55 protein-coding genes (2 of these 55 cut by a window edge) are annotated in these 56,193 nt (G+C 73.2%); 26 read left to right on the top strand and 29 right to left on the bottom strand.

Features of this window, described 5'->3' with window-relative positions; genetic code table 11:
• A protein-coding gene (locus tag ACIP84_RS10385) for an MFS transporter (RefSeq protein ID WP_401796933.1) crosses the window boundary here: on the top strand, nt 1–1,225 show its 3' portion. It extends 2 nt beyond the left edge of the window; 1,225 of the gene's 1,227 nt are visible here — the last part of the coding sequence; its start codon straddles the left edge of the window (only 1 of its three bases is visible, at nt 1); the stop codon is at nt 1,223–1,225.
• 92 nt (nt 1,226–1,317) lie between these two features.
• On the opposite strand, the gene ACIP84_RS10390 is transcribed toward ACIP84_RS10385, so the two are convergent.
• Both ACIP84_RS10390 and ACIP84_RS10395 read right to left on the bottom strand, forming a co-directional pair.
• Nucleotides 1,318–2,154 (bottom strand): hypothetical protein, encoded by an 837-nt coding sequence (locus ACIP84_RS10390; RefSeq protein WP_401796936.1) that lies wholly within the window; start codon nt 2,152–2,154, stop codon nt 1,318–1,320.
• Entirely contained in the window at nt 2,154–3,428 is a 1,275-nt protein-coding gene (locus tag ACIP84_RS10395; RefSeq protein WP_401796939.1) for a VWA domain-containing protein, read from the bottom strand. Before ACIP84_RS10395 ends, ACIP84_RS10390 begins: the two co-directional genes overlap by 1 nt.
• Before the next feature lie 264 nt (nt 3,429–3,692).
• Here ACIP84_RS10395 and ACIP84_RS10400 point away from each other — a divergent pair, with 264 nt between their 5' ends.
• The 9 genes from ACIP84_RS10400 (at nt 3,693) to ACIP84_RS10440 (ending at nt 11,408) form a co-directional block, all read left to right on the top strand.
• On the top strand, nt 3,693–4,733 hold the full coding sequence (locus ACIP84_RS10400; protein ID WP_401796942.1) for a helix-turn-helix domain-containing protein: 1,041 nt from the start codon (nt 3,693–3,695) through the stop codon (nt 4,731–4,733).
• Between the two features lie 137 nt (nt 4,734–4,870).
• A complete protein-coding gene (locus tag ACIP84_RS10405; protein ID WP_355958567.1) occupies nt 4,871–5,230 on the top strand; it encodes a hypothetical protein in 360 nt (119 codons plus the stop codon).
• 35 nt (nt 5,231–5,265) lie between these two features.
• Nucleotides 5,266–5,805: an RICIN domain-containing protein gene (locus tag ACIP84_RS10410; RefSeq protein ID WP_401796945.1), complete on the top strand. Its 540-nt coding sequence runs from the start codon at nt 5,266–5,268 to the stop codon at nt 5,803–5,805.
• A gap of 103 nt (nt 5,806–5,908) precedes the next feature.
• Nucleotides 5,909–6,355, top strand: coding sequence for a hypothetical protein (locus tag ACIP84_RS10415; RefSeq protein WP_355958563.1), 447 nt, complete (start codon nt 5,909–5,911; stop codon nt 6,353–6,355).
• Nucleotides 6,356–6,463: 108 nt separating this feature from the next.
• The gene (locus ACIP84_RS10420; RefSeq protein ID WP_355958561.1) at nt 6,464–6,910 is read left to right on the top strand and encodes a hypothetical protein; all 447 of its coding nucleotides are present in this window, start codon (nt 6,464–6,466) and stop codon (nt 6,908–6,910) included.
• Between the two features lie 78 nt (nt 6,911–6,988).
• Entirely contained in the window at nt 6,989–7,891 is a 903-nt protein-coding gene (locus ACIP84_RS10425; protein ID WP_401796950.1) for a hypothetical protein, read from the top strand.
• On the top strand, nt 7,892–9,442 hold the full coding sequence (locus ACIP84_RS10430) for a peptidoglycan-binding protein (protein ID WP_401796952.1): 1,551 nt from the start codon (nt 7,892–7,894) through the stop codon (nt 9,440–9,442).
• A complete protein-coding gene (locus ACIP84_RS10435) occupies nt 9,439–10,152 on the top strand; it encodes an ABC transporter ATP-binding protein (RefSeq protein ID WP_355958555.1) in 714 nt (237 codons plus the stop codon). Before ACIP84_RS10430 ends, ACIP84_RS10435 begins: the two co-directional genes overlap by 4 nt.
• The gene (locus ACIP84_RS10440; RefSeq protein WP_401796954.1) at nt 10,146–11,408 is read left to right on the top strand and encodes an ABC transporter permease; all 1,263 of its coding nucleotides are present in this window, start codon (nt 10,146–10,148) and stop codon (nt 11,406–11,408) included. Before ACIP84_RS10435 ends, ACIP84_RS10440 begins: the two co-directional genes overlap by 7 nt.
• Nucleotides 11,409–11,469: 61 nt before the next feature.
• Here the strand turns inward: ACIP84_RS10440 and ACIP84_RS10445 are convergent, their stop codons facing one another.
• The 3 genes from ACIP84_RS10445 to ACIP84_RS10455 all read right to left on the bottom strand — a co-directional run bounded on the left by ACIP84_RS10445 (nt 11,470) and on the right by ACIP84_RS10455 (nt 14,014).
• The gene (locus ACIP84_RS10445; protein WP_355958551.1) at nt 11,470–12,186 is read right to left on the bottom strand and encodes a flavodoxin family protein; all 717 of its coding nucleotides are present in this window, start codon (nt 12,184–12,186) and stop codon (nt 11,470–11,472) included.
• 351 nt (nt 12,187–12,537) lie between these two features.
• On the bottom strand, nt 12,538–13,341 hold the full coding sequence (locus ACIP84_RS10450) for an N-formylglutamate amidohydrolase (RefSeq protein WP_401796956.1): 804 nt from the start codon (nt 13,339–13,341) through the stop codon (nt 12,538–12,540).
• 247 nt (nt 13,342–13,588) lie between these two features.
• The gene (locus ACIP84_RS10455) at nt 13,589–14,014 is read right to left on the bottom strand and encodes an ATP-binding protein (protein WP_401796959.1); all 426 of its coding nucleotides are present in this window, start codon (nt 14,012–14,014) and stop codon (nt 13,589–13,591) included.
• Nucleotides 14,015–14,203: 189 nt separating this feature from the next.
• On the opposite strand from ACIP84_RS10455, the gene ACIP84_RS10460 reads away from it, so the two are divergent.
• Nucleotides 14,204–15,076 carry an RNA polymerase sigma factor SigF gene (locus ACIP84_RS10460; RefSeq protein WP_401796961.1) on the top strand — a complete coding sequence of 291 codons (873 nt, stop codon included), beginning with the start codon at nt 14,204–14,206 and terminating at the stop codon, nt 15,074–15,076.
• 251 nt (nt 15,077–15,327) lie between these two features.
• Here the strand turns inward: ACIP84_RS10460 and thpD are convergent, their stop codons facing one another.
• From thpD to ACIP84_RS10490, 6 genes are all read right to left on the bottom strand, one after another.
• The gene (thpD, locus tag ACIP84_RS10465; RefSeq protein WP_355958545.1) at nt 15,328–16,224 is read right to left on the bottom strand and encodes an ectoine hydroxylase; all 897 of its coding nucleotides are present in this window, start codon (nt 16,222–16,224) and stop codon (nt 15,328–15,330) included.
• 66 nt (nt 16,225–16,290) lie between these two features.
• On the bottom strand, nt 16,291–16,707 hold the full coding sequence (locus ACIP84_RS10470) for an ectoine synthase (protein WP_030314862.1): 417 nt from the start codon (nt 16,705–16,707) through the stop codon (nt 16,291–16,293).
• 103 nt (nt 16,708–16,810) lie between these two features.
• On the bottom strand, nt 16,811–18,082 hold the full coding sequence (gene ectB / locus ACIP84_RS10475) for a diaminobutyrate--2-oxoglutarate transaminase (protein ID WP_401796965.1): 1,272 nt from the start codon (nt 18,080–18,082) through the stop codon (nt 16,811–16,813).
• A gap of 51 nt (nt 18,083–18,133) precedes the next feature.
• A complete protein-coding gene (ectA, locus tag ACIP84_RS10480) occupies nt 18,134–18,664 on the bottom strand; it encodes a diaminobutyrate acetyltransferase (RefSeq protein WP_401796967.1) in 531 nt (176 codons plus the stop codon).
• Between the two features lie 364 nt (nt 18,665–19,028).
• Complete coding sequence (locus ACIP84_RS10485) at nt 19,029–19,832, bottom strand: endonuclease I family protein (RefSeq protein ID WP_401796970.1); 804 nt, start codon at nt 19,830–19,832, stop codon at nt 19,029–19,031.
• Nucleotides 19,833–20,051: 219 nt separating this feature from the next.
• Nucleotides 20,052–20,516, bottom strand: coding sequence for an Lrp/AsnC family transcriptional regulator (locus ACIP84_RS10490; protein WP_401796973.1), 465 nt, complete (start codon nt 20,514–20,516; stop codon nt 20,052–20,054).
• Nucleotides 20,517–20,634: 118 nt separating this feature from the next.
• On the opposite strand from ACIP84_RS10490, the gene ACIP84_RS10495 reads away from it, so the two are divergent.
• The 3 genes from ACIP84_RS10495 (at nt 20,635) to ACIP84_RS10505 (ending at nt 25,295) form a co-directional block, all read left to right on the top strand.
• Nucleotides 20,635–21,750, top strand: coding sequence for an asparaginase (locus tag ACIP84_RS10495; protein ID WP_401796976.1), 1,116 nt, complete (start codon nt 20,635–20,637; stop codon nt 21,748–21,750).
• Between the two features lie 263 nt (nt 21,751–22,013).
• Entirely contained in the window at nt 22,014–23,447 is a 1,434-nt protein-coding gene (locus ACIP84_RS10500; RefSeq protein WP_355958535.1) for an aspartate ammonia-lyase, read from the top strand.
• 204 nt (nt 23,448–23,651) lie between these two features.
• Nucleotides 23,652–25,295 (top strand): GMC oxidoreductase, encoded by a 1,644-nt coding sequence (locus ACIP84_RS10505; RefSeq protein WP_401796979.1) that lies wholly within the window; start codon nt 23,652–23,654, stop codon nt 25,293–25,295.
• Nucleotides 25,296–25,395: 100 nt separating this feature from the next.
• Here ACIP84_RS10505 and ACIP84_RS10510 read toward each other — a convergent pair whose 3' ends face one another.
• From ACIP84_RS10510 to ACIP84_RS10520, 3 genes are all read right to left on the bottom strand, one after another.
• A complete protein-coding gene (locus ACIP84_RS10510) occupies nt 25,396–25,884 on the bottom strand; it encodes a carboxymuconolactone decarboxylase family protein (protein WP_073902518.1) in 489 nt (162 codons plus the stop codon).
• Entirely contained in the window at nt 25,881–26,960 is a 1,080-nt protein-coding gene (locus ACIP84_RS10515; protein WP_401796982.1) for a dihydrodipicolinate reductase, read from the bottom strand. The genes ACIP84_RS10510 and ACIP84_RS10515 overlap by 4 nt, the downstream gene beginning before the upstream one ends.
• Before the next feature lie 91 nt (nt 26,961–27,051).
• Nucleotides 27,052–27,492, bottom strand: coding sequence for a GNAT family N-acetyltransferase (locus tag ACIP84_RS10520; protein WP_401796985.1), 441 nt, complete (start codon nt 27,490–27,492; stop codon nt 27,052–27,054).
• Between the two features lie 178 nt (nt 27,493–27,670).
• Here ACIP84_RS10520 and ACIP84_RS10525 point away from each other — a divergent pair, with 178 nt between their 5' ends.
• Complete coding sequence (locus tag ACIP84_RS10525) at nt 27,671–28,495, top strand: hypothetical protein (RefSeq protein WP_401796988.1); 825 nt, start codon at nt 27,671–27,673, stop codon at nt 28,493–28,495.
• Nucleotides 28,496–28,617: 122 nt separating this feature from the next.
• Here the strand turns inward: ACIP84_RS10525 and ACIP84_RS10530 are convergent, their stop codons facing one another.
• On the bottom strand, nt 28,618–30,000 hold the full coding sequence (locus ACIP84_RS10530) for an NAD(P)/FAD-dependent oxidoreductase (protein ID WP_401796991.1): 1,383 nt from the start codon (nt 29,998–30,000) through the stop codon (nt 28,618–28,620).
• Nucleotides 30,001–30,059: 59 nt separating this feature from the next.
• On the opposite strand from ACIP84_RS10530, the gene ACIP84_RS10535 reads away from it, so the two are divergent.
• Both ACIP84_RS10535 and ACIP84_RS10540 read left to right on the top strand, forming a co-directional pair.
• Nucleotides 30,060–31,640 carry an aspartate:alanine exchanger family transporter gene (locus ACIP84_RS10535; protein WP_401796994.1) on the top strand — a complete coding sequence of 527 codons (1,581 nt, stop codon included), beginning with the start codon at nt 30,060–30,062 and terminating at the stop codon, nt 31,638–31,640.
• 99 nt (nt 31,641–31,739) lie between these two features.
• Entirely contained in the window at nt 31,740–32,309 is a 570-nt protein-coding gene (locus ACIP84_RS10540; RefSeq protein ID WP_355958523.1) for an NADPH-dependent FMN reductase, read from the top strand.
• A 6-nt stretch (nt 32,310–32,315) separates the two neighbouring features.
• Here ACIP84_RS10540 and ACIP84_RS10545 read toward each other — a convergent pair whose 3' ends face one another.
• The gene (locus ACIP84_RS10545) at nt 32,316–33,494 is read right to left on the bottom strand and encodes a hypothetical protein (RefSeq protein ID WP_401796995.1); all 1,179 of its coding nucleotides are present in this window, start codon (nt 33,492–33,494) and stop codon (nt 32,316–32,318) included.
• A 209-nt stretch (nt 33,495–33,703) separates the two neighbouring features.
• On the opposite strand from ACIP84_RS10545, the gene ACIP84_RS10550 reads away from it, so the two are divergent.
• Entirely contained in the window at nt 33,704–34,135 is a 432-nt protein-coding gene (locus tag ACIP84_RS10550) for a protein phosphatase (protein ID WP_401796998.1), read from the top strand.
• Here ACIP84_RS10550 and ACIP84_RS10555 read toward each other — a convergent pair.
• Together ACIP84_RS10555 and ACIP84_RS10560 are read right to left on the bottom strand one after the other, a co-directional pair.
• Nucleotides 34,125–34,706, bottom strand: a complete 582-nt coding sequence (locus ACIP84_RS10555; RefSeq protein WP_401797001.1) for a dienelactone hydrolase family protein — start codon at nt 34,704–34,706, stop codon at nt 34,125–34,127. The two genes, ACIP84_RS10550 and ACIP84_RS10555, sit on opposite strands and share 11 nt — an antisense overlap.
• Before the next feature lie 214 nt (nt 34,707–34,920).
• Nucleotides 34,921–35,253, bottom strand: coding sequence for a hypothetical protein (locus tag ACIP84_RS10560; protein ID WP_355958515.1), 333 nt, complete (start codon nt 35,251–35,253; stop codon nt 34,921–34,923).
• Nucleotides 35,254–35,445: 192 nt separating this feature from the next.
• On the opposite strand from ACIP84_RS10560, the gene ACIP84_RS10565 reads away from it, so the two are divergent.
• From ACIP84_RS10565 to ACIP84_RS10600, 8 genes are all read left to right on the top strand, one after another.
• Nucleotides 35,446–36,654: an RNA ligase gene (locus ACIP84_RS10565; RefSeq protein WP_401797004.1), complete on the top strand. Its 1,209-nt coding sequence runs from the start codon at nt 35,446–35,448 to the stop codon at nt 36,652–36,654.
• 2 nt (nt 36,655–36,656) lie between these two features.
• Nucleotides 36,657–37,574 (top strand): AAA family ATPase, encoded by a 918-nt coding sequence (locus ACIP84_RS10570; RefSeq protein WP_401797007.1) that lies wholly within the window; start codon nt 36,657–36,659, stop codon nt 37,572–37,574.
• Nucleotides 37,575–37,639: 65 nt separating this feature from the next.
• Nucleotides 37,640–38,368 carry a ribonuclease H gene (locus tag ACIP84_RS10575; RefSeq protein WP_401797010.1) on the top strand — a complete coding sequence of 243 codons (729 nt, stop codon included), beginning with the start codon at nt 37,640–37,642 and terminating at the stop codon, nt 38,366–38,368.
• Between the two features lie 297 nt (nt 38,369–38,665).
• Nucleotides 38,666–39,349 (top strand): GNAT family protein, encoded by a 684-nt coding sequence (locus ACIP84_RS10580; protein WP_355958507.1) that lies wholly within the window; start codon nt 38,666–38,668, stop codon nt 39,347–39,349.
• A 292-nt stretch (nt 39,350–39,641) separates the two neighbouring features.
• Nucleotides 39,642–40,442, top strand: a complete 801-nt coding sequence (gene dapB, locus ACIP84_RS10585) for a 4-hydroxy-tetrahydrodipicolinate reductase (protein ID WP_355958506.1) — start codon at nt 39,642–39,644, stop codon at nt 40,440–40,442.
• Between the two features lie 173 nt (nt 40,443–40,615).
• On the top strand, nt 40,616–41,782 hold the full coding sequence (locus tag ACIP84_RS10590) for an enoyl-CoA hydratase/isomerase family protein (RefSeq protein ID WP_401797014.1): 1,167 nt from the start codon (nt 40,616–40,618) through the stop codon (nt 41,780–41,782).
• Nucleotides 41,779–42,708: a glutaminase gene (locus ACIP84_RS10595; protein ID WP_401797017.1), complete on the top strand. Its 930-nt coding sequence runs from the start codon at nt 41,779–41,781 to the stop codon at nt 42,706–42,708. Before ACIP84_RS10590 ends, ACIP84_RS10595 begins: the two co-directional genes overlap by 4 nt.
• 137 nt (nt 42,709–42,845) lie before the next feature.
• Entirely contained in the window at nt 42,846–43,313 is a 468-nt protein-coding gene (locus ACIP84_RS10600; RefSeq protein WP_355958501.1) for an NUDIX domain-containing protein, read from the top strand.
• Here the strand turns inward: ACIP84_RS10600 and ACIP84_RS10605 are convergent.
• The 11 genes from ACIP84_RS10605 to ACIP84_RS10655 form a co-directional block, all read right to left on the bottom strand.
• The gene (locus ACIP84_RS10605; RefSeq protein WP_355958500.1) at nt 43,310–44,074 is read right to left on the bottom strand and encodes a class I SAM-dependent methyltransferase; all 765 of its coding nucleotides are present in this window, start codon (nt 44,072–44,074) and stop codon (nt 43,310–43,312) included. The genes ACIP84_RS10600 and ACIP84_RS10605 overlap by 4 nt on opposite strands.
• 120 nt (nt 44,075–44,194) lie before the next feature.
• Nucleotides 44,195–46,873 carry a LuxR C-terminal-related transcriptional regulator gene (locus ACIP84_RS10610; RefSeq protein ID WP_401797021.1) on the bottom strand — a complete coding sequence of 893 codons (2,679 nt, stop codon included), beginning with the start codon at nt 46,871–46,873 and terminating at the stop codon, nt 44,195–44,197.
• Between the two features lie 99 nt (nt 46,874–46,972).
• Nucleotides 46,973–47,848, bottom strand: coding sequence for an alpha/beta hydrolase family protein (locus tag ACIP84_RS10615; RefSeq protein ID WP_401797124.1), 876 nt, complete (start codon nt 47,846–47,848; stop codon nt 46,973–46,975).
• Between the two features lie 173 nt (nt 47,849–48,021).
• Nucleotides 48,022–49,410, bottom strand: coding sequence for an aldehyde dehydrogenase family protein (locus ACIP84_RS10620; RefSeq protein ID WP_401797024.1), 1,389 nt, complete (start codon nt 49,408–49,410; stop codon nt 48,022–48,024).
• 33 nt (nt 49,411–49,443) lie between these two features.
• Nucleotides 49,444–51,219, bottom strand: a complete 1,776-nt coding sequence (locus ACIP84_RS10625) for an asparagine synthetase B family protein (protein WP_401797026.1) — start codon at nt 51,217–51,219, stop codon at nt 49,444–49,446.
• A 112-nt stretch (nt 51,220–51,331) separates the two neighbouring features.
• Entirely contained in the window at nt 51,332–51,916 is a 585-nt protein-coding gene (locus ACIP84_RS10630) for a hypothetical protein (RefSeq protein ID WP_401797029.1), read from the bottom strand.
• Between the two features lie 43 nt (nt 51,917–51,959).
• Nucleotides 51,960–53,036: a hypothetical protein gene (locus tag ACIP84_RS10635; RefSeq protein WP_401797032.1), complete on the bottom strand. Its 1,077-nt coding sequence runs from the start codon at nt 53,034–53,036 to the stop codon at nt 51,960–51,962.
• A complete protein-coding gene (locus tag ACIP84_RS10640; protein ID WP_355966717.1) occupies nt 53,033–54,025 on the bottom strand; it encodes a hypothetical protein in 993 nt (330 codons plus the stop codon). The genes ACIP84_RS10635 and ACIP84_RS10640 overlap by 4 nt, the downstream gene beginning before the upstream one ends.
• Nucleotides 54,026–54,132: 107 nt before the next feature.
• A complete protein-coding gene (locus tag ACIP84_RS10645) occupies nt 54,133–55,194 on the bottom strand; it encodes a hypothetical protein (protein ID WP_401797035.1) in 1,062 nt (353 codons plus the stop codon).
• Nucleotides 55,191–55,940 (bottom strand): cupin domain-containing protein, encoded by a 750-nt coding sequence (locus ACIP84_RS10650; RefSeq protein ID WP_355966723.1) that lies wholly within the window; start codon nt 55,938–55,940, stop codon nt 55,191–55,193. Before ACIP84_RS10650 ends, ACIP84_RS10645 begins: the two co-directional genes overlap by 4 nt.
• Before the next feature lie 168 nt (nt 55,941–56,108).
• Nucleotides 56,109–56,193 carry the final stretch of a lysophospholipid acyltransferase family protein gene (locus tag ACIP84_RS10655; protein ID WP_355966725.1) on the bottom strand. It continues 590 nt past the right edge of the window, so 85 of the gene's 675 nt are visible here — the last part of the coding sequence; the start codon falls outside the window, past its right edge; it ends in the stop codon at nt 56,109–56,111.

The following is a 56,193-nucleotide window of genomic DNA, read 5'->3' on the forward strand; positions in this document are numbered from 1 at the left end:
GGCCAACGACACGACAGCGGCGGCCGGTTCCGCCGCGCCCGCCACCCCCGAGATCCCCTCCGGCCCGCTGCCGCTCCCCGCACTGCTCGCCCTCGCCACCGCCGTCTTCGTCACCAGCCTCACCGAGACGCTCCCCGCCGGTGTGCTGCCCGGCATGAGCGCCGACCTCGGCGTCGGCGAGGCCGCCATGGGCCAGGCGGTCACCGTCTACGCCCTCGGCACCGCCCTCACCGCCGTCCCGCTTGCCGCCCGCACCGCCGCATGGCGCCGCAAGCGGCTGCTGCTCACCTCGGTCGCCGGTTTCGCCGCCGCCAACACCGTGACGGCCGTCTCCTCCTCGTACGCCCTCACCATGGGCGCCCGGTTCCTCGCCGGGGTCGCCGCGGGCGTCGCCTGGGCCCTGCTCGCCGGCTACGCCCGGCGGATCGTCCCGCCGCACCTCCAGGGCCGGGCCGTCGCCGTCGCCATGACCGGCATCCCCCTGGCGCTCTCCCTCGGCGTGCCGGCCGGCACCTTCCTCGGTGAGGCCGTGGGCTGGCGGGTCGCCTTCACCGCCATGACCGTGATCGCCGTCGCCCTGCTCGGCTGGATAGCCCTCGCCGTCCCCGACCTGCCGGGCGAGGCGCACGGCGGGTGCGCCCCGGTCGCCCGGACCCTGAGGGTGCCCGGCGTCCTCCCGGTCCTGGCCGTCACGTTCACCCTCGTCCTGGCCCACACCGTCCTCTACACCTACGTCGCCGCCTACCTCGGGCATCGCGGCCTGGCCGGCTCCACCGCCGTCGTCCTGCTGGTCTTCGGCGCCGCCTCGCTCGCCGGGATCTGGTTCACCGGACGGCACATCGACCGCAGGCTCCGGATCCTGACCCTCGCCGGCACGATCCTCGTCGCCCTCGCGGCCGCCGTGCTCGCCGTCCCGGCGGGCGGCACCGCGCTCGTCCTGACGGCCGCCGCGCTCTGGGGGTTCGGCTGGGGCGGTGCGCCCACTCTCCTCCAGACGGCCGCCGCCGACGCGGGCGGAGAGCACGCCGACACCGCCCAGACGCTGCTGGTCAGCCTCTGGAACGCCGCCATGGCGGCGGGCGGCATCGCCGGCGGCGTCCTGCTCGACGTGCTCGGTGCGGGCGTCCTGTCCTGGAGTGTGCTCGTCCTTCTCGTCCCGGTGGTCGCGATCGTGGCGGGGGCCCGCGCCCACGGCTTCCCGGCCCGTCCGGCCTCCCGCCGGTGAACCGGAGCGCCCGCGGACCGTGTCCGCCGGGAACACCCGAAGGCCCCCACCGCATCACCGCAGTGGGGGCCTTCGTACGGTCCGTGGACCGGTCAGGCGGCCGGCGGGACCCTGGACGGCCGTCCGCCGCCGCGCGTCAGCACGTAGCCGCCGATGCCCGCGAGGGCCGCGAGGATGCCGCCCGCCGCGGTCCAGATCCAGCGGTCGGACCACCAGCCGGAGGACCAGCCGTCCTCCGGGGCGGCGGCCTCGACGGCGGAGGGCCGGCCGGCCTCCTCGTCGGCCTCCGCCAGGTCGGCCGTCGTCGCGCCGGGTACGAGCGGCGCGGCGAGCGAGCCGTCGGTCGCGTAGGCGCCGCCCTTGTCGACGGTGCTCACCCCGAGCCGGGCCGTGAACGGCTGGCCGAGGTCCTCGTCCGGCAGCGAGGTGGCGGTGAGCCGCACGTAGTAGCTGCCGGGCAGCGGGTCGTTCGACCAGGTGTCCGCCGAGGCGCGGACCGGTCGCAGCACACAGGTGAGCCGCACGGCTGCGGTCTCCTTGGCCGCGGCGCGGGACTGGGTCCCGTACATGCACGGCTGGCGGCGCCGGAGCCCGTCGTACACGTCGACCCGCCAGGTGGCGGGTCCGTGCCGCAGGGCCGCGTCGGGCAGGGTGACGGTGGCGTTCACCGTCGGCCGCTGCCCGGTGTCCGCCGGGAACACCCAGTACAGGTAGTCACCCGTGGCGGCCTGCGCGGTGGCCTCCTGGCCGGGAAGGAACCGGGCGGCCGTACGGAACGTGGTTCCGGCCTCCGTGGGCCCCGCGGTGGAGGCGTCCTTGCCCGGGTCGGTCGAGGGCGAGGGGGAGTCGGCCAGGGCGGCGGGGGCCGCGAGTCCGAGGAGAGCGGCGCCGGCGAGGGCGGCCGCGGCGAGCGTGCGTACGGTACGCATCAGTGGGTCCTCCAGACAGCGACGCGCCAACGGGACAGCCAGCCCCAGAGCAGACCGGCCACGAAGCCGACGAGCACCAGCGCGCCGAGCAGCCACCAGCCGCGACCGAGACCGAACGAGGCCACGTCCGAGGCGGTCGACGGGCCGTCGACGACGTCCACCGTCAGCTCGATGGGCATGCCCGGCGTCGTCTTGACCGACGGGGGAGCGGAGAACGAGTTGCTGACCTGGAGACAGACCGTCTCCGCGGCCGGCTTGCCGTCCTCGGGCTCGTCGTCGAGCTCCGGCTTCGGGTAGCGCAGGCCCGTCGAGACGACGTCGGTGCGTCCGTCGCCGGCCTCGGAGCCGCGGACGATCTCCCGGCCGTGGCGGGTGACGGCGCGCAGCAGCACGCCGTAGTCGTTGTTGACGGCGCGGTCGGCCGACACGCTGACGGAGGCGCGGAGTTCCTGACCGGGCAGCAGGTCCATCCGGTACCAGCGGTGCTGACCGAAGGCCTCGCGGTCGGTGTAGAGGCCGGGCTTGAGCTGCGGCGCGTCGGCGCAGCGCAGCGTGCCCTCGGTGGCCACGGGGGTGACGACCGGGTCGGCGGCGCGGTCGACCAACTGCCGGACCCGGCGGGAGAGGTCCTCGGTGCGGTGGACGGAGGTGTACGTGCCTCCGGTGGCCTCCGCGATGCAGGTGAGCTGCTGCCGGGTCTTGGCGTCCGGCACCAGGCCCAGGGTGTCGATGACGAGATGGATGCCCTTCGCCGCGATCTCGCGCGCCACCTGGCACGGGTCGAGCGGGGCGCAGGTGTCCTCGCCGTCCGTGATGAGCACGATCCGCCGGGTGGCGTCACCGCCCTCCAGGTCCTCGGCCGCTCCGAGCAGCGCCGGACCGATCGGCGTCCAGCCGGTCGGGGCCAGGGTGGCCACGGCGGTCTTGGCCTCGGTCCGGTCGAGCGGGCCCACCGGGTAGAGCTGCCGGGTGTCCTTGCAGCCCCGCTTGCGGTCCTGCCCGGGGTAGTCGGCGCCCAGGGTGCGGATGCCGAGCCGGACCTCCGAGGGCACCGCGTCGAGGACCTCGTTGAAGGCCTGCTTGGCCGCGGCCATCCGGGACTTGCCGTCGATGTCCTTGGCCCGCATGGAGCCGCTCACGTCGAGGACCAGCTCGACCTTGGGGGATTCCTTCGCCACCGGCGCGTCCGCGGTCGCGCCCGTCGGCAGGAGCGCGACGCTCAGGGCGGCGAGCAGCGCGCAGGCCCCGGTCGCCAGCCGTTTTCTCGTGATCATCGCCGGATCGTATTGATGATCCTCCGACAATCCAAAACGGGGGCGGTCGCCGTTGCCTGAGACGCGGTCAGAGCCGGGGCCTGAGGTGCGACCGGGTGAAGTCGTTCCCGGGGCGTCCCGAGCCCGGGTCCGGAGAGGAGGGTCCTGGCCCGCCGGTCAGGCGCTCGCGCACCGGCGGGGTGGAACGCGGCGGTGCGACAGCCGGGTGAGAGGCTGGTGGGCGGGCGCGCCGAAGTGTGGGGGGAACACGTGGATTCGCTGGCTTTGACCGATGCCGCCGGGGCGGGGGAGGACAGGTTCGACTGGTTCTGCGAGACGGTCTCCCGTGCCTTCATGCCTGTCATGCTCAGCACACGTCGTGCGGCCGACTTCCGGGCGAGCATGACGGACCTGGATCTCGGCACGGTGCGGCTGTCCGCCGTGTCCTGCTCGCCCGTGCTCTCGCGCCGCACCCCGACGCACGTCCGCCGTGCCGATCCGGAGCACCTGCAGCTGGCGCTCGTCACTCAAGGCGAAGTGTGGATGTCCCAGCACGGCAACGAGTCGGTGGTCGCGGGGGGACTCGTGCTCACGGACACCTCACGGCCGAGCGAGGGGGCGTGCACCGCGCGGCAGATCGAGTCGGTGGTCCTGCAGATCCCCCGCCAGGCGCTGGCACTGAGACCCGACCGGGTGAACCGCCTCCTCGCACGGAACCTGGCCGCGGACGCCGGGTCAGGGGCGATCCTCGCCGACTTCCTGAAGGCGCTGCACTCACGAGGCCCGCAATGTCGCCCTGAGGAGCTGCGCGCCATGGGGTCCGTCGCCCTCGACCTGGCCACCGCGTTCCTTGCGCGGCAGCTAGGGGACCCCGAGGAAGCACCCGCCGAGGCGCGCGCACAGGAGACGCTGCAGCGGATCCACCGCTTCATCGAGAGCAACCTCGGCGACCCGGGCCTGACTCCCGAGCTGATCGCCGATCGGCACAACATGTCCGTGCGGGGTCTCTACCGCCTGTTCGGCGACCAGCCCCGGACCGTCGCGGCACACATCCGCCAGAGCCGCCTGGAGCACGCCCACGCCGACCTCGCACGCGGGGAACTGAGCGGTCAGCCCGTGCAGACGATCGCGGCTCGCTGGGGCTTCTCCAGCGCGACCGGGTTCAGCCGGGCGTTCCGCGAGGCCTACGGAATGACGCCTGTCGAACACCGCGCCCTCTCCCTGGCCGCCCCGTGGCACGCAGAGGACAGAAACCCGGCAGGCCATGCACACCACCACGCGCTGCCCGGGCCTACATTCTCCGCTGGGGACAGCGCCACAGCGTGAACGGAGCCACGGGACGACAATCCCGGCCCGACGCCCGGCACGCCATCGACAGTGGCATCGGCCTGTGACATTCGCGTCTCCATGCCTCTCGCGCTCCCGCGAGGAGGCGTCCTGGATCCATCTCATGGGGGACAAGAATGAGCGTGCGCAAGAAGGCCGCCACCACCGTCGCGGCCGCTGCCCTGGCCTTCGCCGGGGTGTTGGGCTCCGCGGGCCAGTCGGTCGCCGCATCGAACGGCCAGCAGATCCACTTCCACGACACCAGCACCGTCGTCTACTCCATCCGCATCCAGGGCTACAACCAGAACGGCGAATCGGTGTCGGGGTGCTTCGTCACGCCGAGCAGGGACACCTGGATCAACGGCTGGTGGTGGAAGGGAGAGGTCAGCGTCACCTTCTACCGGAACAACTCCTGCTCCTTCGCCACGTATTACGGCGACGAGGTCGTGTGGGTCCCCACCGCGCAGAACGGTGACTGGACGACCGTCTACTCCTGACCTCCCCCCGACCCCTGAGACGAGAAGAGAACAGCATGCGTATGCCCAGTGGACTTGGCGGATCCGTCCGCCGCGCTGTCGGGTTGGTCGCGACGAGTGTGCTGGTGTTCCTGTGCCTGCCCGCGTCGCCCGCGTCCGCGGCGATCGGCAGCGACTGGCAGAGGCTCACCAATCTGAACGCCACCAAGTGTCTTGAGGTCGCGGACTGGAGCACGGCGAACGGCGCCGCGACCCGGCAGTGGGACTGCCATCTGGGGTACAACCAGCAATGGTGGTTCGCCGGCGACGGCACGTTGTTCAACGCCAAGAGCGGCAAGTGCCTGGAGATCGCGGACTGGAGCAGGGCGAACGGTGCTCCGGCCCGGCAGTGGGACTGCCACGGCGGGGCCAACCAGCAGTGGGAGTGGGCCGGCACCACCACCCACGACGGACTCGACGTGATCGCTCTCATCAACGTGAACAGCGGTAAGTGCCTGGAGATCGCGGACTGGAGTCGAGCCAACGGCGCTCCGGCCCGCCAGTGGGACTGCCACTACGGGGACAACCAGCTGTGGTACGCCGGCGACATTCCCTAACACGCCGACATCCCCCGGCTGAACCGATCGCGCCGCACCGCACCAGTCCCTCACCGTTCACCGGCCGCCCTGTCGGCATGGATCGAAAGAAGAGGAACAACCGATGATTCGACGTACTTCGGCGATGCTCGTCGCCGCGGCGTCCCTGTTCACCGCAGGAGTCGCCCTGGCCGCGCCCGCGCAGGCGGCCTCCTGTACCCCCGACAACGCCTGTCTCTACTCGGACGCAGACTTCTCGGGCCTCAAGCGGGACGACTACAGCTCCCGCTCCTCGTGGGCGTCCATCAACTACAACGGCTTCCCCGACGCCTATCTCTACTGGAGCGAGAACCATCCGCTCAACGTCAGCTCGCTCGACAACTGGGACGTGGACACCAGGATCTCGGTGTACTACCACTCCCAGTGGCTGGGTCCCTGCTTCAAGATCGCGAACTACGGCTCGGTGACCAACTTCGCCTACGTGACCCTGAGCAGCGGCAAGAACGCCAACGACGTGATGGCCTCGCACCTCTTCGGCAACAACTGCTCGGGGATCGTCTACGACTCCTGATCCCCGGCCCACGACCGTGGTGGGCGGAGGCCGATTCCGCCCCACCGCAGCACGTCAACCGACCTTCAAACGCTGTCATTTCGGTATGGATCGAAAAGAGGAACACTCATGATGCGACGTACTTCGGCGATGCTCATCGCCGTGGCCTCCCTGTTCGGCGCGGGAGTCACCATGGCCGCGCCCGCGCAGGCGGCCTCCTGCACCCCCGACAACGCATGTCTCTACTCGGACTCCGACTTCACCGGATACAAGCGGGACGACTTCAACTCCCGCCACAACTGGGAGATCATCACCTACCCCGGATCCCCGAGCATTCCGCTCTACGCGGGCGACAACCGCATCTTCAACGTCAGCTCCATCGACAACTGGGACGTGGACACCAGGATCTCGGTGTACCGCAGCCCCTACCACATGGGCCCCTGCTTCAAGATCGCGAATTACGGCTCTGTGACCAACCTGGCCTACATCACCCTGAGCGGCGGCCAGAACGCCAACGACGTGATGGACTCGCACCTCTTCGGCAACAACTGCTCGGGCGTCGTCTACGACTCGTGATCCCCGGCCCATGACCGTGGTGGGGCGGAGGCCGATTCCGCCCCACCACAGCACATCCACTCTATCCAGGGGATTCCCTTGCGTTACACACGTCTTGTCATCGCCGCCGGGGTGGGCACGCTGCTGCTCACCGGGTGCGCGGAAGACGCACCGGCAGGCGCCGACGCCGGCGCATCCGTGGCCCGGGAGGTCGTCACGGAGGCCGACATCGTCCTCCCGGTGTCCGCTTATTTCTTCACCCCCGAGCAGCAGGCGCTGGTGGACACCGCGCACTCGACCCTGGCTGCCGACTGCATGAAGCGGTTCGGGTTCGACTGGCCGGTGACGAAGGCCGACCCCGTCGAGGTCGTGAGCCGTCGCTACGGCGTGGTCAGCGAGAAGGTCGCCGCCGAGCACGGCTATCACCTGATCCCGTCGGCAGGCGACGACCACGTCCGAGGCACGACGTCCGGCAGGGCCAGGCTTCCGGCCGAGGCGTACATGGTCTTCGGTGCCAAGGGCCCCAAGAGCGGCCGGGCCGGCTCCGGCAGCTACCGGGGCAAGGACATCCCCGAGGGCGGCTGCCGGAAGGAGGCCGAGCGCAAGCTGGGGCTCGAGAAGGTGCAGAACCCCGAGAAGGGCAAGATCGGACTGCTCAGCATCGACTTCACCAGCTTCGAGCAGGCCCAGAAGATGCCGGAGTTCATCAAGGCGCAGGATGCCTGGGTGTCCTGCATGAAGAAGGCCGGCTACCAGCACACGGCCTTCCTGCAGCCCGGCGAGAAGTACACGCTCCAGGGCGACTCCGCGTCGCCGCAGGAGAAGGCCGTGGCCAAGGCCGATGTGACGTGCAAGCAGGACGCGAAGCTCGCCACCGTGCTGCTCCGCCTCGAAACGCAGATCCAGAACGACTACATCGAGCGGAACGCCGCCGGTTTCGCCGAGATCAAGAAGGATCAGGGCGCGGTCATCAAGTCGGCCAACAAGGCATTGGCGAACTGAATGCCGAACGACGAACAGCACACCACGGACGTGGCCGTGACGGCCCGTGGCGACGGGGGTGACGGTGTACGGGGCAGGCGGCGCTGGCTCGCCCTGATCGCGGCGGGCGCGGTCGCGCTCACAGGGGCGGGCTTCGGTGCCTCCCTGCTGATCAAGTCGCCCGCCCAGGCCGCGGCGGACTCCCGGCCCCCCGCACCGTCCGTGATCACCGCGCCCGTCGAGCACCGGACACTGGCCTCGTCGGTGATCCTTCGCGGCACCGTGGTCGCCGGCCAGAGCCTGGAGATCACGCCAGGCGGGACGACCGAGGGAGGCACTCCCACGGTCTCCAAGCTGCCGCTGAAGGCAGGGGACCAGGTACGCGCGGGGCGGCTGCTGGTCGAGATCTCCGGCCGTCCGGTGATCGCACTCCAGGGCACCGTCCCGCTCTACCGAGACCTCAAGCCCGGCGCCCAGGGCAGTGACGTGGGCCGGCTCCAGGACGCGCTCCACCGGCTCGGCCACTCCACATCCCCGGACAACCGGGGGCGCTTCGGCGAGGGTACGAAGTCGGCGGTCACCGCGCTCTACGACGCGCTCGGGTACGAGCCCCTCCCGGTCGGCGGCGTCGAGGGCTCGGCCGCCGTCACCTCGGCCGAGGCACAGGTGACCTCGGCCGAGCGAGCCCTGGACGACGCCGAGGACGCACTGAAGACCGCCGAGGCCGACTCCCGCTCCGGGGCCGGCTCCCGCTCCGGCCCCGGTAGCTCCGGAACGGACTCGGGCAAGACGGCCGGCTCACCCGCGGGAACGGCCGGGGAGGCGACGCGCGGCGGCCGCGATCCGGAGGGCCTGCGCAAGGCCGTCGCACGTACCCGCGAGGACCTGGCCACCGCTCGCGAGGGCCTCGTCGCCGCCCGGGCGGCCTCGGGCCCCATGGTCCCCTCCGGCGAAGTCGCGTTCCTGGAGAGCTTCCCGGCACGGGTACAGGACCTCCCCGTACGACTCGGAGCGAAGGTGCAGGGAGCCGTGATGACCGTCGCCGCAGGCCCGCTGGTGGTGCACGGTTATGTGCCCGACCACCAGAAGGGCCTGATCAGGGCAGGTCAGAAGGCGGAGATCCTCTCCGAGGTCAACGGCGCCGACGCCACGGCCTCCGTACGGTCCATCGCCACCACCCGAACGATGCCGCGTCCCGACGGCGACACGGCCGAGGGACAGTCCGCCGGTGGGCAGGCCGACGCGGACGGCTATCTGATGACTCTGGCGCCGGGCCGACCGCTGGAGGCCGAATGGACCGGGCAGAACGTCCGCCTGACCGTCCAGGCCGCGACGACACGTGGCAAGGTCCTGGTCGTACCCGTCACGGCGGTGTCGGCCGGCGCCGACGGCTCCACCGCAGTCACCGTGCTCCAGGACGACGGCAGGCAGCGCCGCGTCCGGGTGAAGCCGGGCACCTCCGGCGACGGGAACGTCGAGGTCATCCCCCTGGAGAGCGGGACCCTCGGCGAGGGGGACCGGGTGGTGACCGGCGTCCCGGCGGATGCCGCCGCACAGGAGCCGACCGGATGACCGCGTCCCCGACCCCCTCCGAACCACCCGTCATCGCATTCCGGCAGGTCGGCCTCACCTACCCGGGGCCCCCGCCCATGGAGGCGTTGCGACCCGGCGATCTGGAGGTCCACCGAGGCGAGTTCATCACCGTCGTCGGCCCCTCCGGATCGGGCAAGTCCACGTTCCTGAACATCGCCGGACTCCTCGACACCCCCACGACGGGCCGCTTTCTCCTCGACGGCATCGACACCGGCCGGCTCAGGGACACCGAGCGCACCACGTTGCGCGGCCGCCGTATCGGGTTCGTCTTCCAAGCCTTCCACCTGCTGCCGCACCGCAGCGCCCGCGAGAACGTCGAACTCGCCATGGTCTACAGCGGCGTCCCGCGCGACGAGCGCTCCCAGAGAGCCCGCGAGGCGCTGGCTCGGGTCGGCCTCGGCCCTCGGACCGAGGCGTTTCCCACCCGGATGTCCGGCGGCGAACGCCAGCGGGTGGCCATCGCGCGCGCCCTGGTCGCCCGGCCCTCGCTGCTCCTGTGCGACGAGCCGACGGGAAACCTCGACACCGGCAACGCCGAGGCGGTGCTCCAGCTCCTTGAGGCCCTCAACGCAGAGGGCATCACGATCGTCCTCATCACGCACGACCTGGCCGTGGCCGCCCGCGGCCGGCGGACCGTCACCATCCGGGACGGCATCCTGAGCGAGAGCGAGCAGGCACCCGCATGCTGACCCGGAACCGAGAGGCGCCGCAGGCCGCGCCCCCAGCGCCCATCGGGCGCTCCGCATTCGTGCCGCGGGACGTGCTGGCCGAAGCGCTGGCCGGAATGCTGCAGCGCCCCGCCCGCTCCGCGCTCACCATGCTGGGCACCGTCCTGGGTGTCGGTGCCTTCGTCGCCGTACTCGGCCTCACGGCCACCGCATCCTCCCAGATCGACTCCCGCTTCAACGTGCTGTCCGCGACCGAGGTGACGGTCGAGGACATCGCCCGCGAGCAGGACGAGTTCGCCGGCGCGGCGTTCCCCGACGACGCCTCGGACCGCGTGCGGCGGCTCAACGGGGTGCGGCACGCCGGCGTCCTGTGGACGGTGCAGCCCCGGCAGAACGCCGGCGAACTCACCGTCACCGCCGCCCCGGTGGGCGACGCCGCGGGGGAACCTCTCAACGTCGTGGCCGCCGCCCCCGGTGCCCTGCTGGCGGCCGAGCCCCGGCTCTCGCAGGGCAGGCTGTACGACGACTTCCACACCGACACCCGCCAGCGTGTCACCGTGATCAGCTCGGGCATCGCCGCACGGCTGGGGATCACCACCCTGGAGACCAAACCGGCGATCTTCATCGGGGGGCAGCCGTTCACCGTCGCGGGCATCGTCGAGGACGTCCGGCGCCAGCCGGATCTGCTGCTCTCCGTCCTTGTGCCGGAGACCACCGCGGTGGAGCTCTGGGGGCGGCCCGCCCAGGGCGCCAGGATGCTCGTCGCCACCGACCTCGGCGCGGCCCGTCAGGTGGCCGGGGAAGCCCCGACGGCACTGCGTCCCGACCACCCGGAGTACTTCAAGGCGGTTCCACCGCCCGACCCGAAGAGCCTTCGGTCCTCGGTGACCTCCGACCTGGAACAGCTCTTCCTGCTGCTCGCCGCTGTGTGCCTGGTCATCGGAGCGGTCGGGATCGCCAACACGACCCTGGTGGCAGTCCTGGAACGCACCGGGGAGATCGGCCTGCGCCGCGCGCTCGGAGCGCAGAGGCGGCACGTCACCGCCCAGTTCCTCGCCGAGTCGGGCACGCTGGGCGCGTTCGGTGGACTCGTCGGTACGGCCATCGGCACGCTCACCGTCCTGGCCGTGGCGCTGATCAGGGACTGGACGCCGGTCATGCACCCGGTGGTCCTGGCCACCGCCCCCCTCATCGGTCTGGCGACCGGAGTCGTGGCCGGAATCTACCCCGCCCGCCGCGCCTCCTCCGTGCAACCGGCCGAAGCCCTCCGCGGCTGACGCAGGGCGCCTGACGGGCAAGGCTGACTTCCACCGGGCCTCCGACCGCTTCGGCCCGCGCTCAGCGGTGCTCGGGGTTCTCGAAGTCGAACCGGCAGCCGGCGTCCCACTCGGAGCGCTGGTTTCCGTGGGCGGGGATGCCGCCGGTGTCCTTGAGCATCCTCGCCAGGTGGAGCTGGTTCCAGGTCATGAAGGTCGTGTTGCGGTTCGTGAAGTCGTTGTCCGGCCCGCCGGAGCCGGGGTCGAGGTACGACGGGCCCGGGCCGGCCTCGCCGACCCAGCCCGCGTCCGCCTGCGGCGGAATGACGTATCCGAGGTGCTGGAGGCTGTAGAGGACGTTCATCGCGCAGTGCTTGGCGCCGTCCTCGTTGCCGGTGATCAGGCAGCCGCCCACACGACCGTAGTAGGCGTACTGGCCGCGCTCGTTGAGGATCGACGAGCAGGCGTACAGACGCTCGATCACCTGCTTCATGACCGAGGAGTTGTCTCCCAGCCACACGGGTCCCGCCAGGGTCAGGATGTCGGCGGCCATCACCTGCGAGTAGATCACCGGCCACTCGTCGGTCTCCCACCCGTGCTCCGTCATGTCCGGCCAGACACCGGTGGCGATGTCGATGTCCACCGCCCGCAGCACCTCGACCTCGACACCCTGGCGCTCCATGATGCCGGTGCTGATGTCGATCAGCCCCTGCGTGTGGCTGCGCTCCGGCGACCGCTTGAGGGTGCAGTTGATCACCAGGGCGCGGAGATCACGGTAGGACGTGCCGGTTTCGGTCATGGATGCGTTCCCCTGCGGACGAGTGGGCGTCGGGCGGCGAAACACCCCCGGCTGCCGACATCGATGGGGCCCCGGGTTGGTCCGGCCGAAAGTCCCGTCCACTGTCCCGCCTCGTCGAGCGGAATGACCGAACGCCGCGCCAACGGCGGCGAAGTCGCCCCCGATCACCCGCATGGCCCGCACCGGTGACACGCGTCCCCGAAGCGGATCCGCCCGCACGGCACCGCCACGCCCCGGGCACCCCGTGACGGACCGGCCGCGCTCGATCGGCAGCCTGCGCACGCCCTCGCCGTCGGGCCGCCCGGCCGCGACCGAGCACATGAGCCGGTGCCCGGAGGCGCGCGGCCTGCCCTACGACGCCGGGTGCGGCGGCACGGCGTCGACGAGCGCCGCCAGGGCCGCCCCGAGCGCCTGCAGCCCCGGGCCCGCCGCGCCGCCCGGCTCGCTCATGTAGACGTCGCGGCGAATCTCGATCATGAGCGCGCTGACCCGCGGATCCTTGCCGTAGTACGCCAGCGGTACGTACGTCCCGGCGAAGGGCGTGTCCGTCGCCAGGCCCCCGAATCCGCCGAACGCCTCCCGCGCGGCGGCCAGCAGGGCCGGCGGCGTGTGGAAGGCGTCGGTGCCGAGGCAGACCGGCGGGCGGGGCCCCTCGCCGTGCAGCTCGTACGGCAGCGGCCCGGTCGGGTACGAGTGGACGTCGACGATCACGGCCCGCCCCGTCGCTTCGAGGCGCGCCGCCACGGCGTCGGCCATGCCCGCGGCGTACGGCGCGAAGTACCGGTCGATCAGCGGCGCCGGGTCGAATCCGGCGGGGCGGAGCGGCGCCCGGTGCGTGGTCCTCGTGTACACCGCGCCCATCCCGACGGCCAGCATCTCCTCGCGTTCGTCGGGGAAGCGCTCCGGATCGACGACCAGCCGGGACAGCCGGTTGACGAACTGCCAGGGGCGCGCGCCGGCGGCCCCCGCGGCCACGGCCGCGATCTCCGCCGTGTGGGCGTCGGTGATGTGGTCGAGCTCGCGGTCCAGATCCCCGTCGTCCAGCAGGATGCCGTCGCGCACGTCCGGGGGTATCACCCGGGAGGAGTGCGGGACATGGAGCAGCACGGGGGAGTCCGGGGCGCCGGCGAGGACGTCGTAGGAGCGTGAGGTCATCGGCTCAGCCTTCCACAGTCGGACCCGCCGTGGCGTGCGCCCGGTGCGCGCCCCACGCTCCGCCGGTTTCCGGAGCCGTACGGCTCCCGGGACGGCGGCCCGACCGGCTGGCGGACGGGGTACCGGCCCCCGCGGCCCCCTGATCCGGGCATCGGTCAAGGTCAGCGGTCACAGGTCGCGGGTCACAGGCGGCGGGTCGCGGGCCCGGGGTCCGGGGCCCGGGCCGGGGTCACCGGTCGACCGTCGGTCACCGGTCGACCGTCACGGCCGCGTGGATGGTCTTGCCGTGGGGACCCGCGTCCACGGTCACCTCACGGCACAGACGGAGCACGATCGGCCAGCCGTAGCCACCGGGACGCAGCTCCTCGCGGCGCTCGTACAGCGGTGCCTCCCCGCTGCCGTCGGACACCGACACCGTCACCCGGTCCCGTCCGACCCCGATCCCGAAGCCCGTGACGCCGCCCGCGTGCCGGTGCGCGTTCGTGACCAGTTCCGAGGTCACGAGCAGCAGGTCCTCGACCTGGGCGGGCGGCAGGGGGCCGAGCGCCGCGAGGGTGTGGCGGACGAGCTGCCGCGCGTCGGCCGGAGTACGGACCGGGGGCGCGCCGGCGTCCCAGGCACCGTGCGGGTCCGCCCCGAGGGCCGGGCGCCGGGTGTCGCTCCAGGTCTTCATCGCGCATCCCTTTCTTCCTCTTCTGACCGGTTCCTCAGTAGGTGATGGGTTTCGTCTTCCCGTTCGAACCGGGGTGATGCTTTCCGTCCGGGCGGATTCGGCCGGAAGCGGAAGAGGAGTGCGTCCGAAAAGCGGGGGTACGCGAACCGGGACCGCTGAACGGACCGCGAGCCAGAGGAGGTTGTTCCTGTGCGGACCGATCCGGCCGAGGCGACGACGGCGTACACGACGAACGGCGTGGGCGAGGAGCTGCCCTTCCCCGAGGTCCCGCACGCGGTTCCACCCCGGGACGCGCGGGCCCTGTCGAAGGTGTTCCTCCGTGAACTGGCGGAGCGGGAGGAGGGCACCGCCGGGCATCAGTACGTCCGGAACACCCTGATCGAGATGAACATGTCACTGGTGGTGTACGCGGCGGGGCGGTTCAGGTCGCGCGGGGACGAGCGGGAGGACATCCTCCAGGTCGGCATGGTGGGCCTGATCAAGGCGATCGACCGCTTCGACCTGTCGCGCGAGGTGGAGTTCGCCACCTTCGCCGTGCCGTACATCGTGGGCGAGATCAAGCGGTTCTTCCGCGACACCACCTGGGCCGTGCACGTGCCGCGCCGCCTCCAGGAGGCGCGGGTGGAGCTGGCCAAGGCGACCGACGAGCTGAGCTCACGGCTCGGCCGGGCCCCGAGCCTCTCCGAGCTCGCGCCCGTCATGGACCTGTCCGAGGACGAGGTGGTCGAGGCCCAGGTCGCCGCCAACGGCTATCACTCCACGTCCCTGGACGCCAGGCTCGCCGGCGGCGACAGCGACGAGGAGGACGCGGCCCTGGCCGATCTCATCGGCCAGGAGGACCCGGCGCTCGCCCTCTTCGAGGAGTTCCACACCCTCGCCCCCCTCGTGGAGGCCCTCGCCCCGCGCGATCGGCTGCTGCTGCACCTCCGCTTCGTGGAGGAGCTCACCCAGACGGAGATCGGCGAGCGGATCGGCGTCTCCCAGATGCAGGTCTCACGCCTGCTCGCCCGAAGCCTGGACCGCTTGCGCGACGGCATGGTCGACGACGGTGGAGAAGGCTGAGCGGACCGAGAGGAACGCGCGGCCGGTTCCCGACGGGGCGATGTTCGCGAGGACGCTCAGGAGAAGATCGAACTGCCGGTACAACCTGGCGGACCTGTCACCGTGCCGCCCGTCCCCGTGCCGCCCCCTCATCGTGCCGCCCCTCCCCGAACTCGCTCAGCGTCGGGCGCGGTTGGCGCACCCCGACCGCCGTGAACGCGCGGTCGGGGTGCGCCGGCGGCTTCCGGGCCCGCCCGGCGCCGTCCGGACGGTCACGCGTGATCGCACGAGGGCGCGGCGATGAACGAGGGGCGCCGGACCGGGGCGGCGAAGGGCGCCTCCGGCTGGTTCTCTACGCTGTTGAAGACGAGGAAGACATTGCTCCGGGGGTAGGGCGTGATGTTGTCGCCCGACCCGTGCAGGGCGTTGCAGTCGAACCAGGTGGCGGAGCCGGCCGGACCCGTGAAGTGGCGGATGCCGCAGGCCTCGGCGAACGTGGTCAGCGCCTCGTGGGACGGCGTACCGGCGTCCTGCATCTGGAGCGACCTCTTGTAGTTGTCCTTCGGAGTGGCACCGGCGCAGCCGAGGAACGTGCGGTGCGAACCCGGCATGATCATGAGACTGCCGTTGGTGGTGTGGTTCGGCGTGAGCGCGATCGACACCGACACGGTCCGCATCCTCGGCAGGCCGTCCTCCGCGTGCCAGGTCTCGAAGTCCGAGTGCCAGTAGAAGCCGCTGGCTCCGAAGCCGGGCTTGACGTTGACCCGCGACTGGTGGACGTAGACGTCGGAGCCGAGGATCTGGCGGGCGCGCCCGATGATCCGCGGATCCTCGGCGAGCCGGCCGAAGACCTCGCTCATCCGGTGCACCTCGAAGACGGAACGGATCTCCTGGGAGCGGGGCTCGACGACCGCCCGCTCGTCGGCCCGTACGGCCGGGTCGGAGACGAGCCGGTCCAGCTCCGCCCGGAGCACGTCGACCTCGTCCGGGGTGACGATCTCGTCCACCGTGACGAAGCCGTCGCGGTCGTACTCCTCCAGTTCACGGTCCCAGAAGGGGCCCGCCGTGCCGGGGCCTGACCACACGACGGGGTCCTTGCGGCCGATCAGTTCCTCCTTCGGGCCACGGGTGGGGTAGAGGTCGACGGGGCGGGTCGGTGCGGAGGGCATGGGGGAGCGCGCTTCCTTTCGCGTGGGGATGTCGGTTCGCGTGGGGATGTCGGTGGCGTGCAGGGCTCAGACGTCGTCGGACGCGGGCTCGGGTTCCGTCAGCAGCGGATAGACGCCGTTCTCGTCGTGGTCCTCGCGCCCTGTCACCGGCGGGTTGAAGACGCACAGGCAACGGAAGTCGGCCTTGACCTTGAGCGTGTGGCGCTCGTGCCCGTCGAGCAGGTACATCGTTCCGGGCACGATCGTGTACGTGCGGCCCGTCTCGTGGTCGGTGAGCTCGGCCTCGCCGGCCGTGCAGACGACGGCCTCGACGTGGTTCGCGTACCACATCGCGGTCTCGGTGCCGGCGTACAGCACCGTCTCGTGGAGGGAGAAGCCGACCCGCTCACGGGCCAGGACGATGCGCTTGCTCTCCCAGGTGCCCGAGGCGGCCCTCACGTGCCGCTCGGTGTTCTCCAGTTCGTCGAAGGTACGGACGATCATGGGGTACGACTGCCTTTCGGGTCATCGGGTCATCGGGTCATCGGGCCGGCTGGTCGGTCGGCCGTCGGAACGTGGGGTCGGAACGCGCGGGTCGGGCGCGGGGTCAGGCGGTGTGGCGGACGGCGCGGGCCAGGATCCCGAGGCCCTCGTCGAGTTCGTCGTCCGTCGTGGTCAGCGGCGGCAGCAGCTTGACCACCTCGCCGACCGGGCCCGAGGTCTCGACCAGCAGGCCGGTCTCGAAGGCGCGCCGGCACACGGCGTCGGCGCGCTCCCCGTCGGCGAACTCCAGGCCCCACACCAGTCCGCGGCCGCGGACGGACACGCCGGTGCGCCCGTCGCCCCCGCACAGGTCGAGGAGGGCGCGCTCCACCCGGTCCGCCCGGCTCAGGGTGCGCCCGCGCAGGGTGCCGTCGCGCCAGTAGGCGTCGAGGGCGGCCGTGGCGGTGACGAAGGCGGGGTTGTTGCCGCGGAAGGTCCCGTTGTGCTCGCCGGGCTGCCAGACGTCGAGTTCCGGCCGGAACAGGCAGAGGGCCATGGGGAGGCCGTAGCCGCTAATGGACTTGGACAGGGTGACGATGTCGGGCGTGATGCCCGCCTCCTCGAAGGAGAAGAAGTCGCCGGTGCGGCCGCAGCCCATCTGGATGTCGTCGACGATGAGGAGCATCTCGTGCCGGCGGCAGAGCTCGGCGAGCGCGCGCAGCCACTCGGCCCGTGCGACGTTGATGCCGCCTTCGCCCTGGACGGTCTCGACGATCACGGCCGCCGGGTGGTCGAGGCCGGAGCCGGCGTCGTTGAGGAGCCGCTCGAACCAGAGGAAGTCGGGGAGCTGCCCGTCGAGGTAGTCGTCGAAGGGCATGCGGATGGCGTGGGGCAGCGGGACGCCCGCGCCGGCGCGCTTGGCGGCGTTCCCGGTGACGGCGAGCGAGCCGAGCGACATGCCGTGGAAGGCGTTGGTGAAGGAGACGACGGTCTGCCGCCCGGTGACCTTGCGGGCGAGTTTCAGCGCGGCCTCCACGGCGTTGGTGCCGGTGGGGCCCGGGAACATCACCTTGTAGGGCAGGGCCCGGGGCTCCAGGACCGTCGCGTGGAAGGTCTCCAGGAAGTCGCGTTTGGCGGTGGTCGACATGTCGAGGCCGTGGGTGATGCCGTCGTTGCCGAGGTATTCGAGGAGGGCCCGCTTGAGCACGGGGTTGTTGTGGCCGTAGTTCAGCGAGCCTGCGCCGGCGAAGAAGTCGAGGTACGGACGCCCCTGCTCGTCGTACAGCCTGCTGCCACTGGCGCGTTCGAAGACGACGGGCCAGGCGCGGCAGTAGCTGCGGACCTCCGATTCGACGGTCTCGAAGACGGAGGGCGTAGCGATGTCGGTCAGGGTCACGAAGCTCTTCTCCAGGGTGTTGTTCGGGGGTGTGGCGTGCCGGTCGACGGCTCAGGAGGCCGGCGGCCCGAGGGGGCCGATGCGGTACAGCACCTCGGACTCGTGTCCCGCCGCGGGGAACGCGGCGGCCGGGAACAGGACCTCCTGCGTCACCTCCGCGTCGTGTCGGCGTGCGAACGACCGGAACAAGCGGTCGGAGGCGAGGTTCCCCGGGGTGACGGTCGCCTCGATCCTGCTGATCCCGTGCTCGGCCGCGACCTGCGCGGACAGGGCGTCGAGCAGGGTCCCGGCTACCCCGCTTCCGCGGTGCGAACCCTCGACGGCGATCTGCCAGACGAAGAGGGTCTCCGGCTCGTCGGGGCGCAGATAGCCGGTGACGAAGCCGATCGGGCGTCCGGAGGCGTCACGGGCGACCGTGGTCGTGCCGGCGAAGTCGCGGCACCACAGCAGATAGCTGTACGGCGAGTTGAGGTCGAGTTCGCCCGAGCCGCGCGCTATCCGCCAGAGCTCGGCGCCGTCCGCGAGCGTCGGGGGAGTGGTGCGGGGAGCCGTGGTCGTCAGGCCAGTGGTCAACGGGGTCATGGGCGCCGAAGCTACCGAGTGGATCTCGGAACTTCCTGGTCCGGAGGGGTTGTTGTGGACACCTGGCCGTGATAGATGCGTCGGCGGCCTCCGGGGCGGAAATATGTGCCAGGTCACATGGAAAAGGACCCCAGAACAGGACAAAGTCACCGTTTATAACGGATGGATAACGCCTCCGGGATGCCTCCTCCCTTCGCGCCAAGAGCGTGAGAACATCCGCCATTCGGCGTTTGAAGGTGGTCTCAGCGGTCAGGCGTAAAGGTCTTTCCGTGCGCGGTGCCCGTTGTGCCCCGCCCGGGACGTGCGGAAGCCGGGCCGGGTACGACGACCCCGGCCCGGCTTCCTGCACCGCTGTGGCGCTCGGCTACCAGATCGCCTCGACCCACTCCGGGTGGTCGATGAACGGGTTCCGGTTGCCCTGGTAGGTGGTGTGGATGACGTCGTTGCGACGTTCCTCGAAGGCGCTCGGCGGGTCCTGCTCGTTCCACTGCTTCAGGACCGAGAGGCGCCCGTGGAAGCGGACGCTGCCGTTGGTCGTCGACTCGTTGGGCTCCAGGTCGGCCCAGGCGTCGTCGCCCTCGTAGCGGACGGCCATGTACAGGATCATCCGGGCCACGTCGCCCTTGTCGGCGTCGCGAGGCTCGAACGAGTTGCTGTCCGTGTAGCTGCCGGGGGCGCCGCTGACCGCGCTGCCGCCGTTGTCGAAGTCCTTGTTGCCGCGGATGCTGTTCACCTGGACGTCCGCCGCGCGCAGGTGGTGCAGGTCGGTGCCGGGCCCGGCCGAGGTGCCGAAGTTGCCGTGGGACTGGGCCCAGGTGTGCTCGCGGTTCCAGTCGCCGACGTCGCCGCCGTTGAGGCTCTTGCTCCGCGAGGTCCCGCTGTAGAGCAGGATGACGTTGTTGGTGTTGGCGGGGTCCTGGTCGGTGACCTTCAGCGCGTTCCAGACCGCGTCGTACGAGATCTTGCTCTGGCTGCTGATGATGGTGTGCAGCGAGGACTTGAGGCTCGTGCCGGTCTTGCCGATCGCGTTCTTGTAGTACGTGCTGTCGTACGCGGTGGTGGTGGCGCCGGCGGGGGTAGCGGCGACCGTGGGGAGCGTGACGCCGACGAGGGTGGCGGCGACGGCCGCCGCCCACACCTTCCATCTGCCGATCCGCACAACGGACATGGGGGGCCCTTTCCCGGGGACGGTACGCGGGGACGGCGGGCGTCGGCTCAACGCATCCGCTGTCTACGCGTGTTGACTTCGTGTCATCGGGAGAGTGGCACACGGCAGGTACCTGTCATGTAACGAGGAGAAGGCTGTTCCATGACGAGTTCGCATATGGCCGAGTCGCGGTGTCCCCCTGGGCCCGCCCCGGTCGGGTCCGGGTGGTCCGGGGTGTCCTCAGTCGCCCCGGACGTCCACCGGCATCCCCTTCGGTTCCTTGATGCGCTTCATGATGATCTGCGAGTTGACCTCGGTGACCCCGGTGAGCGTCGTCAGCCGCTCGATCCACAGCCGCTCGTACGCCGCGAGGTCGGCGACCGCGATCCGCAGCAGGCAGCCGGGGCTCCCGAACAGCCGGTAGGCCTCGATGACGTCCGGCACGTCCCGGAGCGCTTCCTCGAAGGCCTCCACCGTCTCCCGGTCCCGTCGCACCTCCACCGAGACGAGCACCTCGAAGCCCCGCCCCACCGCCTCCGGATCGATGATCGCCCGGTACCCCTGGATCACCCCGTCCTGCTCCAGCTGACGGACCCGGCGCAGGCAGGGGGACGGGCTGAGCCCCACGCGCTGGGCCAGCTCCTGGTTGCTCAGCCGGCCGTCGTCCTGAAGCTCGCGCAAGATGTGGAGATCGATTCGGTCCATGGCGCAATTATCTACCACGACGAAACGATACAGCGGCCGATTTCGCAATCGCCTTGCGCGCCTTCTGTCCTATCGTTGCGACGCAGGGCGATTTCGGTACGGAGTAAGGACGGCAGGCATGAAGCGGACGAACGACGGGGGAGCGCGCCGGATCGTCGTCATCAGCACGGGCGGCACGATCGCCAGCCGCTGGCAGGGCACCGGCTACGCCGCCGACGCCTCGGGCAACGACGTGCTGGCCACCGCCCCGCTCCCCGAGGGCGTCACCGTCGAGGTCGTCGACCTCTTCAACGTCAACAGCTCCCGCATGACCGCGGCGCACCAGCTCGCCCTGCTCAGGACCGTCCACGAGACCCTCGCCGACCCCGGCGTCGACGGCATCGTGATCACCCACGGCACCGACACCCTCGAAGAGACCGCCTTCTTCCTGGACCTCCACCACACCGACGCCCGCCCGGTCGTCCTCACCGGCGCCCAGCGCCCCTTCGGCACCGGAGACGGGGACGGCCCCGGCAACCTGTACGACGCGCTCCAGGTCGCCTCCTCCGTCAGCGACCTCGGTGTCCTCGTCGTCTTCGACGGGCGCGTCCACGCCGCCCGCGGCACCGTCAAGACCCAGACGCTCGCCGCCGACGCCTTCTCCGACCCCTCGGCCGAGCGCCTGGGCCGCGTCGGCTTCTCCCGTGTCGACATCGAGCGGCAGCCGGAGCGCCCGACGCCGCTGCCGCTGCCCGCCGCCGCGGACAAGGCGGACCCCGACGCCCCCCACGCCGTTCCGCTGCCCCGGGTCGCCATCGTGACGCACCACTCCGACGGCGATCCCCTCCTCCTGAACGCGGCCGTCGGCGCCGGAGCCGAAGGCATCGTCCTCGTCGCCACCGGCGCGGGAAACGCCACCCCCGAGATCGCCGCCGCCGTGGCCGACGCGGTCGCCCAGGGCGTCCTGGTCGCCGTGACCACCCGGGTCCCCGCCGGGCCGCTCGCCGAGATCTACACCGGCGGCGGGGCCGTCGACCTCGTCGCCGCCGGAGCCCTGCTCACCGGTACCCTCCGCGCCGCCCAGGCGCGGATCGCGGTCCTCGCGACGCTTCTCGCCGAGGGCGGCAACGGCGCGAGCGACCCCGGCCGCAGCACCGCCCTGCTGCGACGCCTCCTCGACGGGCCCGTCCGCGCGGAACCGGCCCTCGCCACCGGCGGCTCCCGCTCGGCCTCGGCCGTCGCCGCCCGCGCCTGACCCGGCGCACCCCAGAACCCCGGCTCGCGGGCGGCGCACCCCCCCGCCCGTCCGCGAGCCGGAGCCAACCTTCGCGGGGCTTTCCCCCGCCCCCGCCGCCGTACGGCCATGACCTCGGCCGGGCACCGCACACGCGGACGGCCACACCCCCGGCCCGGCCCCAGCGCGCACGCGAACAGCCGTTCCCTCGGCTCGCCCCCCACGGGCAGCACCCCACCGCAACCCCGGCGCCCCCTGGGCGCGCCACGCACCCCAAGGACCCCATGGTTCCCGCACCGGCCCCGCACCCCGTCCCCTTCCGTCGCGAGCACGACCTGCTCGGCGACCGGGACGTCCCCGCCGACGCCTACTGGGGCGTCCACACCCTGCGCGCCACCGAGAACTTCACCGTCACCGGCACGCCCATCTCCGTCTACCCGCTCCTGATCGACGCGCTCGCCGCCGTCAAGGAGGCAGCCGCCCGCGCCAACGAGGAACTGGGGCTGCTGCCCGCCGACAAGGCCGCCGCCATCGCCGGCGCCTGCCGGGAGATCCGTGCGGGACGGCTCCACGACCAGTTCGTCGTGGACGTCGTCCAGGGCGGCGCCGGCACCTCCACCAACATGAACGCCAACGAGGTCGTCGCCAACCGCGCCCTGGAACTCCTCGGCCACACCAGGGGCGACTACGACCGCCTCCACCCCAACGAGGACGTCAACCTCGGCCAGTCCACCAACGACGTCTACCCGACCGCCATCCGCATCGCGGCGATCGGCGCCGCCCGCGAACTCCTCCTCGCCATGGCCGTGCTCCAGGACGCCTTCGCCGCCAAGGCCCTGGAGTTCCGCGACGTCGTCAAGATGGGCCGCACCCAGCTCCAGGACGCGGTGCCCATGACACTGGGCCAGGAGTTCTCCACGTACGCCGTGATGCTGGAGGAGGACCGCAGCCGGCTCGCCGAGGCCGTCGAGCTCATCCACGAGATCAACCTCGGGGCGACCGCCATCGGCACCGGCCTCAACGCCGCCCCCGGCTACGCCGAGACCGCCCGCCGCAACCTCGCCGAGCTGACCGGCCTGCCGCTCGTCACCTCCGCCAACCTGATCGAGGCCACCCAGGACTGCGGTGCCTTCGTCCAGCTCTCCGGGGTCCTCAAGCGCATCGCGGTCAAGCTCTCCAAGACCTGCAACGACCTGCGGCTGCTGTCCTCGGGGCCGCGCGCCGGGCTCAACGAGATCAACCTGCCGCCGGTCCAGGCCGGTTCCAGCATCATGCCCGGCAAGGTCAACCCGGTGATCCCCGAGGTCGTCAACCAGGTCGCCTTCGAGGTGATCGGCAACGACATCACCATCACCATGGCCGCCGAGGCCGGGCAGCTCCAGCTCAACGCCTTCGAGCCGGTGATCTTCCACGCCCTGTCGAAGAGCCTCCTCTCCCTGCGCGCCGCCTGCCTGACCCTCGCCGACCGCTGCGTCAGCGGCATCACCGCCAACACCGAGGCGCTCCGGGCGGCCGTCGAGAACTCCATCGGCCTCGCCACCGCGCTCAACCCGCACCTCGGCTACACCGCCGCCACCGCCATCGCGCAGGAGGCGCTCGCCACCGGGCGCGGGGTCGTCGAACTCACCCTGGAGAAGGGCCTGCTGCCCGCCGAACGCCTCGCCGAGCTGCTCACCCCCGAGCGCCTCACCGGCGCGCCGGGCCCGGCCCTGGCCTGACCTCCCCGCCTCCTCGGCCCCCGGTACGGGCGACGGGCCCACGCCCGAGGTATCCGGGGCCGAGGAGGCCACGCATGACCCACGTTCCGACGGCATCCGTTCGAGAGGTGTACCCGAGCTGAAGTTACCCGTCGGTTTCTCGTGACTTCCCCGATAGTCGACAGTAGAACATGTTCCCATTCGCCCCTGAGTGAGGAACATCACATGAGCGAACTCCCCCTGCCCGCAAGGGGAATCGGTGGCGTCAGCCGCCGCCGATTCCTCGCGGGAACAGGTTCTGTTCTCGGTGCCGCCGCCCTCGTCGGCCACGGCACCCCGGCCCACGCCGAAGCCCGCCTCGCCGACACCCCCATCCCCACCGGCGCCCACGTGCCCGCCCTCGTCATCGGCACCGGATACGGCGGCTCCGTGGCCGCCCTCCGGCTCGCCCGCGCGGGCGTCGCCGTCCACATGGTCGAGATGGGCATGGCCTGGGACACCCCGGGACCGGACGGCAAGATCTTCGCCAACACCACCCGCCCCGACTACCGCTCCTTCTGGCTGCGGACCCGCACCAAGCAGCCCCTGAGCAACTTCCTCGGCTTCCCCCTCGACAAGGACGTCCCGCGGCACACGGGCATCCTCGACGCCGAGGACTTCGCCGGCATCACCGTCTACCAGGGCAGGGGCGTCGGTGGCGGCTCCCTCGTCAACGGCGGCATGGCCGTCACTCCCCGCCGCGAGAACTTCGCGGCCATCCTCCCCACCGTCGACGCGGCCGAGATGTACGCGACCTACTACCCGCGCGCCAACGCGGGACTCGGCGTCACCGAGGTGGACCAGTCCTGGTGGGAGAGCGCCGCCTGCTACCAGTACGCCCGCGTCGGGCGCAAGCACGCCCAGCGCTCCGGCTTCCCGTTCGTGTTCGTCCCGAACGTCTACGACTGGGACTACATGAAGCAGGAGGCCGCCGGGGCCGTCCCGAAGTCCGCCCTCGACGGCGAGGTCATCTACGGCAACAACGCGGGCAAGAAGACCCTCCAGAAGACCTATCTGGCCCAGGCCGCCGCCACCGGCCGGGTCACCGTCTCCGCCCTGCACAGGGTCACCTCCGTCACGCCGGCGGCCGGCGGCGGCTACACCGTCGCCATCGACCAGATCGACACCACGGGCGCCACCCTCGCGAGCAAGACCGTCACCGCCGACAAGGTCTTCTTCGCCGCCGGAAGCATCGGCACGAGCAAGCTCCTCACCCGCCTCAAGGCCACCGGAGCCCTCCCCGCCCTCAACAACGAGATCGGCAAGGGCTGGGGCGACAACGGCAACGTCATGTGCGGCCGCGCCAACCACATGTGGGACCCCACGGGCAAGCTCCAGTCCGCCATGCCCACCGCGGGAATCGACAACTGGGACGCGGGCGGCGCCTTCGCCGAGGTCGCCCCGCTGCCCACCGGCATCGAGACCTACGCCTCCTTCTACCTCTCCATCACCAAGACCCCCCACCGGGCCGAGTTCACCTGGAACCCGGCCACCGGCAAGGTCGACCTGAGCTGGGACAGGGCCTGGAAGCAGACCTCCATCGACGCGGCGAAGACCATCTTCGACAAGATCAACTCCAAGGAGGGCACGATCTACCGCACCGACCTCTTCGGTGTGTACAAGATCTGGGGCGACCACCTCACGTACCACCCGCTCGGGGGCGCGGTCCTGGGCAAGGCGACCGACAACCACGGACGCCTCCACGGCTACTCCGGGCTGTACGTCATCGACGGATCCCTGATCCCCGGAAACGCCAGCGTCAACCCGTTCGTCACCATCACGGCCCTCGCCGAACGCAACATCGAACGGATCGTCGCCGAGGACTTCTGAGCCCGCGGCGCGACACGAGCACGTCGAACGGGGAAGGGCCGGCCGGGAACCACCCGGCCGGCCCTTCCCCGCGCACTCGGCGCGTCGGCAGCACGCGCACTCAGTGCGTCGGCAGCACGCACACCTCGTCGAGCCCGAGCACCCGGTTGAGCCGTCCGAACGCGAGCCACGAGCCCAGACTCATCGTCAGCTCCACGATCTCCGCCTGGCTGTACCGGGCCGTCATCCGCTCCCAGAACTCCTCGTCCAGACCGTGATGGTCCAGCGCGTACCGCTCCGCGTACTCGGCCGCCAGCCGCGTCCGCTCGTCGAAGCCCTCCGAGACCTCCGTCTCCCGCCAGGCCGCGACGACCTCGTCGAAGCCCTCCTCGACCTTCACCCCGTCCCGGTCGGTACGCCAGTCCAGGCAGAAGCCGCAGCCGTTGATCTGCGCGATCCGCAGCCGCGCCGCCTCGAACTCGCGCAGCCCCAGCGTCGTATGGGCGTACACCGACAGCGAGAAGTTCGCCGCAGCCGTCCCGATCTCCGGGACCATGTCGCCCCACACGTACCCGATCGGCTCCTGGCCCTCGGGAATGTCGATGATCACCGTGGTCTCCTTCCCAGCTTCCCGACCGCCGGCCGCAACGGCACGTCCAGCGCGTCGTACAGTCCCGGCTCCGCGGCCACCAGCCAGTCGATCGCCCCGACCAGCCTGCCCACCGCCGTCGCGTTCCCGCCCGCCGAGCGGTTCTCCCCCTCGGCGGTCGCCGCCACCGTCACCTCGATCCGGGGACTGCCCTCGACGATCACCCGGTGCGCCCCCGCCCCGTCCGGCGGCACCGGCCAGTCCGGCGCGCACGAGGGATGGATGCGGGTCACGTGCTCGATCACGATGCGGGGCTCCCCGGCGACGACGCCCTGCACCTCGAAGCGGATCGCTCCCTGGGTACCCGCCTCGAAGACGCCCATCGTCCGGGTCTTCACGGTCGACTCCAGCGGACGCCGGTGCACCGTCTCGCGGATCTCGTCGAGTTCGGCGCCGAGCGCGCGGGCCATCAGGCGTATCTGGCCGCCCCACACCATCGTCGGCACCGACGGCAGCAGCATCGGCGGCTCGTAGTCGAGCGGCCGGCCCATCCCGATCAGGTCCCGGACCGACTCCTCCTGCTCGTACGTCGAGTAGTCGAAGATCTCCTGGCAGCGGATCACGTCCACCGTGCTGCCGAGCCCGCTCACGAGCAGCGGCAGGACGTCGTTGCCCCAGCCCGGGTCGACCCCCGACACGAACAGCGAACCACCGCCCTCGGCGACCGCCGCGAGCACCGGATCCCGGAACTCGGGCGGCGCGTTGCGCTGGTCGTACAGCGGATACAGCGCGGGGGTGACCACCACCGCGCCCGTCCGCACCGCCCGCGCCACGTCGTCGAGCGCCCCGTCGGGCCGGGTGTCGCCGGAAGCCGCGTACACCACCGCCCCCGGCCGCCCGTCGAGCACCGCGCCCACATCGTCGACGGCCACGACCCCGAGGTCGCGGCCGAGCCCCGCGAGCCGGCCCGCGTCCCGTCCGACCTTCGCCGGATCGGAGACCAGCACGGCCGCGAGTTCCAGCCCTGGATGGGCGTCCACGGCACGGATCGCCGCGCGCCCGACATTTCCGGTACCCCACACCACCGTCCGAATCATGCGCGGAGGGTAGCGCCGGGCCCCGAAGGTTCCCAGACCCGTGACGCAACGATCTGACGAATCGTCAGATCGCGGTGCGGGCCGGGACGCGTCAGGTCAGCCGCAGCGTCACGAACGGCACCGTGTCGCCCGGCAGGACGTACCGCTCCACCTCGACGAAGCCGCGCGCGAGCGCGAACCGCAGCCCGTCCTCGTTCGAGGCGAGCACCACCGTCTCCACGCCCTCGTCGCTCAGCGTCCGCGCGTGCGCGAGCCCCCGGTCGTACAGTGCGGTCCCGACCCCCCGACCCCGGAAGCCAGGCAGCGTCCGCGCGATGACGGTCGCCGACGCGGTCTCCTCGTCGGGCGGCCGCACCGTCGAACAGCCCACCGCCACCTCGCCGAGATACGCGACCTCCAGCCGGTTCCGGCCCGCGCGCTCGCGCACCTCGTCGAGGGAGAGCAGGGCCGTCGGGATGATCGTGTTGTGGACGGCCCGCCAGTCCGCGAGCCGGGCCTCGCTCCGGGCCGGTTCGATACGAAGATCGTTCATGCGTGCAGGAAAGCGTGCCCCGTCCGGCCCGGTCAACCGCATGCGGGTGCGGAAGGCCGGCGAGGGCGGTCGCCACCGCTGGACGCGGCCGTACGGGTGAGGGCACCGGAACCGCCGCAGCGCCGCCCGCCGAACGGGTACGCATCCACGCATTGCCCCCGGCCAGGAGGATCCTTCCATGCCCGTCCACAAGGGCGCCCCCGCGCTGCTGAGCGCCGGCACGCTGTGCGCGGCCCTGCTGCTCAGCGGCTGCGCGAACACCGCGCCCCCGGCCCCCGCCGCACCCGCAGGGAAGGCCGCCGCCGCGACCGCAGGGGACTCCCGCCCCGCGGGCGCCCCGCCCGGCGCCGCACAAGGGGCCGCCGGGCCGGGCGAGCCGGCGAGCACCATCGCCTCCGAGCCCGCACCGGCGCCCAGGCTCCCCGGCGTCGGCCCCGCCACCCAGGCCCTCGTCCCCGACGGCACCACCCAGGCCCTCGTCGTCACCGGCGCCACCGCCGACGACAACTACTCCGTCGCGACCCTCTACGAGAAGGGCCCCGGCGGCCACTGGACCGAGTCGGCGGGGCCGTGGCCCACCCGCAACGCGCTACGGGGCTGGACCACCGACCACACGGCCGGCGACCTGCGCACCCCCATCGGGGTCTTCCGGCTCGGGGACGCGGGCGGCCGGCTGCCCGACCCGGGCTCCCGCCTCCCGTACGACCAGGACGACGAGTTCGCCATCAGCGGCACCGGCTTCCTCGGCGAACCCCTCGAAGGCTCCTTCGACCACGTGGTCGCCATCGACTACAACCGCGTCCCCGGCCGGACCCCGCTCGACAAGGAACGCCCGCTCGGCGCCGAGAAGGGCGGCGGGGTGTGGATCCACGTCGACCACGACGGCCCCACCCAGGCCTGCATCGCCCTCGAACGCGAGTCGCTGCGCGAACTCATCCGCGCCCTCGACCCGGCCAGGGAACCCGTCATCGTCATGGGCCCGACGCCCGAACTGACCCGCTGAACGCGGCAGGGGCCGGCCGGCGTGCCCGCCGGGCGCGGCGACGGGGCCGGACGCACCCTCGCCGTCCGGCCCCGTACCGCGCCGCCGTCGTCCTCCTCGGGCCGCGTACGCGCGCGTGCCCCTCAGTTCCCTCCGCCGGTGCCGACCGCCCCCCGGAATGGACCCGTGTGGAGACGGACCTGCTCCGGGGTCAGATACGCGTCGGTGTACTCGAAGTCCCGCAGCGTGCCCGACTTCGACGCCAGGAACCCGGTCCGTACGAAGTCGTCCCCGGCCACGGCGTTCAGCAGCCAGTTCGTCATCACCCGGGTCTTCGCCACGTTCGTCCGCAGCGCCGCCCAGTGATAGGCGCGGGCCACGGCCTGCGCCGGCGCCCCGTGCAGCTCCACACCGAGCGGCTTCGAGACCCCGTCCAGCCCGCCGAGGTCCACCACCAGACCCAGATCCTTGTGGATGTACGGGTGGGTCGGCTCGCCGCGCAGCGTCGAGACCAGGTTGTCGGCGAGGGCCTTGCCCTGCCGCATCGCGTGCTGGGCGGTCGGCGGGCAGATCGCGCCCTCCTCGCCCTTGGCGAGATCCGGCACCGCCGCCGCGTCTCCGAGGGCCCACACCCCGTCGAGCCCCGGCACGTTCATCTCGGCCGTGACCACGAGCCGCCCCCGGAACGTCTCCGCGCCGAGCGTGCCGATCAGCGGACTCGCCGCCACCCCGGCCGTCCAGATGAGCGTCCGGCTCGGCAGCACCCGCCCGTCCGTGAGCGTCACGGCGTCGTCGTCCACGGAGGCCACCGACACGCCCAGGGACACCTCGATACCGCGCTTGGTCAGGATGTCCATCGCGGCGGCGCCCAGCTTGTCGCCCAGCTCGGGCATCAGCTTCGGCGCGATGTCGACCAGATGCCACTTGATGAGCTTCGGGTCGATGCGGGGATACCGCTTGGCCGCGTGGTGGGTGAGCAGCTGGAGGCAGGCCGCCGTCTCCGTGCCCGCGTAACCACCGCCGACCACCACGAACCGCAGCCGCGCGGCCCGCTCCTCGTCGTCGTTGCTCGCGTCCGCCAGGTCGAGCTGCGCGATGACGTGGTCGCGGATGTACACGGCCTCGGCGAGCGTCTTCATCCCCCGCGCGTGCTCGGCGAGCCCCGGGATGTCGAAGCTGCGGGTCACGCTGCCGGGCGCGAGCACGAGATGGTCGTACGGCTCGGTCACGTACTCCCCGGCGATCGTGCGCACCACGCAGACCTTCGCCGCCGTGTCCACGCCGACCACACCGCCCGGCACGATCCGGGTGCGGTGCCGCTCGCTGCGGCGCAGCGACAGCGCGACCGACTGCGGGGTCAGGACCCCCGCCGCCACCTGGGGGAGCAGGGGCAGATACAGCTGGTACGAGAACGGTGAGAGGAGCGCGAGCTGCGCCTCCCGCTCCGCGAGGCGTCGTTCGAGCCGCCGTACACAGGCCACTCCGGCGAATCCGGCGCCCACCACGAGAATCCTCGGTCGCGTCACGCTGTCCGCCCTTCCGTATGAGCGTGCAAGAGGCCATCGGATATGGCTGAGTAAGCCGCATGTGGCAATTTTTCGCTGACTATCCGTGGTTCACCCTTTTTATCGTCATTGCGGCCGGATCGCTCCTCGGCATGGTCCGCTTCGGTCCGGTGAAGCTCGGCCCCGCCGGAGTCCTCTTCGCCGGTCTGCTCCTCGGCGCGCTCGACCCCGACATCGGCCCGGCCGTGCCCGCAGGACTCTCCGTCCTCGGCCTCGCCCTGTACGTGTACACCGTGGGTCTGGAGGCGGGTCCGGCCTTCTTCCGCGAACTCCGCCCCCAGCTCGCCGTGATGACCGGAGCCGTCGCCGCCCTCGTCGTCACCGCCCTCGTCGTCGGCCTCCTCGGCAGCAAGGTCTTCGACCTCGACGGCCCCTATCTCGCGGGCGGCTTCGCGGGCATCGGCACCACCACCCCCGGCCTCGCCGCCGCCCAGGCCTCCTCGCCCGACCCCGCCCAGCCCGCCACCGGCTACGCGATCGGCTACCCCCTCGCCGTGGTCCTCACCATCCTCTTCGTCTCGGCCGTCGCCGCCGCCCGCACCTGGCCCGGCCGCCGCGACCCCGGCTCCGGACTCCCCAGGGAACTCATCACCCGCACCGTCGACGTCACCCGGCCCCTCCGCTGGGCCGACGTCCCCGGCGCCACCGACGGCCGGCTCCTCGCCAGCGCCCACCGGCCTCTGGGCGGCACGCCCCGCGTCGCCCGCGACCTCGACACCCTCGCCCCAGGCGACCAGGTCGTCCTCGTCGGCGGACCCGAGGCCGTCGCCGCCGGCATCGCCGCCCTCGGCGCCCAGGCCTCCACCCACCTCCTCGACCGGCGCGACATCGTCGACTACCGCCGCATCCTGCTCACCAACCCCGACCTCGCCGGACACACCGTGGCGGAACTCGACCTCGGCGACCGCTACGGAGCCAAGGCCACCCGGGTCCGCCGCGGCGACCAGGACCTCCTGGCCCACGACGACCTGCTGCTCCAGCTCGACGACCGGGTCCGCGTCGCCATGCCCAGGGAACGCACCGCCGAGGTGACCGGCTTCCTCGGCGACACCGAGGCCAAGGTCAGCGAGGTCAGCGCCGTCAGCATGGGCCTCGGCCTCGCCGCCGGCTTCCTCATCGGCATCCCGAAGCTGACCGTCGGCTCCACCGTGCTGTCCCTCGGCACCGCCGCCGGACCCCTCGTCATGGCCATGGTCCTCGGCCGACTGCGCCGCACCGGCCCCCTCGTCTGGGTCCTGCCGACCCGCGCCAACCTCACGCTCCGCCAGATCGGCCTGCTGATCTTCCTCGCCTGCGTCGGCCTGACCTCGGGCTACGCCTTCCGCCGCGAGGCGTTCTCCCTCTTCGGCCTCAGGCTCCTCACGGTGCTCGTCATCGGCGCGGTGATCAGCTACGCCCTGATGGTGCTCGTCGCCCGGTTCCTCGGCCAGAGCAGACCCCGCACCATGGGGCTCCTCGCCGGGTACGTGGGCAACCCGGCCATCACCGCGTACGCCAACAGCCGTGTCTCCGACAGCCGGGTGAACACCGGCTACGCGACCCTGTTCGCCCTGGCCATCCTCGTCAAGATCGTCTGCATCCAGCTGATCGTGGGGCTCTGAGGCCCCGGCGCGACTCCGGTCGCAGCCGGGCCACGGCCGGGTTACGTTGCCGGAGGCCCGGCGCGGAGGCCGGACCCCCTCCCGGAAGGCGGAACCCGCATGACCACGTACCAGGTCGGCTACTTCGTCGGCAGCCTGTCGAAGGACTCCATCAACAGGATCCTCTCCCGGGCCCTCCTCCGCGTGGCGCCGCCGGAGCTGGAGTTCCAGGAGATCCCCATCAAGGACCTGCCGCTGTACAACCACGACTTCGACGCGGACTACCCGCCCGAGGGCCGGGCCCTCAAGGACGCCATCGCCGCTGTCGACGCCGTCCTCTTCGTCACCCCCGAGTACAACCGGTCCATTCCCGGCGGCCTCAAGAACGCCATCGACTGGGCCAGCCGCCCCTGGGGAACCAACTCCTTCACCCACAAGCCCTCGGCCGTCATCGGCGCCTCGCCCGGCAAGATCGGCACCGCCGTCGCCCAGCAGAGCCTCCGCTCGGTGCTGAGCTTCTGCAACTCCCCGCAGATGAACGCCCCCGAGGGCTACATCCAGTTCGTTCCGGGGCTCTTCACGCCGGACGGCGAGGTCACGGACCCGACGACCCAGCAGTTCCTGACCGACTTCATGGCCGACTTCAAGACCTTCATCGAACGGGTCACGACCGTCCTGCCCCAGCGCTGAACGGGGTCACAGGACCACGACCCCCAGGGGACGCGATCCCGCCTCGAGACGGCGGACGTCACCCGTGTCGAGGTCGACGACGCTCAGGCCGTCCCAGTACCCGTCGCGGGTGAACCCGCCGGTCACATACGCGGTGCGCCCGTCCTCGGAGACCGCCACGTCCTCGTGCGGCCCCTCCAGGGGGTAGACCCGCTCGGCGCCGCCGGGGGTCCTGACCGTCAGGGAGGGACCCTCGTCCTCGTCCGGGTCGATCGGTCCCGTGCCCACCGCCAGGAGGGTGCCGTCGGCGGTCACCGTGGCTCCGTGCTGGTGGGTGTTCGCCGTCATCGGCTCGACGGTCGTCCGGCCGGTCCGCGGGTCGACGACCGCGAGCCGCTCACCCTCGAAGGGCAGCAGCAGCTTGCCGTCCGACGGACGTACGGCCGTGTAGTGCGGCTTCAGCCAGGAACCGAGCCCGCCCTCCGTGCCGTACGGGGCGACCTCCACCCGGCGCGGTTCCAGCGTCGCCGCCTCGACGACGGTGACGTCGAAGGAGTCGTGGTTCGTCGCGTACACCTCGGCGCCGTCACGCGAGACGTCCACGTCGAAGGGGCGCCGGCCGACCGGCACCGTGTCCGTGACCCGCAGGGCCGACGTGTCGATCACCTCCAGGGTGCCGTTCCCGCCGGGCACATTGACCCCCACGTACACCCGGCGCCCGTCCGGCGCGAGGGCGATCCCCATGCCGCCGCCCCGGTACTCGCCCGTGGTCACGGGACCCGCGTCCGTCTCGTACGGGACGATCGCGAGCCGCCTCCGGGTCGTCGTGTCCACCACCGCCACCCCCTCGGCGGTCGCCACCCAGGCCCGCCCGTCCTCCCCGAGGACCAGACCGTAGGGAGCGGTGCCGACCTCGACCGAGCCGGTCGCACCCCGCGCGGGGTCGACGAACGTCACCGTGTCGGAGCCGAAGTCGGCGACCAGAAGCGTGCCCGGCGCGGGCTCTCCGGTCGGGGCCGGCCCCACGGTGACGGAGGAGCCGGCGGTGGGCGGCGCGCCGGTGGGGGCCACCCCGGCCGGCGAGGCCGATCCCGCCGCGGAGGACGCCCCACCGGACCCCTGCGCGCATCCGGCGAGCAGGACCACGGCCACGGCTCCGGGCAGGAGCACCCGGGCGGAACGGGACGCAGGGCGGTACTTCGTCATGACGGACTCCTCGGTACGGCGGACCCGGGCGGCCCGTCCGAGGACGGGCCGCACCCCGCACCGATCCTCCGCCCGCACACGGCCGCGCACGGTCCGACGGCCGGCCCCGACCCGGCGGCGGGACGGACGACACCGGGATCGACCGATCGGCTGACCCCGTAGTGCTCCCGACGCTGTCCCCGCGCTCCGTCCGCCCGTACCGTGACGGGATGACCGAACCCTGGCAGGAGTCGGCCCCCGGCGTCCTGAGACTTCCCTCCGGACGGCTGGTGCGCGGCCGCGCCCTGCGCCGCCCGCTTCCCGTGGGGCCCCGGCCGACCTACGCCGTCCACCTGCTCGGCAGGAGCGCGCCCGAGGTCCCGTGGGAGTCGGTGTGGCTCCGCTGGCCGGACTTCCGCCTCCCCGCGGACCGTCCCACGGCCCGGGCCGTCCTCACCGAGGCCTGGGAACGCGCTGCCGACGAACGGGTCGAGATCGCCTGCGGAGGCGGGCGGGGCCGCACCGGCACCGCCCTGGCCTGCCTCGCCGTCCTCGACGGGGTCCCGGCCGACGAGGCCGTCGACCACGTCCGCCGTCACTACGACCGGCACGCCGTCGAGACCCCCTGGCAGCGCCGCTACGTCCGCCGCTTCAGCGCTTGACGGCGTCCAGGAAGCAGACCGTCCGCTCCAGGCACAGCGCGGTCGCCTCCGGCGCGAAGGACGGCGTCCCGCGCTCGGCGAACAGATGCGCGGTCCCCGGGTACAGGAAGAGTCTGCGGTCCGCCGCGTCCGCCACCAGCGCGCGGGCGGCCGCCAGATCGCCCTCGTCGACGAAGAAGGGGTCGGCGTCCATCCCGTGGACCTGGGCGGGGACGCCCTCCGGCCAGGCGGAGCCGAACTCCGACACGGGCAGGCAGGCGCCGAACAGCAGGGCGCCGAGCGCCCCGGCCCGGGTCTGCGCCAGCTTCTGGGCGGGCAGCACACCGAGCGAGAACCCGGCGTAGACGAGGGCGTCGGGCAGCTCCGCGGCCGCCCGCTCCCCGCGCGCCACGAGCGTGCCGAAGCCGATCTCCTGGGCGTACCCGACGCCGGCCCCGAGGTCCGTGAAGGTCCGGCCCTCGTACAGGTCGGGCGTGTGCACCGTGTGCCCCGCCCGCCGCAGCTCCTCGGCGAACCCGACCACTCCCTCGGTCAGCCCGAGCGAGTGGTGGAAGAGCAGAACCTCGGCCATGTCGTCATCCCCAGTCGTCCGTACATGGCCCGCCCCACCGCGGCACGGGCCGATCGCAGCAGCATGACCCACGGCACTGACAACGCCCGGCAGACGGCGCACGGGCCGGGGCACCGAGCGGGATCGGGGTGGACGGCGGGCCGGCCGACGACCGTGAACGGTGCCGGCGGGCCGGGGCCGGCCGGAAGCGTGACGGACGGCCCCGTACGGTCGGCTAGCGCATCGGCCGGTGCGGCAGGACGGCGCCCGCCTGGCCCACGACACCCGCGGGTCCGCCGACGCCCATCGGGCCCCCGACGCCGGAGGGCTGGACGGCACCCTGGTGCGCGACGGCGACGACGCCCTGGTGGGATCCCGGGTGCGCGCCCGCTCCCGCGTGCGCGACGACACCCTGCTGCGGCCCCTGGACCCCCTGCGGCGGCACCTGGATGACCCGGCTCAGGTCCCGCAGAACCTCCTCGGCGATCTGGCGGACGTCACCCGGAACATCCCCCCGCTCCCGTATGAGCTCGGCGTAGATCGGTGCCGTGCCGTCCGCGTGGTTCATGGGGCTCGCTTCCTTCGTCTGCGCCGGTGACGTCACCGGCGGGGAGACGGCGAGTCTACGGGGCACCACCGACACACCCCGGAGCGAGGCCCCGGACGCCACCCCCGCCGCATCCCCACCGCGCCGGAAAATCGCTGTTCCCCACGCCTCCCACCACGGAGAATGGATCACCGAACACCCGGGAGGGACCCCATGAGCCAGGCGACCCTGACTCTGCACGACCTGATGCCGTCCGACGAGCTCACCGCCGCACTCGCGGACGGGCACGTCACGCGCAAGCGGCACCCCCGGCTGCCGCTGTCGATCTACACGTACACGCGCGCGTGCCAGTACGCCCAGCACTGGAACGAGGCGACCACCCGCTGCCGCGGACTCGTCGCCGACGACGCCACCGGACGGATCGTCGCGCTGCCCCTCCCCAAGTTCTTCAACGTCTCGGAACACGCCGCCGGCCGTCCCTACGCCCCGGCGCTGCCCGACGAGCCGTTCGAGGTGTACGACAAGGTCGACGGCAGCCTCGGCGTGGTCTTCCACTACGACGACCGCTGGCACGTCGCCTCCAAGGGCTCCTTCACCAGCACCCAGGCCACCTGGGCGCAGCGCCGGCTCGACGCGGCCGACACCGCGGGCCTGACGCCCGGCGTCACGTACCTCGCCGAGATCCTCTACCCGGGCAACCGCATCGTCGTGAACTACGGCGAGCGCCGCGACCTCGTCCTGCTCGCCGCCTTCGGCCGGGACGGCACCGAGGTCCCGCTCGCCGAGGCCGCCACCGGCTGGCAGCCCGTCGGTTCCGTCGTCCGCACCTGGCCCGCCATGGACATCGCCGAGCTCCTCGCCCTGACCGAGTCCAACACGCTCCCCGGCGGCCACCGGGCCACCGGCACCGACGCCGAGGGCTTCGTCCTGCGCTTCGCCTCCGGCCTGCGCGCCAAGGCCAAGCTCGCCGAGTACGTACGCCTCCACAAGGTGCTCACCGGTGTCACCGAGCGCGACATCTGGCGCGGCCACGGCATCCAGCGCTTCGCCGCGCTCCCGGCCGGCGAACTCGCCAAGGGCCTCGGCTGCTCCGTGTCCGAGGTCGAGGCCGACGGCGGCAAGCCGCTCGACGCCCTCCTCGAACAGGTGCCGGACGAGTTCGACGCCTGGGTGCGCGAGGTGATCGACGGCCTCGAAGCCGCGGCCGCCGAGCGCGAGCGGGCCGTCGACGAGGCGTACACCCGCCTGGCCCACCTCGCCGACGACCGGGGCGCCTTCGCCCGCGCCGCGGCCGGGGTGCCCGACCGCGGCCTGCGCGCCGCCCTGTTCCTGCGCCTCGACGGGCGCCCCACCGACCTCCTCCTCTGGCGGCAGCTGCGCCCCGAGGCCGCCGACCCCTTCGCCCACGACCAGGAGAACTGACCGTGCCTGTCGTCCATGTCATGACCGGCCTCCCGGCCTCCGGGAAGACGACGGCCGCCCGCGCCCTCCAGGCGGCCGCCGAGGGACGCGTGCGGCGCGTCAACCTCGACGACCTCCGCTCCATGCTCGACGTCCCCTCGCCGGACCGCGGCCGCTCCCACAAGCACGAGCAGACCGTGCTCGGCATCCAGGACTCGGCCGTCCGCGCCGCCGTCGACGACGGCTTCGACGTCGTCGTCGACAACACCCATCTGACCCCGCACATCCCGAAGCGGCTGAAGGCCGCCGTGGGGGGCCTCGCCACCTTCGCCGTCCACGACTTCACCGACGTCCCCGTCGACGAGTGCGTGCGCCGCGACGCCGCCCGCGAGCGACCCGTCGGCGAGGAGATCATCCGCATCCTCGCCGAGAAGCACGCCAAGGCCACCCGTGGCGGCTGGCGGCTCACCGCGGACTGGCTCAACGACCGCCCCACGGTCGGCGAGCCCTACGTCCCCGACCCGAGCCTCCCCACCGCCGTCATGTGTGACATCGACGGCACCCTCGCCCTCCGCGTCGACCGGGGCCCGTACGACTTCAGGTACTGCGACCGCGACCTGCTCAACGTCTCGGTGCGGGACGCCCTGCGCGCCTTCCGGCACACCGAGCGGGACCGGATCGTGCTGCTGTCCGGCCGCAGCGAGGACCACCGCGCGATCACCGAGTCCTGGCTCGCCCACCACGAGGTGCCGTACGACGAGCTGTGGATGCGTGCGTCCGGTGACGGCCGCGGCGACGACCTCGTGAAGGCCGAACTCTTCGACGCCCGGGTGCGCCACCGGTACAACGTCCGCGTCTCGCTCGACGACCGTGACCGCGTGGTCGCCCTCTGGCGCCGGATGGGCCTGCCCACCTGGCAGGTCAACTACGGCGACTTCTGACCCACGACGGCCGGCGGGGACGGGGGCGGGACCACCCACCCCCGTCCCCGTGTCAGGATCGTGGGATGGTGGAAAAGATCATCGCGGCGTGCGACGGCGCGTCGAAGGGAAACCCCGGGCCCGCGGCCTGGGCATGGGTCATCGGCCGCGCCGACGGAGCGATCGACCGGTGGGAGGCCGGCCCGCTCGGCCGCGCGACCAACAACGTGGCCGAACTCACAGCCCTGGAACGGCTACTCGAGACCCTCGACCCGGCGGTGCCGGTCGAGGTCCGGATGGACTCCCAGTACGCCATGAAGGCCGTCACGACCTGGCTCCCCGGCTGGCGTCGCAAGGGCTGGAAGACGTCCTCCGGCAGCCCCGTGGCCAACAAGGACCTGGTCGTCCGGATCGACGCGCTCCTCACCGGCCGGGACGTCGACTTCGTCTACGTCCCCGCGCACCAGGTCGACGGCGACCCCCTCAACGACGCGGCCGACCGAGCCGCCAGCCACACCGCCCGTACGCAGGAGCCCACCGGCTCCGCCGCGGGAGCCCCGCTGCCGCCCCCCGAAGCCCCGACACGCGCCTCCGCGCCCCGCCCGCGCTCCTCAGCGCCGTCCGGCTCCGCGGGCGCCTCGTCGGCCGGTTCCTCCGGTGGCTCCGGCGGCGGTGCGGCAGCACGCCGGAGTCGCCCGTCCGGCGGCACGCTGAAGGCGAGATTCTCGGGCCGCTGCCGCTGCGGCAAGGCCTACGACAAGGGCGAGACCATCGCGAAGAACCCCGACGGCTGGGGCCATCCCACCTGCGTCTGATCCCTTTCCGGGCCCTCCGGCCGTCCGACTGGCGGGCGGCTCCGTCCGTTGCTTGAGACCGGTCCACCCGGGCGCGCGCCAGCCTTCACCCAGGCGTGTACCCGGGTTCGCCGGGGGTTCTGTTCTCCGAGCGCCTGGGGCTGCATACTGTCCTCCTCGCCACCGGTGACGAACCGTTTTACCTGCTTGTTTGTCGCTCTCTTGACGTGGTCGGCACCGGCGAGAACCTCCCTCCTGCTGCCGCCGCGGTGACCCCTCGGCGGAAGCTTTCCCTGCCCGTGAAAGACCCGAGGTTCCGTGCCAGTACCTGTTCTCCTGACCGGGCGCTCCGTGCGCCTGGAGCCGCTGGCGATGCGGCACGCCGAAGCCCTCGCCCGGGCCGGCGGGGCGGACCGATCGGCCTACGCCTTCACCCCCGTACCCGACGGCTTCGAATCGGCCCTCGACTACATCGCGCGTGCCCTGACCGATCAGGCGGCAGGAAGATCCCTGCCCTTCGCCCTGGTCAGTACGGCCGACGAGCGAGTCATCGGTTCGACCCGGTTCCTCGAACTCGACTACTGGCGGGGGCCGCTGGTCTGGCCGCCCGTCCCCGGCATGCCCCACGGAGATCCGCTGACCTCCGTGCCGGACGCCGCCGAGATCGGCAACACCTGGATCGCCGGCGACGCCCGGGGTACCGGCATCAACACCGAGGCCAAGTTCCTCATGCTCCGGCACGCCTTCGAAGCCTGGGGCGTGCGCCGCATCACGATGCGCGCGGACGCCCGCAACACCCGCTCCAGAATCGCGATCGAGCGCCTCGGAGCGAGCTGCGAAGGAGTCCGTCGCGCCCACTCCCGCGGGCTCGACGGAGCCGTCCGCGACACGGCCTTCTACTCGATCCTCGACGAGGAATGGCCGACCGTCCGCGACATCATCGAACTCCGCCTTTCCACACCCCGCCAGGTGCGCGTTCCGCAGGATCTGCTCCCGGCCTGAACCCCTTCCGGCACCGCTCCGGCGGGCGCTCGCGCCCCCGCCGGAGCGGTGGTTCCATGGAAGGGACGGGAAGGACTCGACATATGAGGACGCGGGGTAGCGGCCGTCACAGGACCGTGCACCGTGCAATCAGGATCCGCGAGAAGCGGATGAGTCCTTTCCGCCCCCTGTTCTCACACCCCGCCCTCCGCGCGCCCTCCTCGACGGCGACCCTCACGCCCTGCGCTCCTCCCCGCCGCAGGCCCTCCCGTCCTCCCGCTCACGGCGCCGCCCCGCGCCTACAGTGACCTGCATGATCAACGTCTGCTTCGCCGGCGTCACCGGCTGGACCGCGCCTCCGCTCGTCGCCGCCCTCGACGCGGCCGACGACCTCGCGCTCACCGCCGGCGTCTCCCGCTCGGCGGCCGGCCGGACCCTCGCGGACGCCGCCGGCTCCCGCTCCGACGGCACCGTCCACGCGACGGTCGCCCAAGCCCTCGCCGCCGCCCCCGTCGACCTCCTCATCGACTACACCAGCGCCGCCGCCGTCAAGGAGAACGTCCTGACCGCGGTCCGGGCCGGAGTCCACGTCGTCGTCGGTTCCAGCGGCCTCACGGCCGACGACTACACCGAGCTCGACGCCCTCGCCCGCACTCACGGCGTCGGCGTCATCGCCGCGGGCAACTTCTCGATCATGGCCGCCCTCCTGCGCCGCTCCGCCGCCCTCGCCGCCGAGCACCTCGACCACTGGGAGATCATCGACTACGCGAGCGCCACCAAGCCCGACGTACCCAGCGGCACCGCCCGGGAGCTCGCCGAGACGCTCGGCGCCGTCCGTACCCCCGCCCCCGCGGTCCCCCTCCAGGACCTCCACGGCCCCGTCGAGGCACGCGGTGCCGACATCGCAGGCACCCGCGTCCACTCCGTCCGGCTGCCCAGCTACTCGGTCACCACCGAGGTCGTCTTCGGCGGCCCCGGCGAGCGACTCGTCCTGCGCCACGACCCGGGCACCGACCCCGACCCGTACGTGGCGGGCACCCTCCTCGCCGCCCGCCACGCGCACGACACCCCGGGCGTCCGCCGAGGCATCGACTCCCTGCTCTTCGGCGAGTGAGCCGCCGACCGCTCGGCCGACCGTCCCGGTGACCGATCCGGCCACCATGGCGGCGGCCGGGGTAGCCGGGACGGATGACCAGCGGCGATCCCCGGTCCACCGGGGCCGCGTCCCGACCCGCCGGGTACGGTGATCGCGACAGCGCCCCACGCCAGGAGAGGAACCGAGTGAACGTGCCGACCGGAACCGCCGACGTACTGCTCCGGACGGAGGGCCGGGTCGGCTTCCTCACCCTGAACCGGCCCCGCGCCATCAACGCGCTCACCCACACCATGGTCCTCGCCCTCGACGCCGCACTGACCGCCTGGGAGCACGACCCGGCCGTCGAGACCGTCGTCATCGAGGGCGCGGGCGAGCGCGGGCTCTGCGCCGGCGGCGACATCCGCGCCATCCACGACGACACACGCGCCGGCGGCTCCGCGTCCGCCGCCTTCTGGCGCGACGAGTACCGGCTCAACGCCCGTATCGCCCGCTACCCCAAGCCCTACGTCGCCCTCATGGACGGCATCGTCATGGGCGGCGGCGTCGGCGTCTCCGCGCACGGCTCCGTCCGCGTCGTCACCGAGCGCTCCCGGGTCGCCATGCCGGAGACCGGCATCGGCTTCGTCCCCGACGTCGGCGGCACATACCTCCTCGGGCGCGCCCCCGGCGAGCTCGGCACCCATCTCGCCCTCACCGGCGGCCACGTCGGCGCCGCCGACGCGATCCTCACCGGCCTCGCCGACCACTTCGTCCCCTCCGCCGAACTGCCCGCCCTGGTCCGCGACCTGACCCGGCTCCCGGCCGAGGAGGCCGTCGCCCGGCACGCCGCCACGCCTCCGCCCGGCGTCCTCGCCGAGCAGCGGGAGTGGATCGACACCTGCTACCGGGCCGAGACCGTCGAGACCGTCGTGGAGCGGCTCCTCGACATCGGCGTGTCCGCCGCCAAGGAGGCGGGCACCACCCTGCTCACGAAGTCCCCGACCGCCCTCAAGGCGACCCTGGCAACCCTGCGCCGCTCGCGGGCCCTCGCGACCCTGGAAGAGGTCCTGGACCTGGAGTTCCGCGTCTCCTGCGCCGCCCTGACCACCCCCGACCTCGTCGAGGGCATCCGCGCCCAGGTCGTCGACAAGGACCGCAACCCCCGCTGGACCCCGGCCACGCTCCCCGAGGTCACGGACGAGTCCGTCGCCCGCTCCTTCGCCGTACCGGCCGGCGGCGACCTCGGCCTCGCCGCCGCCCGGCAGGACGAGGCGAACCGGCGGACCGGCGAGCAGACCGCCGGCGAGCTGCCGACCGCCGACGAGCTGCGCTCCCACCCGTGGGCCGCCGAGGACCGGGGCCCGCGGGACCGCGCGTGACCACGAACGCCACCACCTCCTTCCAGCCCGTCCTCGACCGCATCGCCGAGGAGATCGCCGCACTCACCGACCGGGGCACCCCGGCCGACTACATCCCCGCGCTCGCCGCCGGCGACCCCACCGACTTCGGCATGGCCGTGGCGGAACTCGACGGCACGGTCTACGGGGTGGGGGACTGGCGGCGGCCCTTCTCCACCCAGTCCGTCACCAAGGTCTTCACCCTCGCCCTCGCCCTCGCCGGAGAGGGCGACGCGCTCTGGGCCCACGTCGGCCGGGAACCCTCCGGAGACCCGTTCAACTCCCTGGTCCAGCTGGAGTACGAGAACGGCATCCCGCGCAACCCGTTCATCAACGCCGGCGCCCTCGTCGTCACCGACCGCCTGCACCGGCTGACCGGCGACGCGTCGGGCGGCCTCCTCGCCTTCCTCCGCGCCGAGAGCGGCAACCCGGACCTGGCCTTCGACGCCGACGTGGCCGCGTCGGAGGCCGCCCACGGCGACCGCAACGCGGCCCTCGCCCACTTCATGGCCTCCTACGGCAACATCACGGGACCCGTGCCCGACCTGCTCCGCGAGTACTTCCGCCAGTGCTCCCTCGAAGCGTCCTGCGCCGACCTGGCCCTGGCCACCGGCTTCCTGGCCCGCCACGGCCTGCGCGCCGACGGCTCACGGCTGCTGACCCGCAGCCAGGCCAAGCAGGTCAACGCCGTCATGCTCACCTGCGGCACGTACGACGCGGCCGGTGACTTCGCCTACCGGGTGGGTCTCCCGGGCAAGAGCGGCGTCGGCGGAGCGGTCGTCGCCGTCGTGCCGGGCCGCTGCACGCTCTGCGTCTGGAGTCCGGGTCTCGACGACCGGGGCAACTCCGTGGCCGGCGTGACCGCGCTCGACCGCTTCACGACCATCACGGGCCTGTCGGTCTTCTGACCTCCCGGACGGCGCGAGGTCTTCCGACCTCCCGGACGGCGCCCCTCCGCCCCTGCGGTCGACGGGGGCGCGGCATGCCGTCGTCCGAGGTGGGCATGCTGCCGGGGTGGCCGACCGCCCGGACCGAGGAGACCCCCATGACCGTCCCCACCCGCATCCGCACCTCCGCGAAGGCCGTCGTCCTCCACGAGGGGTCCGTCCTGCTCACCCGGAATCTCTGGAACGGCCGGGAGTGCCACTTCCTGCCCGGCGGTGGCCAGGAGACCGGCGAGCTGCTGCCCGACGCCCTCCGCCGGGAGGTACGCGAGGAGACCGGGCTCACCGTGAGCGTCGGCCCGCTGCTCTGGGTCCTGGAGGGCTGGACGGAGGACCCCGGCGTGCTCGGCCCGGAGAACTTCCACCGGGTCGAGGTCGTCTTCCTCTGCTCTGTGGTGGGCAGCGCCGAACTCGTCGGCGGAACCGAGCAGGACATCGACCAGATCGGCCTCGACTGGATTCCGCTGGAGAAGATCACCTCCCTCGAGACCCTGTCGCCCCGCTACCGCGCGCACATGGCCCCCCTGGTGTCCGGCGCCGTCCCCCGCGCCGCGTACCTGGAGCGCTAAGCGGTCTCCGGCCTGCGCGCCTCGATCAGGGTCCGCGCGGAATGGGCCACGAACGGACCCTCCGCGCGGATCAGGCCGTCGAGCGCGCGCAGCCGGGGCAGGTGGGACTCCACCGTGAAGCCCGGCACGATCCAGACGACCTTGCGCAGGAACCACACGACGGCGCCGATGTCGTGGAACTCCATCCGCAGCCGCTCGGAGCGGAGACCGACGATCTCCAGACCGGCGTCGCGCGCCGCCGCGCTCTCGTCGTCGGGGTGCCGGTGCCGGGCCGCCTCCGGCTGGGGCCCGAGGAAGAACTCGACCAGTTCCCAGACGCTGGCGGGACCGACGTGCTGGGCGAGATAGGTGCCGCCGGGCCTCAGGACGCGGGCGATCTCCGCCCACCACACCGTGGCGGGGTGGCGGCTGGTGACGAGGTCGAACGCGGCGTCGGCGAAGGGCAGCGGAGGCTCGTCGGGATCCGCGACGACGACGGCTCCCCGCGGGTGCAGCAGCGCGGTGGCCCGCGCGAGGTTGGGGGGCCACGACTCGGTGGCCACCATCGTCCGCGGCAGCGTCGGCACACCGGCGAGGACCTCCCCGCCGCCCGTCTGGACGTCGAGGCCGGCCGAGGCACGGGCGAGCCGCTCGCCGAGCAGCCGGTGGAAGCCCCAGGAGGGCCGCTGCTCCGTCGCCCGGCCGTCGAGCCAGGAGAAGTCCCAGCCGTCGACGGACGCCTCGGAGGCCTCCGCGACGAGTTCTTCGAAGGAGGGTGTCATCCCCTCATCATCACCCCTCATCATCACCCCTCATCGTCACCCGTCACCCGTCACCCGTCACCCGTCACCCGTCACCCGTCACCCGGGGCCCGGGGCCGGGGGCCGGGGGCCGGGGCCAGGTCACCGCCCCGGTGGCCGCGCGGTGGCCGAGGCCGGTACCTCCCGGTCCGCGTCCCACCCGTCCACCACGCCCGGCAGCTCGACACGGGACCGGATCCCCAGCCGGGCGAACACCCCGCGGAGATGGTGGTCCACGGTGCGGGGGCTGAGGGAGAGATGGTCGGCGACCTCCTGGTTGGTGGCGCCCCGCGCGACGAGGCGGGCGATGCGCTGCTGCTGCGGGGTCAGGCCGCGACCCGCCGCCGGGTCCTGCGCCCCGCCCGACGCGCCTCCCGTGGCACGGAGTTCGGAGCGCGCGTGCTCGGCCCAGCCCTCGGCGGCGGCCCGCTCGAAGGTCACGAGGGCGTCGCGCAGCGGACCGCGGGCGTCGCCCGGCCTTCGGCGGAGCCTCAGCCATGTGCCGTACGCGAGGAGGGTGCGGGCCCGCTCGAAGTCGTTCCCGCAGCTGTCGTGGCGGCGCACCGCCTCACGGAACCAGTACGCCGACGCTTCGCCGTCCGCGAGCAGGGCCCGGCAGCGTGCCAACTGCGCCTGCGCGGGACCGTCGACGCCCAGCGCGGCCCAGGCCGCGTACTCCTCGGCCGCGTCCCGGGCCTCCGCGTCCCGGCCGGCCGCGACCGCGGTCTCCACGAAGCAGGGGACCACCAGCATGCGCAGCGCGAAATGACCGCCCCGGGGACCGGGCCGGACCAACGGGACGAGCCGCGCGGCCGCCTGGGCGGCCAGCCCCCGGCCCCGTTCGGCCCGCGCCAGCGCCCACTCCGCGAGCGTCGCGGCCTGCACGAGCCCGTGCGGCCCCGCCGTCGCGAGCGCCCGCCCCGCGTGCTCCGCCACCGCGGTCCCGTCGCCCTTCACCGATGCCACCAGCGCCAGTACGGCGTGCTGATGGGCCGCCACGTTGTGCTGGCCCGTCGCCTCCGCCGTCCGCAGCCCCTCCCGCGCCGCGTGCGCGGCCCGGCCGTACCGTCCGGCCCGCAGCTCGGCGTACGCGAGCTGTTCGAGCGCGTGGGGCAGCAGGGCGGTACGGTGCTCCGCCCGCGCCCGGACCAGCGCGCGGGCGTGGATCCGGGCCGCCGCCGCGGTGTCGCCGAGGACGAGCGCGGCAGCCCCGGCCCGAAGGAGCAACCGGGGATCGTCCGCGCCCCCGTCTCCCGCGACCACCCGCGCCAGTGCCGTGCGAGCGTCGTCCAGTCGTACGGTCAACGCGGCGCTCAGCCCGTCGGCGAAGTCGCGTTCCAGGCCCCGCACGTCCTCACCACCGTCGAGAGCGGCCAGGCACGCCGCCACGTCGCCGCCCGCCCAGGCCGCCTCCATCGCGAGGAACCGCGCGTCGGACGCCTCCACCGGCGCCCGCCCCCGCAGCAGTTCCGCCGCCTGGAGCAGCGCCTCATGGGCGTCCATGACCGGGCCGCCCGCCAGCGCCGCAAGCCCCCGGACCAGCTGGGCACGGCCCCGGGCGAGCGGCGAGAGCGCACGCACGGCGGCGGACGGCCCCAGCCGGTCGGCGCGATGACCCTCGCCCCGCGCGAGCGCCGCACCCGCCGCCGGGCGGTCCGCCGAGGGCGCCGAGCCCGAGGCCGGGCCGTCCACCGACACCGCCGCGGCGACGCCTCCGGACGAGCCGGGGGCGCGGATCCCGCCCCGCCGGGGCTGCCGCGCCGAAGCGAGCGCGGCGCGCCCCAGGAAGGGGTCGTCGAAGCCGATCGCCCCGCCCCTGCGACGGCGCAGCAGCCCGTCCGCGACCAGCCCCTCCAGCGGGTCGGCCGAGGCACGCGCCCCGCGCGCCCCGGCGGGCGCCGACCCGCCGACGCCACCGACCCCGTACGCCACCGTGCTCGCCCCGCCGGCCCCGGCTCCCGCGCGGCCCGCCAGGGCCACCACGGCGACCGTGGCGAGCAGCCGGCGGGAGGCCGCGGGCAGGCGCTCCAGGAGTCCTCCGTACACCTCGGCCAGGACCGTGTCGTCGACCACCGGCCGCGGCAGCGGCTGCGACCCCGCGAGCTGAGGCGTGGTCAGCCGCCGTACCGCCGCGGCGAGGACGCCGGGATGCCCGGCCGCCTCGTCGAGCAGCCGCTCCCCGACCGGCGGCGCCGGCGCGGTCGGCGGGCACAGGTCGTCGAGCAGCGCCCGCGCCCCCGACGTGGTCAGTCGGCCCAGCCGCACCGTCTCCGCCCCCGGCACCTCGGGGAGCCGCTGATGGCGCGCGGCCGACACCAGCCACCCCGCCCGGCCCGGCCTGCGCCCGCCGGTCTCCTGCCAGGCCGCGGCGAGGGCGGCCCGTGAATGCGCGTCCCACAGATGGAGGTCGTCCACACAGATCAGCACGGCTTCCCTCTCGGCGGCGAGGGCGGCCACGGCCCTGGCGAGCCCGCCCTCGCCGCGCGCGAGCCGCAGTGCGCGGCGCGCGGCCGCCGGGGTGGGGGCGAGCTCCGTGAACAGCGCCCGTGCCGCGCTCCAGGGGCCTCGGTGGTGGGGCGCGGCGACCCGGTACGCCGTACCGGGAAAGTCGTGTGCCGCCCGGTGGAGGAGGGCGGTGCGCCCCTCGCCGGGGCTGCCGGTGACGAACAGGACGCCGCCGCGTCCGGCTGCGGCACGGGCCGACAGGCGCGCCACGGCGGCGAGTTCGGCCGCGCGGTCGTAGAGCCGCGGGCCGCCGGCGGGGTGCGTCGCTCCGCTCACGGCGGTCACGTTACCGAGCCGTACGGAACGGCGGAAGGTTCCCGGGGCTGGGCAGTGGCCCAGACCCGGGAACCGGGCTCTGTGACGGTGCACAGAGCGTCAGGAACCGAGCGGGCAGGTGCCCCGGTACTCGTCGATCGTCAGACTCGGCCGGGGCAGCGGGCACAGGAACTGGTCGTAGCGGGTGTCGTCGTCGATGAAGCGCTTGAGCCAGGAGAGGCTGTACTTCGCGATCGTCGTGTTCGACGAGTTCGGGGTGAAGTGCGTGGCGCCGTTGAGCTCCAGATACGCCTTGTCGAGGGAGCCGGGCAGGCTCTCGTAGAACGGCTCGGAGTGGGTGGCGACAGGGGCGATCGTGTCACCGTCCGCGCCGATGACGAGCGTGGGCGTGGTGATCTCGGGCCAGGTCTTGTCCGTGTTCCACGCGGTGAGAGGGACGGCGGCCTTGAGCGACGGCCTGCTCTTGGCCGCTTCGAGCGTGCCGCCGCCGCCCATCGAGTGCCCCATCACACCGAGCCGGCTCGCGTCGACGCGGCCCCGCACGGCACTCCGCTGGGTCAGGTAGTCCAGGGCCGACAGGAGTTGCCGCCCGCGACTGTCGGGCTGGTCGACCGTGGTCAGGGTGTCGATGGTGAACACCACGAAGCCCTGGGAGGCCAGCCGGGGCCCGAGCCACGCGATCGAGGACTGGTAGGCCGTGAACCCCGGCGAGATCACCACGGCCCCGAACGTGCCGTCGCTCGTGGAGGTCGGGTAGTAGATCGTTCCGCCGCCGAAACCGCTGACGGCGAGCGAGGAGACGGCCGTCTCGCCGACGGTGTACGAGCCGCGCAGCGCCTCGATGCTCGACTGGGTGGGCGCGGGGCCGCGCTCGTACGGATTGGCCGCGGCCGCGGCCGCCGCCGTGCTCGCGGGAGCGGAGCCGGCGGCCTGTGCGCCGGGGGCGAGCAGCAGGGTCAGACAGGCGGCGGCCATGGCCGCGCCGAGGTGTCGTGTCACGACGGAGTCGTCCTCTCGTGTCGTGGGGTGGCCGCCGCCCGGACGTCCGGGCGGCGGCCACGCCGTGAACTGGCCCGGCCACTGTCCGGGCGCCACGTCCCACGGGCATCGGCAGAATCGCCGGTCTTCGCCGAGGGGTACGACAGGATCTAGGGGGTGTCTGCCCGGCGTGCCACCCGGACCGTGACCGTCTTGGGCCGCTGGTACTCCTGGAGTGCCAGCGCGCTCAGGTCGGTGCCGTGGCCGGAGGCGCCGCGGCCGCCGTGCGGGAGTTCCGCCGTCTGCACGAGGTGGCAGTTGACCCAGGTCTCGCCCGCGTCCAGCGCGGCCGTCAGTTCCAGGCCGGTCGTCAGGTCGGTGGTCCACACGCTCGCGGCCAGGGCCTGCGGCACGCCGTTCGCCAGGGCGAGCGCCGCCTCCACCCCGTCGGCCCGCTGCACGGTGAGGAGCGGGCCGAACACCTCCTCGGTGACCGCCGGGTCGTCGTCCGGGAGGTCGGCGAGCACTCGCGCCGGGCGCCAGTGACCCGCCTCCTCGCCCGGCGCCGGGGCGATCTCACCGACGATGTCCCGCTTGGCGTCGGACGCGGCGACCAGACGGTCGTAACGCTCCGCCTGGTCGGCGTTGTTGAGCGGACCGAAGTCCCGCCCTGCCACCCGGGCCGCCATCGCTTCCGTCAGCCCGGCGACGGCGGCCTCGTAGTTCTCCGGCAGGGTGATGACCCGCGCCGGAGCGGCGCAGCTCTGCCCCGCGTTGTACGTGACCGCGTCGGCGAGGGACTCCCAGGTGTCGGCGGGCGCGTCCGGGAGGACGATCGCCGGGGCGTTGCCGCCCAGCTCCAGACTCACCCGCCGCGTGCCCGCGCGGGCCGCGACGTCCGCCCCGGCCCGGCCGCTGCCCGTGAACGCCACCATGTCCACCGCCGACTCGACGAGCAGCCGGCCCGTCTCCCGGTCGCCGGGGAGATGCGCGAGGACCCCGGGGCCCAGGGCGAGCCCGGCGTGCTCCGCGAGGAGCTCCAGACTGTCCGGGGTCGTCTCGGCCGGCTTCGCCACCACCGTGTTGCCGGCCGCCAGGGCGGGCGCACACCGCCAGGCCGCCATCAGCAGCGGATAGTTCCACGGCACGACCACACCCACCACACCGACCGGCTCCCAGCGCACCCAGCTCTCGTGGCCCGCCACCAGCAGCCCCGCCGCCGGTGCCGTACGGGTCCTGGCCGCCGTCGCGAAGAACCGGAACAGGTCCGCGACCTGCTCGATCTCGCCCGCCGTCTCCGACTCCGGCTTGCCCGTCCCGGCCCCCTCGCGGGCCGCGTACTCCGCCGCGTGGTCCTCGACCAGACCCGCGAGCCGGTCGAGGCGCCGACCCCGCTCCCTGGGCGTCAGGGCGCTCCAGCCGGGCAGGGCGGCACGCGCGCCGGCCACGGCGGCCCCGACCTCGGGCAGCCGGGACAGCAGGGCCGTACCCCGCGGCGCCCCGGTACGGGGGTCGGTCAGTTCGGTCTCGGCGGGGGAGCCGGTTGCGTCGCTGGTCATGCGGGGCCTCTCGTCCATCGGGGTGGTGCGGGTTCACACGTCGTACGACCTCAGCCAGAGCTCCAGGGTGAGGACCAGCCACAACTTGCCGCCCTGCCGGGGCAGCAGCGCACCCTCGCCCCGCAGCCAGGACCGGACCGTCTCCGGCCGGAACAGGCCGCGCTGCAGAGACCTGGGCCCGAGGAGGAGGTCCTGGCCGAGGTCGCGGAGCGGGCCCGTCAGCCACTGCTGGACCGGCACCCGCATCCCGCTCTTGGGGCGGTCGACCACCGTGCCCGGGAGCAGGTCGCGTACCGCCTCCTTGAGGATCCACTTCTCCGCCGTACCACGGAGCTTGAAGGACGGCGGGGTCGCGAAGGCGTGGTCGACGACCGACCGGTCGAAGAGCGGCGAACGGCCCTCCACCCCCTGCGAGGACGTCAGCCGCTCCACCTTGGTGAGGATGTGGTGGGCGCCCTTGGTCCGCAGGTTGCAGTGGAGCAGCTGGTTGAGGAGGTGCCCCATCCGGTACGGGCTGCCGCCGGCGGCCGTCAGATAGGGGGCCACGTGCCGTTCCAGGGGCGGGGCGTCCCGCAGGGCGTCGAGCGCCGGCGCCGTCAGCAGGTCCGGCAGGTCCGTCCAGCACTTGCGGTACGAGCGGAGATACGCGGTCGCCCGGTCCTCGTCCCAGGGCGCGCCCGGGGTCCGGTGCATCTCCTGGACCAGCATGGGCAGGTTCTTCGGGCCGCCGAAGACGGGGTCGCCGCCCTCGCCGTTCAGGACCACGGAGGCGCCGTCGGCGGCCACGGCCTCGGCGAGCATCAGGTTCGGCACGGTCAGCGGATCGCCGACGGGGCTGTCGAGCAGCGCGGCCGCCTCGGCGAGACGTGCGGCCACGGCCGCGCCCGAGACGTTCAGGACCCGGTGGCGGGTGCGGCAGTGCGCGGCCACCAGACCCGAGTAACCCAGCTCGTTCGGCAGGTCGTCGCCGAAGCTGATCGAGTAGGTGTGCACCGGGTGGCTGTGGAGCTTCGCCGCGAGCGCCGTGACCAGGGAGCTGTCGATCCCGCCGGAGAGGAGCACGGCGGCGGGCTCGGCGGTGGGCAGCCGGCTCGCCGTCGCCCGCTCCAACAGCCCCCGCAGCGCGAGGACATGGCCGCCCGGGTCGTCCGGCCGAGGGTCCTCGATCTGTTCCCGGGGCTCCCAGTGCACGGTCTCGGTGGACGTCCCGTCCCGGTGCAGCCGGAGGACCCGGCCGGGCAGCACCTCCCGTACGCCGGTCAGCAGGGTCTCCTCACCGGGCAGATAGGCGAAGGTGAGGAACGAGCGGACCGCGGACAGGTTCATCGAGGTGCCGAGCGCGGGCCAGCGGCGCAGCGCGCGCAGCGAGGTGGAGGCAGCCCAGGCGGCGTCGGCCCGCGCGTAGAACAGGGTGCGGGCGCCGACGTGGTCGCGGATCAGGACCAGGTCGGGGCCGTCGAGCACGGCGAGCACGAACATTCCCTCGGCCAGGGCCACCCCCGCGTCACCGAGCAACGCCCAGCAGTGGAGAAGCAGTTCGCCGTCCGGGCAGTCGGGCGGCGGGGGAGCGGCCCGCTCCGCGAGCGCGGCGAGGAGCACCGGGCGGTTGTGCAGGGTGACCTCGCCGACGGCCGTCCGCCCGTGCGCGGTGAACGGTCCTTCGGCGCGGCCGTGTTCACCGGGGAGCAGCGACAGCTCGGCGCCGGGGACCTCGACCGGGACACGGTCGGGGCCGAGGGCGCCCATCGCGTCGAGATGGCCGCGTGCCCGCCCGGTGGTGGCGGCCAGACAGGCGCTCAGACGTGCCACGAACTGCTCCTTCTCCTGGTGTTGCCGGTCGTGCTGCGGTGCGGGTGGGCGATCGGCGCCGGTGCGAGGTCGGCGCCGGGGGAGCCGGGGGCGCGACCTGCGCCCGGGGCGGTCAGCCGAAGTCGTCGTCGTTCCAGGCGTCCCCGTCGCCGTCCCAGTTCGCGTCCCAGTCGTTCCCGTCGCCGGTACCGTCCCCGGACCCCGACCCCTCGGGCCCCTCCGCCCCGTCGTCGGAGTGCTCCGAGCCACCGCTGTCGCCGCCTCCTCCGCCGGACTGCTGAGCCTGCGCCTGCTGCTGCCGCAGCGCCTCCTCCTGCTCGGGGGACATGCTCAGCGGCGGCAGCTGCGCGGCGGTGATGGCGAGGGTCGCCACCCCGAGCCCCGCGAGCAGGACGCCCATCCGGCCGCCGAAGGAGCTCCGGTTGACCAGGACCTTCTCGCCGCGCGCCCACAGGGTGCGGCCGTAGCCGATGTCCCGGGCGTAGGTGACGGTGCCGTCGGCGAGGCTGCGCTTGATGATGCGGTCGCCGAGCAGCTCGTCGGTGCCGGAGGCGCCGCGGTTGTCGTGCCAGTGCACGAGGTGCGGGTGACCGGAGGTGCGGCGGCGCCACTCCTCCAGGCCGTTCTCGTAGCGGCGGTGGACGGTGCCGTCGGCGAGCAGTTCGTCCGCGTAGCCGATCTCTTCGGGACGGTTCATGGTGTGCGTACCTCGGGTCGGTGGGAGGGAGCGCCGGGACGGGTCACGCGGCGGGCCAGGTCATGAAGCCGGTTCCGCGCAGTCCGCGCAGGCCGCTCCACAGGGAGTCGCGCGGCGGTCGTGGCCCCCGCGTGAGGCGTAGCACCGTGCGCAGCAGCCGGTCCGGGGGCACGGCCGCCACCTCGGCGAACCGTCCCTCCGCGAGCCAGTCGGCCTCCCGTGGCCGCAGGGCGGCCGGCCGGGCGGCGAGGCCGGCGGGACCGGGCGCGGGGCCCCGGCCGGTGGGCAGACGCAGGGCGGCCGCGTGCCGGGGCACCAGGCCGAGGGACACCACCCGCACTCCGGGCACCGGCCCGAGACCGGACCGCACGAGGGCGGGGAACGCGAGCCCGGCCGGGCTCGCGTCGTGCAGGACGTACACGGTGGCGCCCTCGGCCCGCCGCAGGGCCGTGAGCAGTCCCGGGTCGAGCGGCAGGGCGTCCGCGGCGGCGAACACCGGGCAGGCCGCTTCCAGGTGGACGTGGTTGGCGAGCAGCATTGCGGCGATCGACCGGTCCTGGCACATCAGCAGCCGGGGCAGCCCGTAGTCGTAGAGGTCGGGCTCGGAGGAATCCGCCGCCGACGACATGGACGATCCGGACGTCGGCGTCGCCGATGCCGCCGCCGTCGACGCCGACGACTGGGACGACTCGGACGGCTCGCGCGACCGGGGCGTCTCCCCCCGCGCGGCCGACTCGGGCAGCGGCGGAAGCAGTCCCGGTACGGCCTCCCGGCCCCGAACCTCCAGGGCACGGGTGAACACGGACAGTCGCAGGACGGGTGCAGGGGTGCCGGGGACCCGGCCCCTCAGGAGCGTCGAGCCGGGGCTCAGGACGCGGCAGGTCTCGTAGTACAGCTGGCGCTCGGTGAAGCGCAGCCCGCCGGGTGCTCCGGCACGGGCCGCGGCGGCGGTGATCGCCCGGTCGACCACCCCGATCGTGGTGCGGGCGGCGAGCCCGAGGGAGGGGCGACCGCCGGTGCGGGCGGCCTGGCCGGCGCCGGCGGTCCGGCTGGTCCCGGCGGGCTGCCCTGTTCCGGCGGACGGCCCGGAGCGCGGGGGCGGGAGGTGTCGCTGGCTCATCCGGCCGTGGTGCCTTTCGTACGGGACGGGGCGCCGGCCCGCGCCGGCGCCTCGGCCGGCCAGGTCAGGAAGCCGTCGGTGGAGCGGAGTTCGGCGGGGCGGGCGGACAGGGCCCGCTCCACGGCCGCCGTGACGACCGCTTCCAGGCGGGGCGGCGGAACGGCGGCGAGTGGGCTCCAGCGGCCCCCGGCCAGCCACGCGGCGTCCTCCTCGGACAGGCCCGCGACGGACCGGAGGGCCGCGGCGTCCACCGTGGACGTGGTCGAGATCCGGTGCACGGCACCCCGGCGGGTCCTGACCGCGGAGGCCGGCAGACCGGCGTCCACCACCACCCGGCCGGGGTGGGCGAGGCGCAGCAGCGGGGCGAGCAGCGCCCCCAGGGCGCTCGCGTCGTGGAGCACCACCACGGGGAGCCCGGCGGGCACGTCCGCCAGCGCCTCGTGCGCGGTGGCCGGGTCGGCCTCGACGAGCCGTGCGTTCAGCCGCTCGGGGACGGCGTTGGCCCGGAGGAACACGGCGACCGCGTGGTCGGTGCAGAGGATGACGGCCCCGCGGCGGCCGCCGGCGGACTCACGGGGTGCGGGTGTGCGCGGGTCGTCGTCCACCACCCCCGGTGGGAGCCGCTTGTACACGCTTCGCCAGGGACCGGTCATCGCCTGCCGGAACGCCGACTCCGAGGGGGTGATGCTCCACCAGGCCCTGGCGGCGGGCCTGTACCGCAGGGACGACGCCACCACCACGACGACGATCGCGGCGGTGACGCCGATCGCGCCCGCCACGCCGTGGACGAGGTTGCCGCCGACGAGGAGGAGAAGGGCGAGGGGCACGGCGACCAGCCAGCGGACGCCGGGCCGGATCCCGCGTGCGGGCTTCGCGTCCCAGAGGTGGGTGGACACCCGGGAGAGGTACCAGAACTGGGTGAGGGTCACCTTCAGACGTCCGTCGTCGGTGGCGCGTTCGGCGACCCGCCGGATCCGGAGATCGTGCATGCCCCGGCCGTGGACCTTCGGGTCGAGCGCGAACCGGCGCTCGCAGCGCGAGCACGTCTGCCCGGTCCGTTCCCGTGCCGCCAGCTGGGCGGCGCAGTGCGGGCAGATCACCGGCCACCCGCCAGGTCCGGTCCTGTGGCCTCGGGCCAGGTGAGGAATCCCAGGTCCGCGGCACGCCGCCGGTCGGGGTCGGCCCCGTACGACACCTGCCCCGCGACCCGGTCGACGACCGAGAGCAGCCGGGCCGGCGGCAGTCCGACGAGCGGGAACCGCCAGCCCTGCCCGAGCCACTTGAGCTCCTCGGCGGTGTACGTCCCCAGGGCGGTGAGGATCCGCAGGTCCGCCGGGCTCGGCCTCCGCCGCGGGTCCCGGTAGGGAACGGCCTGGGGGAGGGCCCGCACGGTGCGCAGCGGCGGTCCCACGTCGATGACCGTCCGACCCGGCAGGGCGTCCCGGAGGCCGCGTACGAGCAGTTCGCCGTCCGCGTCGGCGTCGTGGAGCACGAGCACCGGACCCTTCGACGGCACGGCCGCGGCCTCCGCGGGACTCCGGACCACCGCGAGGCCGTGGCGGGCGGGCAGTCCGTCGGCGACGAGGAACGCGACGACGGCGCGGTCGGGGCAGACCAGCACACCGGTGGTGCCGGCCGCACCCGCCGGGTCCGCCGCGCCGCCGCCGGACGGCCGACCGGTGTCGAGCACACCGGGCGGCAGCACCCCGTACACCGACCGCCAGGGCGAGAGCACCAGGGCGGGGAAGGCCTCCCGGGCGACCGGCGGGATGCCCTTGCCCGCGCCCAGGGCCCGCGCCACCGAGATGCCCAGGCCGACGAGCAGCAGCGCGGCGGAGGCGATCAGCAGCGCCGGTACCTCGCCGAAGAAGGCGATGACGGTGACGAAGCCGGCCGCCACGAACGCCGCGCCCATGCAGCCCTGCCCGAAGTCGCTGTCCCGGAGGCGCTTGCGGGAGAGGGCGTACCAGAGCTGGTCGGGGACGATCGCGATCCGGCCCCCGTCGGTGAGGGCGCTGGCGATCCGGCGGACCCGGAGGTCGTTGAGACTGAGCGGGTTGGTCTTGGGGTCCAGCGCGTAGGAGCGCTTGCAGTGGGTGCAGCGGTTGCCGGTGCGCTCCTTGCGGAGCAGGTTGCGTTCGCAGTGCGGACAGATCACCTGGGCACCTCCAGTGCGGCGGCCACCCGGCGCAGCCGGGCGGCGAGCCGCTCGCGGACCGTGGTGGCGGCGATGCCGTGGACCCGCTGCGCGCGCTCGATGTCGCGGAGCTCGGCGGCCAGGGCCCGGTAGTCCGTGACGGGCTCGGCGGCGAGGGCGGTCCGGCCGCCGGTGGACGAGCCGCCGGGGGACTGGGCCCGCCGCTCGGCCTCGGCCGCGGTGATCGCGTAGTCCTCGTGGTCGATCCCGTAGCCGGTGTTCGCGGCGAGGATGGTCAGCGGGGCGTCGCCGCGGTTGGCGAAGGAGTGCGGCATCATCTCCGGGATCCTGATCAGCATGCCCGGTGCGAGCGGGACGTCGGTGACGCGCCCGCGGGCCTCGTCGTACAGCCCGCAGGAGGCGTGGCCGAGGCTGAGGACGAAGTGCTCGCCGCCGTGCGCGTGCGGGGTGAAGGCGCTGCGCGGGCCCACGACCCCGAGTTTGACGGTGGCGTTCGACGGCCGCTCGGGCGAGGTGCCGGCGTCCCCGACCAGATAGTGGGCGAACTGCCCGTCGTCGATGAACCGCAGGAACTCCTGTTCGGGTCCGAGCTCCCGGCTGCCCTCCCGGTCGGCGAGCAGAATGCCGCCGTCGGGCCTGAGGTGGTACAGCTCCACTCCACCGGGCAGATTCCTCGGCACCCGGCCCGGTATGTCGTCCGGTACCCGGTCCTGCGCTCGTACCTGTCGTACGGGTCGTACCGCCATCGCGCCTCCCCCTGACGCCCGTTGTGCGTGCTCACGCACAACCACCGCATGGTAGAGCGCTGATCGGTGACAACGGGAGTCCTCGGGGCCACTCTCGGGGGACCCGGAGATGAACGCCCGCTCCTCCGCCGGGCCCCGCGTCCCTCCGCCGGGGCCCCGCGTCCCCGCTCAGAGTCGCCGGTCCGCCGCCGCCGCCGGCTCGCCGAGCGCCCCGGCGGCCGTCCGCCACGCCGCGGTGACGGCGCCGTGGGCC

This window comes from Streptomyces sp. NPDC088707 (assembly GCF_044752725.1).
GTDB lineage: Bacteria > Actinomycetota > Actinomycetes > Streptomycetales > Streptomycetaceae > Streptomyces.

Coding starts and splice junctions, on each gene's coding strand:
- ACIP84_RS10430 (WP_401796952.1), top strand. CDS start 7,892: ATGCCGAACGACGAACAGCACACCACGGACGTGGCCGTGACGGCCCGT.
- ACIP84_RS10420 (WP_355958561.1), top strand. CDS start 6,464: ATGATGCGACGTACTTCGGCGATGCTCATCGCCGTGGCCTCCCTGTTC.
- thpD (WP_355958545.1), bottom strand. CDS start 16,224: ATGCCCTCCGCACCGACCCGCCCCGTCGACCTCTACCCCACCCGTGGC.
- ectA (WP_401796967.1), bottom strand. CDS start 18,664: ATGACCCCGTTGACCACTGGCCTGACGACCACGGCTCCCCGCACCACT.
- ACIP84_RS10550 (WP_401796998.1), top strand. CDS start 33,704: ATGACCGAACCCTGGCAGGAGTCGGCCCCCGGCGTCCTGAGACTTCCC.
- ACIP84_RS10485 (WP_401796970.1), bottom strand. CDS start 19,832: ATGTCCGTTGTGCGGATCGGCAGATGGAAGGTGTGGGCGGCGGCCGTC.
- ACIP84_RS10450 (WP_401796956.1), bottom strand. CDS start 13,341: ATGACCTCACGCTCCTACGACGTCCTCGCCGGCGCCCCGGACTCCCCC.
- ACIP84_RS10390 (WP_401796936.1), bottom strand. CDS start 2,154: ATGCGTACCGTACGCACGCTCGCCGCGGCCGCCCTCGCCGGCGCCGCT.
- ACIP84_RS10470 (WP_030314862.1), bottom strand. CDS start 16,707: ATGATCGTCCGTACCTTCGACGAACTGGAGAACACCGAGCGGCACGTG.
- ACIP84_RS10500 (WP_355958535.1), top strand. CDS start 22,014: ATGGTTCCCGCACCGGCCCCGCACCCCGTCCCCTTCCGTCGCGAGCAC.
- ACIP84_RS10505 (WP_401796979.1), top strand. CDS start 23,652: ATGAGCGAACTCCCCCTGCCCGCAAGGGGAATCGGTGGCGTCAGCCGC.
- ACIP84_RS10545 (WP_401796995.1), bottom strand. CDS start 33,494: ATGACGAAGTACCGCCCTGCGTCCCGTTCCGCCCGGGTGCTCCTGCCC.
- ACIP84_RS10515 (WP_401796982.1), bottom strand. CDS start 26,960: ATGATTCGGACGGTGGTGTGGGGTACCGGAAATGTCGGGCGCGCGGCG.
- ACIP84_RS10535 (WP_401796994.1), top strand. CDS start 30,060: ATGTGGCAATTTTTCGCTGACTATCCGTGGTTCACCCTTTTTATCGTC.
- ACIP84_RS10490 (WP_401796973.1), bottom strand. CDS start 20,516: ATGGACCGAATCGATCTCCACATCTTGCGCGAGCTTCAGGACGACGGC.
- ACIP84_RS10495 (WP_401796976.1), top strand. CDS start 20,635: ATGAAGCGGACGAACGACGGGGGAGCGCGCCGGATCGTCGTCATCAGC.
- ACIP84_RS10615 (WP_401797124.1), bottom strand. CDS start 47,848: ATGGCCGCCGCCTGTCTGACCCTGCTGCTCGCCCCCGGCGCACAGGCC.
- ACIP84_RS10440 (WP_401796954.1), top strand. CDS start 10,146: ATGCTGACCCGGAACCGAGAGGCGCCGCAGGCCGCGCCCCCAGCGCCC.
- ACIP84_RS10560 (WP_355958515.1), bottom strand. CDS start 35,253: ATGAACCACGCGGACGGCACGGCACCGATCTACGCCGAGCTCATACGG.
- ACIP84_RS10640 (WP_355966717.1), bottom strand. CDS start 54,025: ATGCACGATCTCCGGATCCGGCGGGTCGCCGAACGCGCCACCGACGAC.
- ACIP84_RS10445 (WP_355958551.1), bottom strand. CDS start 12,186: ATGACCGAAACCGGCACGTCCTACCGTGATCTCCGCGCCCTGGTGATC.
- ACIP84_RS10635 (WP_401797032.1), bottom strand. CDS start 53,036: ATGAGCCAGCGACACCTCCCGCCCCCGCGCTCCGGGCCGTCCGCCGGA.
- ACIP84_RS10405 (WP_355958567.1), top strand. CDS start 4,871: ATGAGCGTGCGCAAGAAGGCCGCCACCACCGTCGCGGCCGCTGCCCTG.
- ACIP84_RS10605 (WP_355958500.1), bottom strand. CDS start 44,074: ATGACACCCTCCTTCGAAGAACTCGTCGCGGAGGCCTCCGAGGCGTCC.
- ACIP84_RS10650 (WP_355966723.1), bottom strand. CDS start 55,940: ATGGCGGTACGACCCGTACGACAGGTACGAGCGCAGGACCGGGTACCG.
- dapB (WP_355958506.1), top strand. CDS start 39,642: ATGATCAACGTCTGCTTCGCCGGCGTCACCGGCTGGACCGCGCCTCCG.
- ACIP84_RS10620 (WP_401797024.1), bottom strand. CDS start 49,410: ATGACCAGCGACGCAACCGGCTCCCCCGCCGAGACCGAACTGACCGAC.
- ACIP84_RS10630 (WP_401797029.1), bottom strand. CDS start 51,916: ATGAACCGTCCCGAAGAGATCGGCTACGCGGACGAACTGCTCGCCGAC.
- ACIP84_RS10520 (WP_401796985.1), bottom strand. CDS start 27,492: ATGAACGATCTTCGTATCGAACCGGCCCGGAGCGAGGCCCGGCTCGCG.
- ACIP84_RS10555 (WP_401797001.1), bottom strand. CDS start 34,706: ATGGCCGAGGTTCTGCTCTTCCACCACTCGCTCGGGCTGACCGAGGGA.
- ACIP84_RS10525 (WP_401796988.1), top strand. CDS start 27,671: ATGCCCGTCCACAAGGGCGCCCCCGCGCTGCTGAGCGCCGGCACGCTG.
- ACIP84_RS10455 (WP_401796959.1), bottom strand. CDS start 14,014: ATGAAGACCTGGAGCGACACCCGGCGCCCGGCCCTCGGGGCGGACCCG.
- ACIP84_RS10565 (WP_401797004.1), top strand. CDS start 35,446: ATGAGCCAGGCGACCCTGACTCTGCACGACCTGATGCCGTCCGACGAG.
- ACIP84_RS10600 (WP_355958501.1), top strand. CDS start 42,846: ATGACCGTCCCCACCCGCATCCGCACCTCCGCGAAGGCCGTCGTCCTC.
- ACIP84_RS10410 (WP_401796945.1), top strand. CDS start 5,266: ATGCGTATGCCCAGTGGACTTGGCGGATCCGTCCGCCGCGCTGTCGGG.
- ACIP84_RS10415 (WP_355958563.1), top strand. CDS start 5,909: ATGATTCGACGTACTTCGGCGATGCTCGTCGCCGCGGCGTCCCTGTTC.
- ACIP84_RS10575 (WP_401797010.1), top strand. CDS start 37,640: ATGGTGGAAAAGATCATCGCGGCGTGCGACGGCGCGTCGAAGGGAAAC.
- ACIP84_RS10395 (WP_401796939.1), bottom strand. CDS start 3,428: ATGATCACGAGAAAACGGCTGGCGACCGGGGCCTGCGCGCTGCTCGCC.
- ACIP84_RS10540 (WP_355958523.1), top strand. CDS start 31,740: ATGACCACGTACCAGGTCGGCTACTTCGTCGGCAGCCTGTCGAAGGAC.
- ACIP84_RS10435 (WP_355958555.1), top strand. CDS start 9,439: ATGACCGCGTCCCCGACCCCCTCCGAACCACCCGTCATCGCATTCCGG.